Annotated in this window: 59 protein-coding genes; 34 read left to right on the top strand and 25 right to left on the bottom strand. The window is 70.2% G+C overall.

Annotation, left to right across the window (positions count from 1 at the left end; all coding sequences use genetic code 11):
• Positions 1–3: 3 nt before the first annotated feature.
• The gene (nikR, locus tag AUL34_RS08240; RefSeq protein WP_061933129.1) at positions 4–441 is read left to right on the top strand and encodes a nickel-responsive transcriptional regulator NikR; all 438 of its coding nucleotides are present in this window, start codon (positions 4–6) and stop codon (positions 439–441) included.
• Positions 442–461: 20 nt separating this feature from the next.
• On the opposite strand, the gene AUL34_RS22195 is transcribed toward nikR, so the two are convergent.
• Positions 462–695: a hypothetical protein gene (locus AUL34_RS22195; protein ID WP_061933094.1), complete on the bottom strand. Its 234-nt coding sequence runs from the start codon at positions 693–695 to the stop codon at positions 462–464.
• A 193-nt stretch (positions 696–888) separates the two neighbouring features.
• Between AUL34_RS22195 and AUL34_RS08230 the strand changes: the two genes are divergently transcribed.
• Positions 889–3228, top strand: coding sequence for a DUF3772 domain-containing protein (locus tag AUL34_RS08230; protein ID WP_061933092.1), 2340 nt, complete (start codon positions 889–891; stop codon positions 3226–3228).
• Between the two features lie 31 nt (positions 3229–3259).
• On the opposite strand, the gene AUL34_RS08225 is transcribed toward AUL34_RS08230, so the two are convergent.
• Positions 3260–4030 carry a Crp/Fnr family transcriptional regulator gene (locus AUL34_RS08225; RefSeq protein WP_061933127.1) on the bottom strand — a complete coding sequence of 257 codons (771 nt, stop codon included), beginning with the start codon at positions 4028–4030 and terminating at the stop codon, positions 3260–3262.
• 141 nt (positions 4031–4171) lie between these two features.
• Here AUL34_RS08225 and AUL34_RS08220 point away from each other — a divergent pair, with 141 nt between their 5' ends.
• Positions 4172–4426, top strand: a complete 255-nt coding sequence (locus AUL34_RS08220; RefSeq protein ID WP_061933090.1) for a hypothetical protein — start codon at positions 4172–4174, stop codon at positions 4424–4426.
• 68 nt (positions 4427–4494) lie between these two features.
• Here AUL34_RS08220 and AUL34_RS08215 read toward each other — a convergent pair whose 3' ends face one another.
• Together AUL34_RS08215 and AUL34_RS08210 are read right to left on the bottom strand one after the other, a co-directional pair.
• Positions 4495–5220 carry an LrgB family protein gene (locus AUL34_RS08215; protein ID WP_061933088.1) on the bottom strand — a complete coding sequence of 242 codons (726 nt, stop codon included), beginning with the start codon at positions 5218–5220 and terminating at the stop codon, positions 4495–4497.
• Positions 5217–5594 (bottom strand): CidA/LrgA family protein, encoded by a 378-nt coding sequence (locus AUL34_RS08210; protein WP_061933086.1) that lies wholly within the window; start codon positions 5592–5594, stop codon positions 5217–5219. The genes AUL34_RS08215 and AUL34_RS08210 overlap by 4 nt, the downstream gene beginning before the upstream one ends.
• A 303-nt stretch (positions 5595–5897) precedes the next feature.
• Between AUL34_RS08210 and AUL34_RS08205 the strand changes: the two genes are divergently transcribed.
• Positions 5898–6110 (top strand): hypothetical protein, encoded by a 213-nt coding sequence (locus AUL34_RS08205; protein ID WP_061933084.1) that lies wholly within the window; start codon positions 5898–5900, stop codon positions 6108–6110.
• A 16-nt stretch (positions 6111–6126) separates the two neighbouring features.
• Here the strand turns inward: AUL34_RS08205 and htpG are convergent, their stop codons facing one another.
• From htpG to AUL34_RS08180, 5 genes are all read right to left on the bottom strand, one after another.
• Complete coding sequence (gene htpG, locus AUL34_RS08200; protein ID WP_061933082.1) at positions 6127–8019, bottom strand: molecular chaperone HtpG; 1893 nt, start codon at positions 8017–8019, stop codon at positions 6127–6129.
• Positions 8020–8097: 78 nt separating this feature from the next.
• The gene (locus tag AUL34_RS08195; RefSeq protein ID WP_061933080.1) at positions 8098–8826 is read right to left on the bottom strand and encodes an SDR family oxidoreductase; all 729 of its coding nucleotides are present in this window, start codon (positions 8824–8826) and stop codon (positions 8098–8100) included.
• 71 nt (positions 8827–8897) lie between these two features.
• Positions 8898–9659: an SDR family NAD(P)-dependent oxidoreductase gene (locus tag AUL34_RS08190; RefSeq protein ID WP_061933078.1), complete on the bottom strand. Its 762-nt coding sequence runs from the start codon at positions 9657–9659 to the stop codon at positions 8898–8900.
• A 17-nt stretch (positions 9660–9676) separates the two neighbouring features.
• Positions 9677–10876, bottom strand: a complete 1200-nt coding sequence (locus AUL34_RS08185; RefSeq protein WP_061933076.1) for an ROK family transcriptional regulator — start codon at positions 10874–10876, stop codon at positions 9677–9679.
• A gap of 27 nt (positions 10877–10903) precedes the next feature.
• Complete coding sequence (locus AUL34_RS08180) at positions 10904–11788, bottom strand: sugar phosphate isomerase/epimerase (protein WP_061933074.1); 885 nt, start codon at positions 11786–11788, stop codon at positions 10904–10906.
• A gap of 383 nt (positions 11789–12171) precedes the next feature.
• Between AUL34_RS08180 and AUL34_RS08175 the strand changes: the two genes are divergently transcribed.
• From AUL34_RS08175 to AUL34_RS08135, 9 genes are all read left to right on the top strand, one after another.
• Entirely contained in the window at positions 12172–13605 is a 1434-nt protein-coding gene (locus AUL34_RS08175) for an ABC transporter substrate-binding protein (RefSeq protein WP_061933072.1), read from the top strand.
• 189 nt (positions 13606–13794) lie between these two features.
• A complete protein-coding gene (locus tag AUL34_RS08170) occupies positions 13795–14679 on the top strand; it encodes a carbohydrate ABC transporter permease (protein WP_061933070.1) in 885 nt (294 codons plus the stop codon).
• Positions 14679–15515 carry a carbohydrate ABC transporter permease gene (locus tag AUL34_RS08165; protein ID WP_061933068.1) on the top strand — a complete coding sequence of 279 codons (837 nt, stop codon included), beginning with the start codon at positions 14679–14681 and terminating at the stop codon, positions 15513–15515. Before AUL34_RS08170 ends, AUL34_RS08165 begins: the two co-directional genes overlap by 1 nt.
• 4 nt (positions 15516–15519) lie before the next feature.
• Positions 15520–15756 carry a DUF2160 family membrane protein gene (locus AUL34_RS08160; RefSeq protein ID WP_061933066.1) on the top strand — a complete coding sequence of 79 codons (237 nt, stop codon included), beginning with the start codon at positions 15520–15522 and terminating at the stop codon, positions 15754–15756.
• Between the two features lie 48 nt (positions 15757–15804).
• Entirely contained in the window at positions 15805–16866 is a 1062-nt protein-coding gene (locus AUL34_RS08155; protein ID WP_061933064.1) for an ABC transporter ATP-binding protein, read from the top strand.
• A gap of 8 nt (positions 16867–16874) precedes the next feature.
• The gene (locus AUL34_RS08150) at positions 16875–17600 is read left to right on the top strand and encodes an SDR family oxidoreductase (protein WP_061933062.1); all 726 of its coding nucleotides are present in this window, start codon (positions 16875–16877) and stop codon (positions 17598–17600) included.
• A 12-nt stretch (positions 17601–17612) separates the two neighbouring features.
• Positions 17613–19055 carry a rhamnulokinase family protein gene (locus AUL34_RS08145; RefSeq protein WP_061933060.1) on the top strand — a complete coding sequence of 481 codons (1443 nt, stop codon included), beginning with the start codon at positions 17613–17615 and terminating at the stop codon, positions 19053–19055.
• On the top strand, positions 19052–19729 hold the full coding sequence (locus AUL34_RS08140; RefSeq protein ID WP_061933058.1) for a class II aldolase/adducin family protein: 678 nt from the start codon (positions 19052–19054) through the stop codon (positions 19727–19729). The genes AUL34_RS08145 and AUL34_RS08140 overlap by 4 nt, the downstream gene beginning before the upstream one ends.
• A 15-nt stretch (positions 19730–19744) precedes the next feature.
• Positions 19745–20518: an SDR family NAD(P)-dependent oxidoreductase gene (locus AUL34_RS08135; protein ID WP_061933056.1), complete on the top strand. Its 774-nt coding sequence runs from the start codon at positions 19745–19747 to the stop codon at positions 20516–20518.
• Positions 20519–20531: 13 nt separating this feature from the next.
• On the opposite strand, the gene AUL34_RS08130 is transcribed toward AUL34_RS08135, so the two are convergent.
• Positions 20532–21200 carry an HAD family hydrolase gene (locus tag AUL34_RS08130; protein WP_061933054.1) on the bottom strand — a complete coding sequence of 223 codons (669 nt, stop codon included), beginning with the start codon at positions 21198–21200 and terminating at the stop codon, positions 20532–20534.
• A gap of 141 nt (positions 21201–21341) precedes the next feature.
• On the opposite strand from AUL34_RS08130, the gene AUL34_RS08125 reads away from it, so the two are divergent.
• The 4 genes from AUL34_RS08125 (at position 21342) to AUL34_RS08110 (ending at position 23882) form a co-directional block, all read left to right on the top strand.
• A complete protein-coding gene (locus tag AUL34_RS08125; RefSeq protein ID WP_061933053.1) occupies positions 21342–22412 on the top strand; it encodes a catalase family protein in 1071 nt (356 codons plus the stop codon).
• 62 nt (positions 22413–22474) lie between these two features.
• A complete protein-coding gene (locus AUL34_RS08120; protein WP_061933052.1) occupies positions 22475–22663 on the top strand; it encodes a hypothetical protein in 189 nt (62 codons plus the stop codon).
• Positions 22664–22674: 11 nt separating this feature from the next.
• Positions 22675–22962 carry a hypothetical protein gene (locus tag AUL34_RS08115; protein ID WP_192845719.1) on the top strand — a complete coding sequence of 96 codons (288 nt, stop codon included), beginning with the start codon at positions 22675–22677 and terminating at the stop codon, positions 22960–22962.
• Positions 22963–23177: 215 nt separating this feature from the next.
• Entirely contained in the window at positions 23178–23882 is a 705-nt protein-coding gene (locus AUL34_RS08110) for a RibD family protein (RefSeq protein WP_061933050.1), read from the top strand.
• 63 nt (positions 23883–23945) lie between these two features.
• Here AUL34_RS08110 and glsA read toward each other — a convergent pair whose 3' ends face one another.
• Entirely contained in the window at positions 23946–24926 is a 981-nt protein-coding gene (gene glsA, locus AUL34_RS08105) for a glutaminase A (protein WP_082653237.1), read from the bottom strand.
• 341 nt (positions 24927–25267) lie between these two features.
• Here glsA and AUL34_RS08100 point away from each other — a divergent pair, with 341 nt between their 5' ends.
• The 3 genes from AUL34_RS08100 (at position 25268) to AUL34_RS08090 (ending at position 27897) form a co-directional block, all read left to right on the top strand.
• Entirely contained in the window at positions 25268–26089 is an 822-nt protein-coding gene (locus AUL34_RS08100) for a MetQ/NlpA family ABC transporter substrate-binding protein (protein ID WP_061933045.1), read from the top strand.
• Between the two features lie 133 nt (positions 26090–26222).
• Positions 26223–27260, top strand: a complete 1038-nt coding sequence (locus tag AUL34_RS08095) for a methionine ABC transporter ATP-binding protein (RefSeq protein ID WP_061933043.1) — start codon at positions 26223–26225, stop codon at positions 27258–27260.
• The gene (locus AUL34_RS08090) at positions 27241–27897 is read left to right on the top strand and encodes a methionine ABC transporter permease (protein ID WP_061933041.1); all 657 of its coding nucleotides are present in this window, start codon (positions 27241–27243) and stop codon (positions 27895–27897) included. Before AUL34_RS08095 ends, AUL34_RS08090 begins: the two co-directional genes overlap by 20 nt.
• Before the next feature lie 4 nt (positions 27898–27901).
• On the opposite strand, the gene AUL34_RS08085 is transcribed toward AUL34_RS08090, so the two are convergent.
• Positions 27902–28762 (bottom strand): glycosyltransferase family 2 protein, encoded by an 861-nt coding sequence (locus AUL34_RS08085; RefSeq protein ID WP_061933039.1) that lies wholly within the window; start codon positions 28760–28762, stop codon positions 27902–27904.
• Positions 28744–30822: an HAD-IIB family hydrolase gene (locus AUL34_RS08080; protein WP_061933037.1), complete on the bottom strand. Its 2079-nt coding sequence runs from the start codon at positions 30820–30822 to the stop codon at positions 28744–28746. The genes AUL34_RS08085 and AUL34_RS08080 overlap by 19 nt, the downstream gene beginning before the upstream one ends.
• A 54-nt stretch (positions 30823–30876) precedes the next feature.
• Between AUL34_RS08080 and AUL34_RS08075 the strand changes: the two genes are divergently transcribed.
• Entirely contained in the window at positions 30877–31950 is a 1074-nt protein-coding gene (locus tag AUL34_RS08075; RefSeq protein WP_061933035.1) for a glycosyltransferase family 4 protein, read from the top strand.
• Positions 31950–33146 (top strand): glycosyltransferase family 4 protein, encoded by a 1197-nt coding sequence (locus AUL34_RS08070; RefSeq protein WP_061933033.1) that lies wholly within the window; start codon positions 31950–31952, stop codon positions 33144–33146. Before AUL34_RS08075 ends, AUL34_RS08070 begins: the two co-directional genes overlap by 1 nt.
• Here AUL34_RS08070 and AUL34_RS08065 read toward each other — a convergent pair.
• Both AUL34_RS08065 and AUL34_RS08060 read right to left on the bottom strand, forming a co-directional pair.
• A complete protein-coding gene (locus AUL34_RS08065; RefSeq protein WP_244492487.1) occupies positions 33128–34093 on the bottom strand; it encodes a hypothetical protein in 966 nt (321 codons plus the stop codon). The two genes, AUL34_RS08070 and AUL34_RS08065, sit on opposite strands and share 19 nt — an antisense overlap.
• Positions 34090–34731: a hypothetical protein gene (locus tag AUL34_RS08060; RefSeq protein WP_061933029.1), complete on the bottom strand. Its 642-nt coding sequence runs from the start codon at positions 34729–34731 to the stop codon at positions 34090–34092. Before AUL34_RS08060 ends, AUL34_RS08065 begins: the two co-directional genes overlap by 4 nt.
• Positions 34732–34925: 194 nt before the next feature.
• Here AUL34_RS08060 and AUL34_RS08055 point away from each other — a divergent pair, with 194 nt between their 5' ends.
• Positions 34926–36077 (top strand): glycosyltransferase, encoded by a 1152-nt coding sequence (locus AUL34_RS08055; RefSeq protein ID WP_061933027.1) that lies wholly within the window; start codon positions 34926–34928, stop codon positions 36075–36077.
• A 7-nt stretch (positions 36078–36084) separates the two neighbouring features.
• Entirely contained in the window at positions 36085–36735 is a 651-nt protein-coding gene (locus tag AUL34_RS08050) for a hypothetical protein (RefSeq protein ID WP_061933025.1), read from the top strand.
• On the opposite strand, the gene AUL34_RS08045 is transcribed toward AUL34_RS08050, so the two are convergent.
• Positions 36732–37499: a MauE/DoxX family redox-associated membrane protein gene (locus AUL34_RS08045; RefSeq protein WP_061933023.1), complete on the bottom strand. Its 768-nt coding sequence runs from the start codon at positions 37497–37499 to the stop codon at positions 36732–36734. The genes AUL34_RS08050 and AUL34_RS08045 overlap by 4 nt on opposite strands.
• Before the next feature lie 74 nt (positions 37500–37573).
• Here AUL34_RS08045 and AUL34_RS08040 point away from each other — a divergent pair, with 74 nt between their 5' ends.
• On the top strand, positions 37574–37984 hold the full coding sequence (locus AUL34_RS08040) for a MerR family DNA-binding protein (RefSeq protein WP_061933021.1): 411 nt from the start codon (positions 37574–37576) through the stop codon (positions 37982–37984).
• A gap of 143 nt (positions 37985–38127) precedes the next feature.
• Positions 38128–38631: a hypothetical protein gene (locus AUL34_RS08035; protein ID WP_061933019.1), complete on the top strand. Its 504-nt coding sequence runs from the start codon at positions 38128–38130 to the stop codon at positions 38629–38631.
• 6 nt (positions 38632–38637) lie between these two features.
• Here AUL34_RS08035 and AUL34_RS08030 read toward each other — a convergent pair whose 3' ends face one another.
• Positions 38638–39078, bottom strand: coding sequence for a hypothetical protein (locus AUL34_RS08030; RefSeq protein ID WP_061933017.1), 441 nt, complete (start codon positions 39076–39078; stop codon positions 38638–38640).
• 137 nt (positions 39079–39215) lie between these two features.
• Between AUL34_RS08030 and AUL34_RS08025 the strand changes: the two genes are divergently transcribed.
• From AUL34_RS08025 to AUL34_RS08010, 4 genes are all read left to right on the top strand, one after another.
• Positions 39216–40253: an Ldh family oxidoreductase gene (locus tag AUL34_RS08025; protein WP_061933015.1), complete on the top strand. Its 1038-nt coding sequence runs from the start codon at positions 39216–39218 to the stop codon at positions 40251–40253.
• Positions 40254–40370: 117 nt separating this feature from the next.
• On the top strand, positions 40371–42095 hold the full coding sequence (locus AUL34_RS08020; RefSeq protein WP_061933013.1) for a diguanylate cyclase: 1725 nt from the start codon (positions 40371–40373) through the stop codon (positions 42093–42095).
• A 145-nt stretch (positions 42096–42240) separates the two neighbouring features.
• Complete coding sequence (locus tag AUL34_RS08015) at positions 42241–42720, top strand: GreA/GreB family elongation factor (RefSeq protein WP_061933011.1); 480 nt, start codon at positions 42241–42243, stop codon at positions 42718–42720.
• A gap of 135 nt (positions 42721–42855) precedes the next feature.
• Positions 42856–43890, top strand: a complete 1035-nt coding sequence (locus tag AUL34_RS08010) for an LLM class flavin-dependent oxidoreductase (RefSeq protein WP_061933009.1) — start codon at positions 42856–42858, stop codon at positions 43888–43890.
• Positions 43891–43991: 101 nt separating this feature from the next.
• Here the strand turns inward: AUL34_RS08010 and AUL34_RS08005 are convergent, their stop codons facing one another.
• The 3 genes from AUL34_RS08005 to AUL34_RS07995 all read right to left on the bottom strand — a co-directional run bounded on the left by AUL34_RS08005 (position 43992) and on the right by AUL34_RS07995 (position 47450).
• Positions 43992–44222, bottom strand: a complete 231-nt coding sequence (locus AUL34_RS08005; protein ID WP_061933007.1) for a hypothetical protein — start codon at positions 44220–44222, stop codon at positions 43992–43994.
• A 136-nt stretch (positions 44223–44358) separates the two neighbouring features.
• Positions 44359–45714, bottom strand: a complete 1356-nt coding sequence (locus AUL34_RS08000) for an HlyD family type I secretion periplasmic adaptor subunit (protein WP_061933006.1) — start codon at positions 45712–45714, stop codon at positions 44359–44361.
• Positions 45711–47450, bottom strand: coding sequence for a type I secretion system permease/ATPase (locus AUL34_RS07995; RefSeq protein ID WP_061933003.1), 1740 nt, complete (start codon positions 47448–47450; stop codon positions 45711–45713). Before AUL34_RS07995 ends, AUL34_RS08000 begins: the two co-directional genes overlap by 4 nt.
• Positions 47451–47713: 263 nt before the next feature.
• On the opposite strand from AUL34_RS07995, the gene AUL34_RS07990 reads away from it, so the two are divergent.
• The 4 genes from AUL34_RS07990 (at position 47714) to AUL34_RS22190 (ending at position 49715) form a co-directional block, all read left to right on the top strand.
• The gene (locus AUL34_RS07990; RefSeq protein WP_061933000.1) at positions 47714–48919 is read left to right on the top strand and encodes a hypothetical protein; all 1206 of its coding nucleotides are present in this window, start codon (positions 47714–47716) and stop codon (positions 48917–48919) included.
• Positions 48920–49017: 98 nt separating this feature from the next.
• Positions 49018–49236, top strand: coding sequence for a BrnT family toxin (locus AUL34_RS07985; protein WP_244492486.1), 219 nt, complete (start codon positions 49018–49020; stop codon positions 49234–49236).
• Positions 49205–49483, top strand: coding sequence for a DNA-binding transcriptional regulator (locus AUL34_RS07980; RefSeq protein ID WP_061933123.1), 279 nt, complete (start codon positions 49205–49207; stop codon positions 49481–49483). The genes AUL34_RS07985 and AUL34_RS07980 overlap by 32 nt, the downstream gene beginning before the upstream one ends.
• Positions 49484–49502: 19 nt before the next feature.
• Positions 49503–49715, top strand: a complete 213-nt coding sequence (locus tag AUL34_RS22190) for a hypothetical protein (protein WP_156420835.1) — start codon at positions 49503–49505, stop codon at positions 49713–49715.
• Here AUL34_RS22190 and AUL34_RS07975 read toward each other — a convergent pair.
• The 5 genes from AUL34_RS07975 to AUL34_RS22550 all read right to left on the bottom strand — a co-directional run bounded on the left by AUL34_RS07975 (position 49681) and on the right by AUL34_RS22550 (position 54623).
• Positions 49681–50811, bottom strand: coding sequence for a polysaccharide pyruvyl transferase family protein (locus AUL34_RS07975; RefSeq protein ID WP_061932996.1), 1131 nt, complete (start codon positions 50809–50811; stop codon positions 49681–49683). The two genes, AUL34_RS22190 and AUL34_RS07975, sit on opposite strands and share 35 nt — an antisense overlap.
• A gap of 86 nt (positions 50812–50897) precedes the next feature.
• The gene (locus AUL34_RS07970; RefSeq protein ID WP_082653234.1) at positions 50898–52169 is read right to left on the bottom strand and encodes a glycosyltransferase; all 1272 of its coding nucleotides are present in this window, start codon (positions 52167–52169) and stop codon (positions 50898–50900) included.
• Positions 52166–53068, bottom strand: coding sequence for a SapC family protein (locus tag AUL34_RS07965; protein WP_082653233.1), 903 nt, complete (start codon positions 53066–53068; stop codon positions 52166–52168). Before AUL34_RS07965 ends, AUL34_RS07970 begins: the two co-directional genes overlap by 4 nt.
• Positions 53065–53787 carry a SapC family protein gene (locus AUL34_RS22555; protein WP_061932992.1) on the bottom strand — a complete coding sequence of 241 codons (723 nt, stop codon included), beginning with the start codon at positions 53785–53787 and terminating at the stop codon, positions 53065–53067. The genes AUL34_RS07965 and AUL34_RS22555 overlap by 4 nt, the downstream gene beginning before the upstream one ends.
• Positions 53784–54623: a hypothetical protein gene (locus AUL34_RS22550; RefSeq protein ID WP_061932990.1), complete on the bottom strand. Its 840-nt coding sequence runs from the start codon at positions 54621–54623 to the stop codon at positions 53784–53786. Before AUL34_RS22550 ends, AUL34_RS22555 begins: the two co-directional genes overlap by 4 nt.
• Positions 54624–54782: the final 159 nt, after the last annotated feature.

Below are 54782 nucleotides of genomic sequence, written 5' to 3'. Positions count from 1 at the left end.
TCCATGCAGCGCGTGACGGTGACGCTCGACGACGACCTGATGGCCGACATCGACGCGATCATGGCCGAGCGGGGCTATGCGAACCGGTCGGAGGCGATCCGGGACCTCGCCCGCGCCGGCCTGTCGCGCGCCCGGGTCGAGAAGGGCGAGGGAACATGCGTCGCCGCGCTCGTCTATGTCTACGATCACGCCGCGCGCGACCTGTCGCGCCGGCTGACCAACGCCCATCACGACCACCACGACCTGTCGGTCTCCAGCCTCCATGTGCATCTCGATCACGGGACCTGCATGGAGGTGTCGGTGCTCAAGGGCGAGGTCGGCGCGGTGCGCCATTTCGCCGACCACGTGATCGCCGAGCGATCGGTTCGGCACGGCGAACTGGTGCTGATCCCGGACGGCGGAGCGACATCGGCGGGGCGTGCGGGGCACCACCACGACTGACCCAGGCGATCGGGACGTCGTCAGGCCGCGCTGCGCAGGTCCGTCACCCGCCCATCGCGTGCCGCCCCGGTCTGCATCAGGAAGACCTGGCGCGCGGCCGCGAGTTCGGCGGCCTCGCGGTCGCCGACCAGCGTGGCCAGTCGCACGGCTTCGTCGCGGAAACGATCAATCTCGCCGGCGGAAGGCCGGAGCACGAGGTCGAAGCGGCGGGTCAGCTCGTCGCGCAGCCAAAGGATGTCTTCGTCGCGGTCCATGGGGCGGCATGTGGCGCGCCCCTGCCGTTTGTCGAGCGGGCGGCGGGCGGCAAATCATGCGAGACAGCCACATTTCGGCCCATCGGATCGGGTGAGACCGCGTTCCGCGCCAGGGGCCTTGCAGACAGGGGGCAGCCCCCGAGAGGCGCAACTCCCGAGGGGCGGCGTTTCCGGCGCCGATGGCCATACGACCATGATGCGATCGATCCGCGGGCGGCTCGCCTGTCTCGCTCTTCTTCTCCTGTGCGTCACGGGGACGCTCCCGGCCGCGGCCCAGGACGGCAACGCGGCGGCGCCCGCCATCGCCGCCGTCGATGCGCAGGCGAGCGATCTCGCCGTGATCCGCCAGTCGGCCGACGGGGACGTCGGCGTCGACGCGAAGGCGGACCTTCGCGACCGCGCGATGGCGGTGGGCGCGGCCGCCAACGAGGCGGTCGGCCTCCTCGAGCCGCAGCTGGCCGCGATCGATGCGCGCATCGCCGAGCTCGGCGAGGCGAGCGACACAGAGGCGCCCGACGTCAAGGCGCAGCGCGACGCCCTCGGCCAGCAGCGCGCCGATATCGATTCGGCGATCAAGCGCGGGCGGCTGGTGGCGGCCGACGCCAAGGAAACGATCGACCGGATGATCCGCGAGATCAACGAGGCCTTCAGCCGCGACACGTTCAAGCAGGTGGCATCGCCGCTGTCGCCCCTCCTCTGGACCCAGGTCGCAAACCGTCTGGCGGACGACGGCGCAAGGGCCGGCGACTTCGCGCGCGACTGGCGCAACCAGATCCCGAAGACGGGCACCGCCGCGCGCACGGCGACGGTCGCGGGATCGCTGGCGCTCGCGCTTCTCCTCGCCCTGCCGCTGCGCCGCCGCCTTCGCGAGTTCGGCCGCCGCATCGCGTCCGAGCAGGTGCCGAGCACGCGCGCGCGGCGCTCCGCCCTGGCGCTCTGGTTCGTGGTGGTGGGAACGCTCACCGCGGCGCTGGGCGTGACGATCTTCTTCTACGGCCTCAGCTGGTCCGGTGTGCTGACCCCCATCGTCCGCCCGCTGGCCGAGAGCCTTGCCCAGACCGGCGCGCTCGGGGCCTTCGTCCTGTCGCTGGGCGCGGGCCTTCTTCTCGTCGGCCAGCCGTCATGGCGCCTCCTGCCGCTCGACGAGACGGCGGTGAAGCGGCTGTGGCCCTTTCCGACGCTGGCCGCCGTCCTCACCTTCGGCGGCGTTCTCCTCGTGGAGGGCGGCCGGGCGGTCGGCGTCAGCCAGCCGGCCGCCATCGTCATCAACTACGTCGTCGCCTTCGCCTATGGCGCGCTGATCGTCGCGGTTCTCCTCACGCTCGGCCGGATCCGGCGCTCGCATCCCGATACCGCCAACCGCCAGCCGAGCGCGCGCACGACGCTGGTGACGCTCGCGACGCTCCTGGCCTGGGGCTGCGTCGTCGCCGCGCTCGTCGCCGCGCTCCAGGGCTATGTGAACCTCGCCCTGTTCCTGACGCGGCAGGTGATCTGGACGGCCGTGGTCTCGGCCAGCGCCTTCCTGCTTCTCGTCGTGGTGGACGATCTCTGCACCACGTTCCTGTCGGGCGACAGCCGGCTCGGGCGCTCGCTCCACGTGGGCCTCGGCCTTCGCCGCACGCAGGTCGGCCAGCTCGGCGTGCTCCTGTCGGCGCTCCTGCGCATCGCGATCCTCGTCTGGGCGGCGCTGCTCCTGTCGGGACCGCTCGGTCCGGGCGCGAGTTCGCTCTTCTACCAGATCGGCTCCTCGGCCGAGATCCAGATCGGCGGCTTCACCATCGTGCCCGGCGCGATCCTCAAGGCCGCGGTGGTGCTGGCGGTGGGCCTCGGCCTGATGCGCGTCGTGCGTCACTGGCTGGAGGAGCGATACCTGCCGGCGACCGACCTCGATCCGGGCGCGCGCAACTCGGTCTCCACGATCGTCACCTATGCCGGCATCCTCCTCGCCGGCTTCTGGGCGATCACCACGCTCGGCATCGGCGTCGAGCGCATCGCGCTCGTGGTCTCGGCCCTGTCGGTCGGTATCGGCTTCGGCCTCCAGGCGATCACGCAGAACTTCGTGTCGGGACTGATCCTTCTGGCCGAGCGCCCGGTGAAGATCGGCGACACCGTGCGCATCGGCTCCGACGAGGGCGACGTGAAGCGCATCAGCGTGCGCTCCACCGAGATTCAGATCGCCGACCGCTCGACCCTGATCGTGCCCAATTCCGAGCTGGTGACGAAGTCGATCCGCAACATGACGCTGGCCGACCCGCTCGGGCGCATCCAGATCGTCTTCTCCGTGCCGATCGATGCGGACGTCGCCGCCGTGCGCAGCGCGATCCTCGAGACCTTCGCGGGCCACGAGGCGGTGCTGGCCGATCCCGCCCCGTCCATCTTCATCGACGGGATCGACGAGGGCAAGGTGACGTTCAAGTCCTTCGCCTTCGTGGGCGGCCCGCGCCAGGTCTACGGCACGCGCAGCACCCTTCTGTTCACGCTTCTCCAGCGCTTCCGCTCGGAGGGCATTCCCCTGACGGCGCCGCCGGCCTGAGAAAGCGCCCCGATCCGGCGCCGGCCGGGGCTCAGGACGTGGTCTCCCTGTCCAGCTCCGGCTGTCCGCCCGTCTCCTCGCCCACGTTCGAGCGGAGATGGAGGTAGCTCGGGTCGAAATTGGCCAGGCGCATGAGAGCGCCGAGGTCGTCGACCTGCAGCGTGCGGCCCTTCAGCACGATCAGCCCCTCGGCGCGCAGGTCCTGGAGCATCCGGTTGGTGTGGACGATCGAGATGCCGAGCGCGTCCGACAGGTCGGCCTGGGTGATGGGAAAGGGGCAGGCGCCGGTCCCGTCGACGAGGCCGATCGCGCGCATGCGCACGAAGGTCTCGCACAGGAGATGGGCGACGCGCTCGGTGCCGGTGCGCTGGCCGATATTGGTCAGCCACTCGCGCGTCGTCGCCTCGCCCACCAGCTCGTTCCACCAGAAGGCCCGGCGCAGGCGCGGCAGCTGCGTCGTCACCGCATCGATCTCGTCCGGCGCGATCTGCGCGATGCGCAACGGCGAGATGGCGCCGATCGAATGGTCCATCACATGCAGGACGTCGCTGTGGAGGTCGCAAAGGTCGCCGGGGATGAAGAAGGAGAGGATCTGCCGCCGGCCGTCGGGCAGGATCTTGTAGCGGCAGGCGAACCCCTCGAGCACCAGGTTGACGAAGCCGGGGCGCTCGCCTTGCGCGATCACGTCGTCGCGGCCGTTCAGGAGGCGCTGCCTGCGGCTGGCGAGGTCCTGCAGAGCCGATCGCTCCTCGTCGGAGAAGATGGCGAAGTTCTGTAGTTTGCGGATGAGATACAGGGCCAAGAACCATTCCTCCGGAACCGGCTCTTCGGAATGGATTGGGCGAGATTCGTCCATTAACTAGGTTAAGTTCAGGACGCCGTGCCCCGGCATGGCTGTCAGCCGTCCAACAATGTCCCATCCTTCCCGGGAAACGGAGGCGAGATGAGCGAACCCCTATCCCTGTTCATCGGTGCGGCGGAGCCGGAAGCGCGCGACCGCGAACCCCGGCACGGCACCCGGCTCTTCGCGGTGCTGGCGAGCGACTGGGCGGAGGCCGAAGACCTGATCCGCCAGCGGATCGGCCGGCCGGACGCCGCCGTCGCCTTGCGCGAGGACGCGCCCTCGCGCCTCTATGCCCAGCGCCTGCCGCTGCGTCCGCACGCGGCCACCGAGTTCAGCCTGGAGCGGCTGGGCTGACGAGGTCAGCGCATGGATGTTGTCGCATGGTCCCGCGGCAAAGCGTGGCCGCTTTGCCTGGAAATGCTTCAGCGGAGGAAGCCGACCACGACTGGCACAAGGAGCGCGGTCAGGAGCCCGTTCAGCGCCATCGCGAGGCCGGCGAAGGTGCCGGCCACCCCGTCGACCTGGAAGGCACGGGCGGTGCCGATGCCGTGCGAGGCGAGACCCGCCGCAAAGCCGCGCGCGGCGTAGTCGCGGATACCGAGCGCGTTCATCAGGGGCGTGACCAGGATCGCGCCGATGATGCCGGTGGCGATCACGAAGACGGCGGTGAGCGCCGGATCGCCGCCGATCTCCCCGGCGATGCCCATGGCGATGCCGGCCGTGACGGATTTCGGCGCGAGCGCGAGGAGAAGCGGCTCCGGCACCCCGAACACGGATCCGAGCCCGACCGCGGAGACGACCGCCGTCAGCGCGCCCGCCGGCAGCGCCAGGAGCACCGGTGCCAGCATCGACCCCACCAGCGCCCGGTTGCGCCAGAGCGGCACCGCCAGGGCGACGGTCGCGGGCCCCAGCATGAAATGGACGAACTGCGCACCGGCGAAGAACGTGGCGTAGGGCGTGCCGGTCCCCCACAGGAGAAGGACCAGCACCGTGATCGACAGGAGGATCGGGTTGACCAGCGGATGGTTTCCGCTCGCCTGCGCGATGCGCCGGGCGAGGAGAAAGACGCCGATCGTGAGGGTCAGCCAGAGAAGCGGGCTCGCCGACAGGTAGACCCAGAGCTCGAAGAAGGATGCGCCGCCCGTCATCGCGCGTCCCCGCCGCGCGAGCGACGCACGAGGCGGAAGACGCCGACGGTGACGAGAAGCGTCGCAACCGTCGACAGCACGAGCGCCGCGAGGACCCCCGGTCCGTTCGAAAGGAGAAGCTCGGGCGACTGCGCGACGCCGACCCCGGCCGGCACGAACAGGAGGCCGAGATGGGCGAGAAGCCCATCGGCCGCCTGGCCCACCGGGCGGTCCGAACCGGCCACGGAGCGGGTGCGCCGGCGTTCAGTGACGGCGAGAACGCCGAGCAGGAACAGGATGCCGAGCACCGGGCCCGGCAGGGCGAGGCCGAGGAGCCGGACCACCGTCTCGCCGGCCAGTTGGCAGGCGAGAAGCACGAAGAGACCGAAGAGCAAGGGGCACCTCGAAGAAGCGGAAGGAAGGCGTGCATCCTAGAGCATTTCGGGCGGATGCCGTATCGGCTCGTGCCCCGTGACGATGCGCGGGACACGACGTTCCGAGGCCGCGACCCGGCGGAGGACGGATCGCGGCCCGGACGGCGGGAAGCCGCCCCTCCCCGCTGCCGCATTTCGGCGGGCGCCGGGCGAAGGAGCGGGAACGCCGGCCCTTCGCCGCGGGGCGCTCGACCGGACTGGTCAGGCAAGGCCAAGCCCCCGGCGCTAGGGCTCGGTCATCGACCCCTTTCGAAAGTTCGGTTCATGGTCAGCTTCCGCACCGGCGCCCCGCGCGCCCCATCCGCTCCGGCGTCCCGGGCCGACGCGTCCGGTTCGGAGGCACCGATCACCGGCGGCGTGCGCGCGGGCGGTGCCGGCGACGCGGCGATCCGGCTGGAGTTCGAGATGCTGGCCGGGCGCATCCGGATCCTTCAGCAGCGGGCGGCGCGCGAAGCCGCCGCCCTCGCCTGCCGGTAGGCCTCCGGCCGACCGATCACCCCAGAGCGCGCGCGAGGACGCGCCCGAGGCGCCCGGCGAAGGCACGCGGATCGCTCGGCGCTTCCCCGTCCGACACGCGCGCCTCGTCCAGAAGCAGCCGCGCGGCGTCCTCGCGCAGCGCGGCGTCGCCGGCATCGAGCTTCGCCAGGCGAGCCACGAGGTCGTGGCGCGGGTTGACCTCGAGGACGGGCTTGGAGGCTGTGCCGCCCAGGCGCCCGGCACTCGCCAGAAGGCGCTCCAGCTCGCGGTCGACGCCGCGATCGGGTGCGACGAGGCAGACGGCGCTGTCCGTCAGCCGATCGCTGGCGCGCACGTCCGAGACCTCCGCCCCCAGCGTCTCCCGGAGATAGGCGATGAAGGTCTCGACCGCCGGCTCGGTCTCGGCGGACGGCGCCTCCGCCCCGTCGGCCAGGGGAACGGCGCCGAGATCGGCGAGCCCTTGCGTGACCGAGCGCAGCGGCTTGCCGTCGAATTCGGGGATCTGGGACGTCCAGAACCCGTCCACCTGGTCGGTGAGGAGCAGCACTTCGAGACCGCGCGCGGCAAAGCCCTCGAGTTGGGGCGAGGCCCGCAGCCGCTCGGCGTCCGCGCCGACGGCGTAGTAGATCGCCGCCTGCCCCTCCTTCATGTCGGCAACATAGTCCTTCAGGCTGCGCAGCGCCGCGCCCGCGGTCGTGGTGCGGAAGCGGGCGAGGCCGAGAAGGGCGGCGCGGCGGTCCTCGTCCTCGTAGAGGCCCTCCTTCAGGACCGCACCGAAATTCTCCCAGACCGAGGCGTAGGTTTCCGGCTGGTTCTCGGCGAGCTTGGCCATCTCCGACAGGACGCGGTTGGTGACGCCCTTGCGGATCGCCGCGAGCACCCGGCTTTCCTGGATCATCTCGCGCGAGACGTTGAGCGGCAGATCGGCGGAATCGACGAGGCCGCGCACGAAACGCAGCCAGCGCGGCAGGATATCCGTCTCATCTGTGATGAAGACGCGCCGGACATAGAGCTTCATGCGGCCGGCGCGATCGGGGTCGAAGAGGTCGAAGGGCTTGGAGCCCGGCACGAAGGCGAGAACCGTGTATTCGTGCAGGCCTTCCGCGCGGTAGTGCAGCGTCAGCGCGGGGTCGTCGAACTGGCCGGCCAGCGTGCGATAGGCGTCGGCATACTCCTCGGTCGCGATCTCCGACTTCGGCCTGGTCCAGAGCGCGGCGCCGTCCGCGATGCGCTTGGCCTCCGCGTCCGGCGCGGCTTTCAGCTCGATCGGCACCGGCACGTGGCCGGACTGGGCGCGCACGGTGCGCTCCAGCGCGTGCGGATCGAGATAGGTGCCGGCGTCTTCCTTCAGATGCAGGGTGACGCGGGTGCCGCGCACGGGCGCCTCCGCCGGATCGGCCGTGCCCACCGTGTAGGTGCCGAGCCCGTCGGAGCTCCAGCGGGCCGCGGTCTCGCCACCGGCCCGGCGCGACACGACGTCGACGCGGTCCGCCACCATGAAGGCGGAATAGAAGCCGACGCCGAACTGGCCGATGAGCCGGCTTTCGCCGCCCTTGGCGCTGTCGGTCATCCGCTCCATGAAGGCGCGCGTGCCGGAGCGCGCGATGGTACCCAACGCCTCCACCATCTCGGCTTCGCTCATGCCGATGCCGTTGTCGGCGACGGTCAGCGTGCGTGCGCCCTCGTCGAGCGTCAGGGTGATCAACGGCTCACCGCCCTCGCTCAGGAGCTCGGGGCTCGCGATCGCCTCGAAGCGCAGCTTCTCGCAGGCGTCGGCGGCGTTGGAGACGAGCTCGCGCAGGAACACGTCCTTGTCCGAATAGACCGAATGCACCATGAGGTGCAGGAGGCGGGCGACATCCGCCTCGAAGCTCTGCGTCTTTTCGCCGGCAAGCGTTTCCGCCGTCATTGCGTATCCCTCGAATGGAAAAAGCCGAGCCGCGACATGGCGGCTCGGCTTGTCGGTTTCAAGCGGAAACGGTTCGGCTCAGATGTCGAAGTTCTGCGGCAGGAGGACGAGGTCGCGCACCACCGTGTTGCGCGGGCGCGTCAGCATGAAGAGCACGGCCTCGGCGACCTCGACGGGCTGGAACAGCGCGCCGTTCTCGATGGCGCGCTTCAGGTTCTCGGCCGGCCAGTCCTGGACGAGCGGCGTCACCACCGGGCCCGGCGCGATGGCGCCGACGCGCACGCCGTGCTTGGCCACCTGCCGACGCACGGCATGGGTGAAGGCCTGAACCGCATGTTTGGAGGCGGTGTAGACGGGCTCCCAGGGGATCGCCTGATGGCCTGCGACCGAGCTCGTCACGATCACGTCGCCCGTGCCGCGCCCGATCATGTGCGGCAGGACAGCGTGCACGCCCCGGAACACAGCGTTGACGTTGAGGTTCAGCATCCGGTCGAAGGCGTCCGCGTTCCCGTCCACGAGGTCGCCGCCAATGTAGGAGCCGGCATTGGCGTGGAAGATGTCGAGCTGGCCGGCCTCCTCCAGAATGCGCGGCAGCATCGTGTCGCTGCTGGCAGCGTCCGTGATGTCCACCTTCAGGGCGCTCGCGCCGGTCCCGAGATCCGCCACCGCCTTTTCGAGCCGCTCGTCGTTGTTGTCGACGATGAAGACGCGCGCGCCGTTCGCCAGCATGATGCGGGCGCACTCGAGTCCGATCCCCGACGCGCCGCCGGTGACGGCAGCGACCTTTCCGGCCAGTTTCTCTGTCATGTCGGTTTCCCCCCGTTGGATTGTTGAATGGTGTTCAGGCGCGGCGCGCCGTTCAGCGCGTGACGCGCCGTTCAGCGCGTGAGATAGCCGCCGTCGACGGGCAGGACGGCGCCGGTGACGTAGCTTGCCGCCGACGAGCAGAGGAACAGCGCGCAGGCCGCCACCTCCTCCGGCCTGCCGTAGCGCCCCATCGGCGTCATGCGTCGCCAGACCGGGTCCCAGTCCGGGTTCTCGAAGCCGCCGCGCGTCATGTCGGTATCGATGTAGCCGGGGGCCACCGCGTTGACGCGGATGCCTTCCGGCGCGAACTCGCTGGCCAGACTCTTGGTCAGCATGTGCACCGCGGCCTTGGAGGCGTTGTAGGCGGCCTGTTGCTGCGGAATGTTGGAGATGAAGCCCGAGACCGAGCCGACATTGAGGATCACGCCCTCGCCGGCCTTCCGCAGATGCGGCAGCGCGGCGCGCGCGAAGCGGAAGACGGAGGCGACGTTGGTGGACAGGATCAGTTCCAGCCGCTCGTCGTCGAAGCCTTCGGTGTCCCCGTGCGAGGCGACGCCGGCATTGTTGACGAGGACGTCGATCCCGCCGAACCGCTCGATCGCTTGGGCCACCGTTCGCGACGGCATCTCGGGATCGCGCACGTCGCCCCGGGCGACGTCGAACTCGACGCCCGCCGCCCTCAGTTCCGCTTCGCCCTCGGGGTTGTCGCGCCGGGCGGTGATGAGGAGACGGGCGCCCGCCTCGCCGAACGCCCTGGCGATGGCGAGCCCGATGCCGCGGTTGCCGCCGGTGACAAGGGCGACCTTTCCATCCAGTCGAAACCGGTCCTGCATGCTGGCGTATCCTTCCGTCAGGCGTTGGTGGGTTCGGCATCCGTCGCCAGGAAGCGCTGGTGCAGGATGCAGGCGGCACCGAAGGCGGCGCCGAATGTGGGATTGGCGTTGACCACGATGCCGGGCAGCGGGAAGCCGGCGTCCTGGATGCGCGCCCAGTGCGCCGCGACGCGGGCACCGACGAGCGGATAGAGAGCGGCGAGCGACCCGCCGAGGACGATCTGGTCGGGGTCCACCAGCCGGCACCCCTGCGCCAGGCCGAAGGCGAGCGCGCGCGCCCATCCTTCCGCGATGGCGACAGCGCCGGGCGCGCGGTCCTTCACCTCGCCGAGGAAGCCGTCCAGCGTCGCCGCCCCTTCGGGCGCGATGCCGCGATAGGCGGCCAGCACCCCTTCGAGGCCCACGAGTTCTTCCAGGCGGCTGAGGGCGCCGTCCTCGCCCGGCACCAGGAGATGGCCGATCTCGCCCGCCAGCCCGTGACCGCCGCGAAACAGAGCACCGTCCACGAGGATGCCGCCGCCGACGCCCGATTCCAGCACCAGGGCCAGCGTGACGCCCGGCCGCGCCGCGTCGCGTCCGTAAGCGTCGCCGATCGCGAAGGCGTTGGCGTCGTTCTCGGCGACGACGGGAACGGTGGACGGGATATGGGCGCGCATCAGTGCGGCGGGATGCACGTCGCGCCAGCCGAGAAGCGGCGCGACCCGCACGCGGCCCGTCCGTTCCATCTGCGCGGGGATCGCGATCCCGAACCCCTCGCAGCGTGCCCAGCCGTCCCGCGGCAGTGCTTCGGTCGCGAGACGCGCCGCGGTCTCGAAGGCCGCCTCCAGCCCGGCGGCGGGCGCATCGAAGGCCTCGACGCGGGTGGCGATGATCGCCGCGGACAGGTCGATCGCGACAAAGCTGATGTGCTCGACGCCGATCTCGACGCCGGCAAAGAAGACGGCGTCGGGCTGGAGCTCCAGGAGGATGCCCGGCCGCCCCGCCCGGCTTCGCCCCGTGCGTGCGCCCCCCTCGCCGCCGCCTTCCACCTCGCGCACGAGGCCGTCGGCGGTGAGCGCGGCGACGATGTGGCCGGAGGAGGACCGGTTGAGCCCGAGAACGCGCGCCAGATCCGCGCGGCTCAGGCGTCCGAACCGGTGCAGGGCGCGCAGCGCGGCCATCTCGCTGCCCTGCCGGACACGGCGGGGCGCGGGATCGAGGGAGGCGGCGTGCGACACGGGGGAGATGCTCCGGATGCCGCGTCCTCAGGGCCGCGCGACGGTGGCGCGCCGACGCTTGGCCTCGTCCTGCTTCAGCTCGATGAAGCGCTTGGCATGTTGGGCGAGCGGCATGTTGTCCGTCCAGGTATCGCGCCAGATGGCGCAGGCGAGCGACAGCGCCTCGTCCACCACGGCGCTGGAGAACGACTCGAAGGTGATGTTCCTGTTGTAGTCGATGTCGAGCAGCGCATCGAAGATCAGCTCGAAGTCGATCACGCCGTCGCCGAGATAGCCGCGATTGCTCTCGCCGATGTGGAAGTAGCCGAGCTTGTCGCCGGCGAGCCGGAGCGCGGCGGCCGGGTTCGCCTCCTCGATGTTCATGTGGAACGTGTCGAGATGCAGCCGGACGTGGTCCGAGCCCGTCTGCGCGATGAACTCGAGCCCCTGCGCGGTGGTGTTGAGGAGATTGGTCTCGAAGCGATTGACGATCTCGAGCACGAGATCGACGCCGGCCTCGCGCGCGACGTCGGCGGTCCTGGCGATGGCGGCGACGGCGTTCTTGCGGCCGCGATCGGTCGGCATCGCGCCGTATTTCGTGTGGGCGGAATAGAGAATGCCGCCCAGTGTCTTGCCGCCGACGTCGCGCACCGCACGCACGGCATCGGCCAAGAGCGCCTCGCCGGCCTTCACGCTCGCCTCGTCGGTGCTCGACACGTCGGCCGACAGGGGCAGCCCCATGGTGACCGCGATCTCGATGTCGAGCGAGCGGGCCTTCTGCCCCAGGCGGTCGAGGTCGAACTTCTCCGGGCGAAGATAGGCGAACTCGATCAGCCGGTAGCCGCATTCGGCGGAGCGATCGAGCGCGCGCTCCAGTTCGTCCTGCGTGCCGCCGCCTGTCCAGACGAACGAATGGATCCCCAGACGCTTCATCGCTCCCCCCTTTATTGTTGGATTGCGCAACAAAAACCGCTCGTCCGCCGATTTGTCAACCCGACCATCTTGCTGCATCGCAAGAGCTTTCTTTTGCAACGCAACTCCATTTGCTTGCACGATCGGACGTGTCGTCATCGCAGCGAGTGCGGTGATTGTATCGGGTCGCAGCTTTTCTTGCGGTGGTCGCAACATAATTTGACAGACTGCGCAACAAATGTTGTGCACACCGCCGTGATGAGCTACGCATGAAGGCACGGCCCCTTTCGTCCGGCTCGACCGGCAAGGAGGACCCGGCTTTTCCAGAGGAGTAACCGCCCGGCACGACAAGGGTGGGACCAACGATCCGCCGGCAAGGCGGGCCTTCGGGAGGAAGACGAAACATGAAGCGCAAGTTGGGTACGAGCCTGATCGCTCTGACGATCGGCCTCATCGGCGGCCTGTCGGCCGCGCACGCGGACTTCTGGTCCGACGCGGGCGCCAAGTTCAAGGGCGTGACGCTGCACGGCGTGACCGAGAGCACGCCGCCCTCGAACTACGTCAAGGACGTCCTGGCCAAGGAGTTCGAGGAGAAGACCGGCATCAAGGTCGAGCTGGAGACCACATCCTGGGACCAGATGTACGACAAGGCCATCAAGGACATGGAGGCCAAGACCGGCATCTATGACATGGTCTATATCGAGCAGGACATCGTCTACGCCTACCTGCAGCGCAACTTCCTGACCGACATCACCAAGACGCTCGCCGACAAGCCCGAGCTGAAGGCGCCCGAGTTCGACGAAAAGAACTTCACCACCTTCGCCGACTATTTCCGCGGCACGAACAACGACCTGTTCGGCGTGCCGATGGAGGCCTTCATCAAGGTCTACCTCTACCGAAAGGACCTCTTCGACGATCCGGCGGTCAAGGAAGCCTTCAAGGCCAAGACCGGCAAGGACCTCGCTCCCGCCAAGACGCACGAGGACTACACCCAGATTGCCGAGTTCTTCACCGAATGGGGCAAGGAGAAGGGCGAGCAGCTCTGGGGCACGACCTCCCAGGCCCATACCGGCCACCCCGCCTCCTGGTACGAATACGTCGAGTCCGTCGCGCCGACCTTCGGCGTCTACAACTGGGGCATCAACGCCGACGACAACTACGGCGCCACCGTCGAGCACGGCGGCACGATGAACAGCGACAAGGCCAAGGCCGCGCTGAAGTACTTCCTGCACCTGCGCGACATCGCGCCCCCTGAGTCTGCCGCCAGCACCTGGTCCGAGGTCGCCACGACCTTTGCGGCCGGCCGCGCGGCGCAAGGGTTGGTCTACGGCGAGAACGCCGCCTGGATCGCGTCCGACCAGTCGAAGTCCAAGGTGGTCGGCAAGGTCGGCATCGCCCTGCCGCCCCTGTCGGACGGCGTGATGGCCGACGCGGAATCGGGCAAGGGCTATATCGGCTACTACGACGGCGGCGCCTTCGGCGTGCCCGTCACCGCCAAGAACCAGGAGGCCGCCCTCCTCTTCCTGCAGTATATCGGCCAGAACTCGGTGCAGCCCGACTGGGCCGTCGCCGCGCCGCGCATCACCAACACCGCCACCTACGACGACCCGAAGGTGAAGGAGATGGATACGACGCTCGGCGGCTACTACACGATGCTGAAGAACGACGGAAAGCTCTTCGCCGGCGCTCCGAAGTATCCGTTCCACGCCCAGGTCCGCGAGACCGTCGCCCCGATCTTCTACCGCATCCTGACCGGCGAGGTCGGACCGGACGAAGGCCTCGACGAGATGGCCGCTGCGACCGAAGAGGAACTGACCAGCCTCGGCTACCGCAAGTAGGCCGCATGGCAAGGGCCGCCGGCATCGCCGGCGGCTTCGCTCAAGCCTTCCTCCGGGGCCGACCTTCCCAGCGCCCCGGAGCGACCGCGACCGAGCAGGGCGCCCTTCTGCGGGCCGCCGCGCGCCCATCGCGTGCGCCCTTCCCCTTGCCCGGATCCTCGACCGCGAGCCCCTCGAGAGGATGGTTCCATGCGTTCCAACAAGGTCGGCTGGCTGCTTCTCGCCCCGACGATCCTGATCCTGGCGACCTTCGGCATCGTGCCGTTCGTCTACGTGCTCTACGTCGCGTTCCACCAGTGGAACCCGTTCGGCGCCAGCCCGGACATGATCTTCAACGGCGCCAACAACTTCCGCCGCCTCGTCTTCGATAAAGCGTTCCTCACGGCCATCTGGTACACGCTGAAGTTCGCCTTCTTCGCGGTCGCCTCGGAAGTCATCATCGGCTACCTCCTCGCCCAGCTCTTCATGAAGGAGTTTCCTGGGCGCGGCTTCTTCCGCACGATCCACACGCTGCCGCTGATCGTCGCCCCGATCGTCGTCGGTTCGGTCTGGCGCCTTCTCACCACGCCCTCGATCGGCATCATCCCCTATTATCTCAACGCCTGGTTCGGCTACGAGCTGAACATCGGCCGCGACGCCAACGCCGCCTTCATCCTCACCGTCATCATGGACATCTGGCACTGGACGCCGCTCGTCACGCTGACGCTGCTCGCCGCCCTCGCGTCGCTGCCCAAAGAGCCCTTCGAACAGGCGCAGATCGACGGCGCCAGCCGCTGGCAGGTGTTCTGGCACATCACCCTGCCGATGATCCGCCCGGCGATCCTCGCCACCGTCTTCATTCGCCTGATGGACGCGCTGCGCACCGTGGACGAGGTGTGGATGCTGACCGGCGGCGGGCCTGGCGCCGCCACCCGCTACATCGGCCTCCACATCTGGAAGGTCGTCTTCCCGAAGACCGACTACGGCTACGGCTCGGCGATCTCGGTGATCGTCCTCTACCTCACGCTCGTCATGTGCTGGATCCTCTACGTCGCCCTCGTCGCCCCCAGAACCCGGAAGAAGAGGACGTTTTGATGCGCCAGTCCCGGCCTGCCTTCAGCATCCTTCTCTGGATCGCGCTCTCCTTCCTGACGCTGTTTCCGATCTACTGGCTCTTCGTGATCTCGGTGAAGCCGGCGGTGGACCTCTTCACGACGCCGAGCATCATCCTCGACACCCTGTTCTGGGACAACTACGCCAACGTCCTCACCAACGAGACGCTGCGCCGCTACATGATCAACTCGATCATCATCTCGTCCGGCAACGCGGTTCTATGCACCACGCTCGCCTTCATGGCCTGCTACGCGCTGTCGCGCTACGACCTAGGCGGCAAGGAGAACATCTTCTTCTGGACGATCACCAACCGCATGGCGCCGGCGGCCGTGTTCCTCCTGCCGTTCTTCCTCCTGTTCACGCAGGTCTTCGCGATCGGCGACTTCAAGCTCTACGACACGCGGATCGGCATGATCCTCCTCTACTGCACCTTCAACCTGCCGTTCGCGATCTGGACGCTCCGCCCCACGATCGACGGGCTGCCGAAGGAACTCGACGAGGCCGCCACCGTCGACGGCGCCTCGACCTGGCAGGTGATCCGCGAGGTGATCTTCCCGCTCGCGCGCCCGGGGCTCGCCGTCACGCTGATCCTCACCTGGGTCTTCGCCTGGAACGAGTTCCTGCTGGCCGCCACGCTCACGAGCTTCAACGCGCGCACCATCACCACAGGCCTGTCGGAATACGTCACCACCACCGGCACCGAATGGGGCACGATGGCCTCGATCGCCATCATCACCCTCATTCCAGCCCTTGTCGTCTTCGCCGTCGTGCAGCGCCACATCGTGGCGGGCCTCACCTTCGGCGCGGTGAAGGAGTAACGCCATGGACAAGACCGTCGACCTCGACGCCGCCGACGAGGAAGCCTCCGCCAAGCCCGCCCCGGAGCGGCACGGCTTCCTGCCGATCGCCACCAACTGGTTCGACCGGCTCTTCATCGGGATCTACCTCTTCGTCGCGCTGGAGCTTCTCTGGATGCGCTTCCTCGAGCAGTCGATCCCGCTCACCGTCTGCCACGTCATCGCGATCGCTCTAGGCGCGCTGATCATCTGGAAGGGCTGAGGGGCCTCGCCCCCGCCTTTCGCGTCCCCCGTTTTCGCAAGGTTCCCCATGGCACAGGTCACCATCCAGAACGTCGTCAAGCGCTATGGCAACGTCCAGGTCATGCACGGGGTCGACGTCGATGTCGGCGACGGGCAGTTCGTGGTGCTGGTCGGCCCGTCGGGCTGCGGCAAGTCCACGCTGCTGCGCATGATCGCGGGGCTGGAGCCCATTTCCGGCGGCACGATCTCGATCGGCGGGCGCGTCGTCAACGACGTAGCCCCGAAAGACCGCGACATCGCCATGGTGTTCCAGTCCTACGCGCTCTATCCGCACAAGACGGTGGCCGAGAACATGGGCTTCGCGCTCAAGATCAAGGGCGCGCCGAAGTCCGAGATCGAGCAGAAGGTGCGCAAGGCCGCCTCGATCCTCGATCTGGAAAAGTATCTCGACCGCTATCCGAAGGAGCTGTCGGGCGGCCAGCGCCAGCGCGTCGCCATGGGCCGCGCCATCGTGCGCGATCCGCAGGTCTTCCTGTTCGACGAGCCGCTCTCCAACCTCGACGCCAAGCTGCGCGTCGCCATGCGCGTCGAGATCAAGGAGCTGCACCAGCGCCTGAAGACCACGATCGTCTACGTCACGCACGACCAGATCGAGGCGATGACCATGGCCGACAAGATCGTCGTGATGCGCGACGGCCGCGTCGAGCAGATCGGCGCGCCGCTCGACCTCTACGACAACCCGGTCAACACCTTCGTCGCCGGCTTCATCGGCTCGCCCGCCATGAACTTCGTCCACGGCCGCATCGAGGCCGGGCCGGGCGGCGCCGTCTTCGCCGCCGACGGCGGGGCGCGCCTGCCGCTCGGCGACGCCCGAGTGGAGCCCGGCCGCACCGTCACCTACGGCATCCGGCCCGAGCACATCGCGATCGGCCCCGGCGGCGTGCCGGCGCGCGTCTCGGTGCTGGAGCCGACGGGATCGGAAACGCAGGTCTTCGCCAAGGTCGGCACCGATTCGCTCGACGCCGTGGTCAAGGACCGCATCGGCGCGCAGCCCGGCGAGGAGGTCTCCTTCGTGATCGACACGCGCCGCGTCCACCTCTTCGACCGCGAGACCGGGCGGCGACTGTGAGCGCGGCCATGGATTTCTCGGGCAAGCGCGTCGTCGTCACAGGCGCCGGCAAGGGCATTGGGCGCGCCACCGCGCTCATGCTGGCAAGGCGCGGCGCCCATGTCGTCGCCCTGACCCGCTCGGCCGCCGACCTCGAAACCCTGAGCGCCGAGACCGGCGCGCAAGCCATCGTAGTCGATCTCGCCGACGCCGAGGCGACCCGCGCGGCGGCGAGGGCCGCCCTGCCCGCCGACTTCCTCGTCAACTGCGCCGGCGCCACCGAGCTCGAATCCTTCCTCGACGTCTCGGTCGAGAACTTCGACCTCCTCCATGCCGTCAACACCCGCGCGCCGATGATCGTGGCACAGGAATACGCGCGCGACATGGTGGGGTCGGGGCGCACCGGCGCCATCGTCAACGTGTCGAGCTGCGCCTCCTTCGTCGGCATCCCCGACCATGCGGCCTACTGCGCCTCCAAGGCCGGGCTCGACGGCCTCACCCGCGTCATGGCCAAGGAACTCGGGCCCCACGGTATCCGCGTCAACGGGCTTCATCCGACCGTGACGCTGACGCCGATGGCCGTGAAGGCCTGGAGCGACCCCGACAAGGCGGCCGGCATGCTCGCGCGCATCCCGCTCGGCCGCTTCGCCGAACCCGACGACATCGCGGAGGTCATCCTCTTCCTCCTGTCGGATGCCGCCGCCATGGTCCACGGCCTGTCCATGCCCGTGGACGGCGGCTACATGATCGCCTGAGGCTCGACGTCCTTGCGTGAGGCGGAGATCGGCGCCGCCCCCCGGCGTTGCCTCGTGTTCGACCTTGGCGGCGGGTCCGGCCGGGCGATCCTCGCCGAGTTCGATGCGGCGCGGCTGCACCTCACCGAACTCCATCGCTTCGGTGGCTACGAGACGCGCCTGCCCGACGGACCGGCCTGGGATCTCGCGATCCTCTTCGCCGGGATCGAGGCCGGCTTGCGGGCGGCCGCGCAAGCCGGCGGGGTCGAGGCGATCGGGATCGACAGCTGGGGCGTCGACTTCGCGCTGCTGGACGCCGACGGCCTGCCGGTGGACCAGCCGCGCACCCATCGCCACGGGCGCGGGCGCCGGGGCCTCGCCGCGCTGGCGGGCCACCACGACGCGATCGCCAGGGGCACGGGAGCCCAGGTGCTCCCCTTTGTCACCCTCTTCCATCTCCACGACTGGGCCAAGAACCACCCACACCCGGCAGCGAACGCCCTGCATTTCCTGATGATCGCGGACCTCGTCGCCCATCACCTGTCGGGTGCGCTCGCCTGCGAGGCGACGCTGGCGCGCACCTCCGGCCTCGTCGCTCTCGCCAGCGGGACCTGGGATCCCGCGCTCCTCGGCCTCGCCGGCATGGACGCCCGGTGCTTCGGCCCGATCGTTCCCGCCGGCACCGTCCTCGGATCGCTTCGGGGCGAACTCGCTCGCAGCTCGGGACTCGGTTCCGTCCCGGTGGTGGCGGTCGCCGCGCACGACACGGCGAGCGCGGCGCTGGCGCTGGCACCGGAAGAGGACGAGGCGTTCCTCATCGCCGGCTCCTGGAACCTCCTCGGCGTCGAGATCGCGGACGGCGCGTTCGAGCGGACGGCGATGGCTGCCGGCTTCGGGCTGGAGGGCGGTGTCGAGGGCCGTGCGCTTCTCGTGCGAAGCTGCCAGGGTCTTCATCTCCTGCGCCGGCTTCGCGAGGCCTGGGCGCATCGCACCGGCGACGATCTCGACTTCGAGACCTGGGGACGCCTGGCGCTCGCCTCGCCCGCGGCATGCACCCTGCCGGACCTGTCCGATCCGGCATTCATGGACCCGGTCGACCTCCTCGCGACGCTCGGCACGCTCTGCCCAGGCCTGGCGCAGCACGAGCCCGGCCTGCTTGCCCGGGCGCTCTACGAAGCGCTGGCGCGCGAAGTGGCGGACGGCATCGCCGCGATCGAGCGCCTGCGCGCACCACCCGTCCGGCGGCTTCGGATCGGCGGCGGCGGGGCGCGGGACGAGGCGCTCTGCACCCTCGTCCCGCAGGCCATTGGCCGACCGGTGATCGCCGGTCCCGTCGAGGCGAGCGCGGCGGGCAACGCCCTCGTCCAGTTCGCGGCGCTCGGCGCCTTTCCCTCCATCGCCGCCGGCCGGACGCTGGTCCGCGGCGGAACCGCACTCCGCCGGTTCGATCCGGCTTCCAAGGACCCATCCGCATGAGCCAAGACCTCGACGCCCTGAAACGGGAGATCTGCGACATCGGCCGCCGCGCCTGGGACAAGGGCATGGGCGCCGCCAACGACGGCAACATCACCGTGCTCCTCGACGACGGCACGTTCCTGTGCACGCCGACCAACACGTCCAAGGGGTTCATGACGCCCGACATGATCTGCCGGATCGACCGCACGGGCGCGCCCGTCGAGGAAAGCCGGTGGAAGCCTTCCTCGGAGACGCGCATGCACCTTTGCGTCTACGAGGCGCGCGACGACGTGCGGTCCGTGGTCCACGCCCATCCGCTCTACGCCACGGTCCATGCGATCTGCGGCAAGCCGCTGACCCAGCAGATCATGCCGGAATCCACGATGTTCCTCGGCGAGGTGCCGCTGACGCCCTACGGCCTGCCCTCGACGGACGAGCTGTCGGACGCGATCCGTCCCTATCTCGCCCGGCACGACGCGCTCCTCCTGCAGAACCACGGCGCCTTGACCTGCGGCCACGATCTCCAGTCGGCTTGGTTCAAGATGGAAGCCCTCGACTACTACGCCAAGGTCGTCTTCCTCGCCTCGCAATACGGTGGGGCCCACGAGTTCGACCAACACGAGGTCGATCGCCTCGTCGCGCTCAAGAACCAGCGTTTCCCGGCCCCCGGCCGCCATCCCTTCATCGACCGCTGAGGAGTTCGCCCACCCATGTTTCAGGAAAAGTTCAGGCTGGACGGTCGCGTCGCCGTCGTCACCGGCGGCGGGCGCGGCATCGGGCTCTCGATCTGCGAGGCGCTGGCCGAATTCGGCGCGAGGATCGTGATCGCCGACATCGACCGGGGCATTGCCGATGCCGGACTAGCGGCCTTGCGCGGCAAGGGTTTCGACGCCGAGGCGCATGTTCTCGACGTCACCAAGCCGCAGGACGTCGAGGCCTTCGCGCAAAGGATCGTCGAGGCGCACGGGCGCGTCCACATCCTCGTGGCGAATGCCGGCATCGCCATGTCCGGCGTCGCGGCGGAGGACACCGAGGACGACCGCTGGCTGAAGGTCAACGACGTCAACTACAACGGCGTCTTCTGGTGCAACCGCGCCTTCGGGCGGCACATGCTGCAGGCCGGCGGCGGGGCGATCGTCAACATCGGCTCGATGTCGGGCTACATCTCCAACCGGCCGCAAAAGCAGACCTACTACAACGCTTCCAAGGCGGCCGTGCACCAGATGACCTCCTCGCTCGCCGCCGAATGGGGCGACCGCGGGGTGCGCGTCAACGCCGTCGCACCGACCTATATCGAGACGGAGATGACGAGCTACCGCGAGGGCAACGAGGGCATGATCGATGTCTGGCTGCGCGACACGCCCATGCACCGCATGGGCCAGCCGGACGAGATCGCCTCCGTGGTCCACTTCCTGGCGTCCGACGCATCGAGCCTGATGACCGGCGCAACGGTGCTCGCCGACGCCGGCTTCACCTGCTGGTAGCCTCGCGGCCCGATCAGGCCTTGGCGATGATCTCCAGCGTCCCGTCCGGGGCGCTGGAGACGGCGAGCGCGTCGTAGCCCGGCACGCTCGGATGGGGCGTATCGAGCTTGTGACGATGCGTGGCGTCGATCACGAGAACGGCCGCGCCCGAGGCCTCCCCCGCCTGGATGCCGGCCGGAGCGTCCTCGAACACCAGGCAGTCGACGATTGGAACGCCGAGGCGCTCGGCGCCGAGCAGGAAGCAGTCGGGCGCCGGCTTGCCGTTCTCGACGTCCTCGCCCGTCACCATCCGCTCGGGCACCGGCAGGCCGGCGATCGCGAGCCGCTTCTCGGCGAGCGCGCGCGGCGCCGAGGTGACGATCATCCAGCGCTCCGGCGGCAGGGATTTGAGAAAGATCGCGGCGCCCGCGATCTCCACGATCCCTTCCACGTCGTCGATCTCGGCCTGGACGAGGCCGGCGATCTCGGCCTCCAGCACCGCCTCCGCGATGCCGACGCGGCGCATCGTCTCCACCGCACGCATGCCGTGGATGGTCGGCAGGAAACTGTCGACATCGAGGCCCTGTCGGCGCGCCCAGGCGCCCCACACCCGTTCGGCCGCCACGATCGAGTTCAGGATCGTGCCGTCCATGTCGAACAGGAAGCCGCCGAAACGGCGGCCGGGAAAGGGATGCTGCGCCATGAGAACCGGAACCTGAGGGAGGGAACCCTTCCTTGCCGCAAAGGGCCGGGAGCGGCAAGGCCCGGCGCCGGCCGCATCGATCCTTGGAAACCTTCCAACTGCCGGCGAGTTGACCTTTCGTCATTTCGTATGGAGCAGGATATGATCGCGCAGCCGGTTCGCTACAGCCCCGATGTCGAGACGATCCGTCCCGACGAACAGGAGACCGTGCAGGGTCTCAACGACGCCTTCGACACGATCCTCGAGCGCACCGCCGCCGACTACGGCCACGCGGTGCGCTCGGTCCATGCCAAGTCGCACGGCATCCTCGAGGGCGAACTCGTCGTGGACGAAGGCCTGCCGCCCGAACTCGCGCAGGGGCTCTTCGCCACGCCCGGCACCCACAAGGTGTTCCTGCGCCTATCCACCAATGCCGGCGACATCCTGCCCGACGCGATCAGCCTGCCGCGCGGGCTGGCGATCAAGGTGCTGGACGTGCCCGGCGATCGCCTGCCAGGCGCGGAGGGCACGGTGCAGGACTTCGTCCTGGTCAACGGCACGGTGTTCCAGGCCAAGACCGCCGACAAGTTCCTCGGCAACCTCAAGATGCTGGCGGCGACGACGGACCGGATCGAGGGCACCAAGAAGGTGGCCTCGGCCGTGCTGCGCGGCGTGACATCAGCGCTCGGGGCCGTCGGGATCGAGAGCCCGGCGCTGAACTCGCTCGGCGGCGCGCCCAATGTCGAGCCGCTCGGCGAGACCTATTATTCCACGACCCCGTTTCGCTATGGCGACCACGTCGCCAAGTTCAGCGTCGCCCCGGTCGCCCCGGCCCTGACCGCGCTGACGGGCGAGACGATCGCGGTCGACGGGCGCGACAACGCCATCCGCGAGGAGGTGCAAAAGGAGATGGCGGGCCTCGACGCCGAATGGGAGTTCCGCGTGCAGCTCTGCCGCGACCTCGAGCGCCAGCCGGTCGAGGACCCGACCGTCGAGTGGAACGAGGAGGAGGCCCCGTTCCAGCGCGTCGCCACGATCCGCGCGAAGCGGCAGGACAGCTGGGACGAGGCGCGCGTCCAGGCGGTCAACGAGGAGATGCGCTTCTCCGTCTGGACCGGCATCGCCGACCACCAGCCGCTCGGCAACATCAACCGCGCGCGGCGCGAGCCCTATCGTCATTCCGCCGATTTCCGCGCCCGCTTCAACGGCTGCCCCTATCACGAGCCGCGCTGAGGCGATTTCTTGCCGAACCCGGCGGGCGTTCGTGCGTTCTTCGAGCCCAAGGAGACCCATCCATGACGCTTCGCAAGACCACCGCCGCCGCCGTCCTTCTCGCCCTCCTCTCGCTTGCCGCCTGCAAGGACAACGGCACGGTGGAGAAGCAGCCGGGCGCCGGCACCGCTGCCGAGCAGACCCTGACGCAGAGCCAGCAGTCCTCCGCCTCGGACGGCAGCGGGGGCGACGCGGCCCACGCCAACCACTGACGGCGCGCGCCGTGGCGGCTTCGAGCCCGGACACGCAACCACTCGTGGAACGCCTCGCCGAATGGCCCGAGGGGCATTTCGAAGGCGTCCACAACGGGCGGCGCTTCGGCGTCACCCTCCATCGCTCGGCGGACGGTCGTCGCCTCTGGCTCTACGGCGAGGAGCGCGGCGGCGGCGATTTCGTCAGCGCCAACCTCTATCGCCTCAGCGACGGCGAAACGCTGCTTCGACCCTGCGAGATGCCGGCACAGGTCGTGGCCGACTTCATCCTCGGCTTCACGCCGGAAACATCAGGGTAACCATTCGTTAACCTCGTCGGCGTCAGGCTCCAGGTCCCTGAGACAGCCTGGAGACGCCCCTTGCGCCGCTCGTCACCCTCGCCCCGGCTCGGCATCGCCTTCGGCATGCTGGCCCTCGCCCTTCCCCTGATCGTGGTCGTGGCCGCCGCCTGAGGCGCCTCGACCACGGGGGCAGGGGTGGATCGTCGGGGCACCGCCAAAAGGAGCCGCCCCGCATGCCCCAGCGCCCCACCGTCATCTGCCACATGACCTCGTCGATCGACGGTCGGCTGCACCCCAGCCGCTATACGGCCAGCCCCGACGGAGCGGTCAAGGACTGGTCCGGCGCCTACGAGGCGATCCACGACGCGCTGAAGGCGGATGCCTGGCTTGTCGGCCGCACCACCATGGCGGAGATGGCCAAGGGCGAGGCCCATCCGCCCGAAACCTTCGACACGCCGCCGCGCCCCATTTATCGCGCCCCCGGCAGCGACAGGCGTCCGCTGGCGATCGCCCCGGACACGCAGGGTCATCTCCATTTCCGGGGACCGGACGTCGGCGGCGACCCCGTGCTCGTGTTTTTGGGGAGCGGCGTTGCCGACGCGCATCTGGCCGAACTCGTCGCGCGCGGCGTCAGCTATGTCGTGTGCGACGGGGCGAAGGTCGATCCGGCCGAGATGTTGGCGGTGCTCGCGCGCGACTTCGGCATCGAACGCCTCGCTCTCGAAGGCGGCGGCGCGATCAACGGCTCGTTCCTGGCCGCCGGCCTCGTGGACGAACTCGGCGTCATCCTCGCCCCCGCCCTCGACGGAGACCGCCAGGCCGAGGGCATCGTCGCCTTCGATGGCGGCCTCAAGGGCAAGCTGCAGCTCTCGTTCCAATCGGTCGAGACGCTGGATGGCGGCGCCGTGCACCTCCGCTACCGCGTCCTGCCCGGCTAAGACGGTATTTGTCGCATTCTCCGACGGCAAAGCGTGTTCGCTTTGCCTGGAAATGCTCAAAGGTCAGTCCCGTGCGGCACCGAACACCGACCAGTCGGTGCGCCGCGCGAGGCTTTCCAGACCCAGGACCCCGAGCCGGCTGTTGCCCATCGCGTCCAGCGCCGGCGACCAGACCGCGATCGAGGCCCGGTGCGGCGCGACGGCGAGGATGCCGCCGCCGACACCCGACTTCGCCGGCAGGCCGACGCGGTAGGCGAAGTCGCCTGCCCCATCGTAGAGACCGCACAGCATCATGACGGCGAGGATCCGCCGCGCCCGCGCCGATGCGGCCATGCCGCGCTCGCGGCTTTCCTGCGGGTCGTCGTGCATGAGGAAGCGGCCGGCCTTGGCAAGACCCCGGCAATCCAGCGCGACCGCGCATTGCCGGACATAGGCGTCCATCACCGCTTCCACCTCGTGGCGGAGGTTGCCGTGGTGCTTGGCCATCAGCATCAGCGAACGGTTGAGATCGCCCCCCTTGCGGTCGCTCGCCTCGACCTCCTCGTCGATCGCGATCCGCTCCTCGCCGATCTGTCGCTTCACGAAATCCACGACATGATCGTTCGGCCGGGACGCGGGCCCGAGACCGACGAGGACGTCGCAGACCACCAGCGCACCGGCGTTGATGAAGGGGTTGCGCGGCACGCCCTTGCAGCGCTCCAGATCGATGATCGAGTTGAACGGATCTCCGGAGGGCTCGCGCCCGATCCGCGTCCACAGCCGTTCGCCGAGCGCCTCCAGCGCCACTTCCAGCGCGAACACCTTGGAGATGGACTGGATCGGAAAAGCCGTTCCGGCATTGCCGGCCGAGACGAGATCGCCGTCGCGCGTGAAGACCGCGATGCCGAACCGGTCGAAGTCGCCCTTCCTCGGCGCGGGATGACCTTGCGCCTCGGCCTCCGCCACGGCTTCGGCATGGAGGCGGGGCGCGGCCTCGCGCACCTCCTCCACCACCGTGTCGAGAATGGATTTCAGGCGGTCGGGTTCCGGCAGGGGCGGCTTCATCGGTCCTCCTTTGGCATTCGCTCCCGGCACATAGGGCAAGGATGGTCCAGCGCGACGGCCGGGAACGCCCGTCGATCCGACGGGAACGGGGCGGTCAGCCTGGTCGAGGCATCGACGGTCCGGAACCATTCCGCCGGAACGGGCGCAACGCCGCAGCAGATCGAGAACCATGAATCCACAAAGTCGGTTCACTAAACCTTAGCCCAATCCGTGGTCGAATTTGTTGCCGATCGCCGTTATTTTGGACAGCCGATCCTTTTCTTGCTGCGCTGCAAAACGATACGTTTGAGGTGCAACAGTGGCCGCCCGGCGGCCAGACCACCCCTATCGGAGACCCCGCAATGACCCGCCTCGTCCCGCTCCTGTCCGCCCTGACGCGCCGCACGGTCCTTGGCGCCATGTCCGCTGTCCTCGTGACGGCGACGGCCGGCGCCGCGATGGCCGAGACGGTCAAGGTCGGGATCATGTCGGGAGAGGACGAGGCGGTCTGGCAGGTGGTGACGCAGGAAGCGGCGAAGGCGGGCCTGACCGTCGAGACCGTCGCCTTCTCCGACTACGTCCAGCCCAACGAGGCGCTGGCGAACGGCGAGCTGCAGGCCAACGCCTTCCAGCATCAGCCCTATCTCGACGCGCAGGTACAGCAGCACGGCTACGACATCGTGGCCGTCGGCTACACGCTGGTCCAGCCGATCGGCCTCTACTCGCGCAAGCACAAGAGTGTCGCCGAAATCCCCGAAGGCGGCTCCATCGGCATCCCGAACGATCCGTCCAATGCGGGCCGTGCGCTCAATCTCCTGGCCGCCCAGGGGCTCCTCAAGCTGCGCGAGGATGCGGGCATCCTGGCGACCGCGATCGATGTGACGGAGAACCCGAAGAACCTCGCGATCCGCGAACTCGACGCGGGCATCGTCGGCCGCTCGATCGACGACCTCGATGCCGGTGTCGTCAACACGGACTGGGCGCTGAAGAGCGGCATCGATCCGGCCAAGGAGCGGATCGCGCAGGAGCCGCTGGAGAACAACCCCTATCGCAACTTCATCGCGGTGCGCACGGGCGACCGGGACCAGCCCTGGGTAAAGACGCTGGTGGCCGCCTACCAGACGGACGCGGTCAAGGCCGCGTTGGCCGACGCCTACAAGGGCACGACGCTGCCGGCCTGGTAAGCCGGTCTCTCCAGAGTTTCCGCCTATCTCGCGGGCCCGCCTTCCACTCCGGACGGCGGGCCCGCTTGCCTGCCACCGGCCCATCGACGCCGATGGGCCTTCCCTTTCGCGCCCGCACCGACATCTTGCCCTCATGACGCCGTCCCCATCCATCCTGCGCCTGTCGGGCGTCTCCAAGCACTTCGGCGCTCATGCCGCCCTCTCGGACGTCGATCTCGCCGTGGAGCCGGGCGAGATCCTCGGCCTCATCGGGCGAAGCGGCGCCGGCAAGTCGACCCTGATCCGCTGCATCAACGGCCTGGAGCGGCCGGACGCCGGGACGGTGGCGATCGAGGGGCGCGAGATCCAACACTTGAGCGAAAGCGCGCTGAAGCCGGTGCGCCGACGCATCGGCATGGTGTTCCAGCACTTCAATCTCCTCGCCAACCGCACCGCGGCCGAGAACGTCGAGCTGCCGCTGCGCATTGCGGACAGGCCGAAGGCGGAGCGGCAGACACGAGTGCGCGACCTCCTGCAGCTCGTCGGCCTCGCGGGTCGCGAGGACCATTATCCCGCGCAGCTCTCGGGCGGCCAGAAGCAGCGCGTCGGCATCGCGCGGGCGCTGGCCGCGGAGCCGGCGCTCCTCCTGTCCGACGAGGCGACCTCGGCGCTCGACCCCGAGACCACCGAGCAGATCCTGGGGCTCCTCGCCGACATCAACCGGCGTCTCGGCCTCACCATCCTTCTCATCACCCACGAGATGGACGTCGTGCGACGCATCGCCGGGCGCGTCGTCGTTCTGGAGAACGGGCGGATCGCGGAGAGCGGCGAGACCTGGGCGGTCTTCGCCGATCCGCAGGCGTCGGTGACGAAGAGCCTTCTCGGGCACGAGGCGACGGGCCTGCCGCCGGGGCTGGTCCTCGCGCCGGGACCCGGCGGCGAGGCTCTCCTGCGTCTCGACGTCGGAGGCGAGAACGCCGGCGCGCCTCTCCTGTCGGAGCTGGGCCTGCGCTTCGGCGCCTCCGCCCGGCTCGTCGCCGGCGGGATCGAGCCGGTCGGCGGCGTGCCGGTCGGCCGGCTCTTCGTCGGGCTGACGCCGGCTCGGCCGGAGGACCTCGAGCCCATCCTCTCACATCTCTCGGCCTCGACCATTCGCACGGAGTTTCTCGGCCATGTCCGCCGCGCTGACTGACCTCCTCCTGCGCGCGACATGGGAGACGATCCTGATGACAGGCGCCTCGGGCCTCGTGTCGCTCCTCGTCGGCCTGCCGATCGGGCTCCTTCTCACCGTCACCGCCAAGGGCGGCATCCTGGAGGAGCCGTGGACGAACCGCATCCTCGGCGGCCTCGTCAACGCCTTCCGATCGGTGCCCTTCATCATCCTCCTGGTAGCGCTGATCCCGCTGACACGCCTCCTCGTCGGCACCTCGATCGGCACCTATGCCGCCATCGTGCCGCTGTCGATCGCCGCGATCCCCTATTACGCCCGCATCGCCGAGGTCTCGCTTCGCGAGGTGGACCCGAACCTCGTGGAGACGGCGCGCGCCATGGGTGCCGGACGATGGACGATCGTGCGCCATGTCCTCCTGTCGGAGGCGATGCCCGGCCTCGTCTCGGGCTTCGTGGTCACGCTGATCACGCTCATCGGCGCCACGGCGGTGGCGGGCGCGATCGGTGCGGGGGGCCTAGGGGATCTCGCCATCCGCTACGGCTACCAGCGCTTCCAGACCGAGGTCATGGTGGCGGTGGTGGCCGTGCTCGTGGTGCTGGTCTGCGCCCTGCAATGGGCCGGCGACCGGCTTGTCGCGCGGCTCGACCACCGGCGCTGATCCGTCAGGAGAACAGGCGGTCCGCCGCCCCTTCGCCCGACGCCTCCACCTCGGCGGACGAGGGCCGGCGCAGGACGCGGATGGCATCGTCCCGCCAGTCGATCAGCCCGGTGTCGCGGAACTGGCCGAGCCAGTAGTCCATGCACCAGCGCCCGTGCCGCTCGCGAAACAGCTCGGCGTTGCGCAGGATGTGGTCGAAATGGTGGAGCGGCGGCACCCGCACGGGATGGTGCTGGTGATAGCAGCGTGCGTCCGCCGTCCAGAAGAAGGGCAGCCCCGAGGCCGCGAGGCGCACGGCAAAGTCGGTTTCCTCGCCGCCATAGCCGACGAAGCTCTCATCCATGCCGCCGACCGCGCGCCAGCGTTCGGCGGGCAGGGCGAAGGACAGGCCCCAGAGCTCGCCGGCGTTCGGCTCCTCGCGCACGCCCTCCCGCGGCACCGGGGGTTTCGACGGATGGACCGCGCCCAGCCGGTCCAGCCGCGCGAAGTCGAGCCCGCCCGCCGTCGCCCCGGCGGGCAGGTACAGGACCTCGCCGAGGAACAGGCCGTCCCGGGCTTCGGCCGCCTGAAGATAGGCCTCCACCACGGTCGGCGCGGGGATGCAGTCCACGTCGAGGAACACCAGGAGCTCGGAGCGCGCGGCGGCCGCCGCCCGGTTGCGCGCGGCGGCCAGCGGCATCGGCTCGCCCGGCACGACGACGTGGCGCACCGGGCAACCGGGGTCGGGCAGATCGGCGAAGGGCTCGTCCTGCATCCAGGCGATCACGAGTTCGGCCGGCGCACGCGTCTGTCGCGCCAGCCCCTCCATCAGATGGACCAGATGGTCGCGCCGGCCGCGAACCAGCGTCAGCGCGCTGGCTTGCATGCGGCGGCCCTTGCCTTGTCGCGGAAGTGGAGGACGCCCTCGATGACGCCGCGCGCGTGGGTGTTGTGCGCGACATAGGAGTGGCGGAGCGCCGGCATCGCGGCCAGCCCGTCGGAGAAGTTGCCGACGATGATCGCCTGCGGGATGGTGCGCAGCATCTCGATGTCGTTGCCGGAATCGCCGGCCACGAACACGGCATCGGGCGTCAGGCCGAGGCGCGCGCGCACGAAGTCCACCGCCGTACCCTTGGAGGCGCGGATGGGCAGGACGTCGAGATAGCGTCCGTGGCTGTGGATCACCGAGCAGCGCAGGCCCGCCCGCTCCAGCGCGGCGCGCACCTGGCCGACGATGCCCGGCTGGCCTTCGGTGAAGTAGCTGAGCTTGTGCGCGCGCTGCTCCAGCGGCGCCTGCGGCAGAAGGCCCGGCACCTTGGCCAGCACGCGCCGCGCGTCGTCGCGGCTCCAGTCACGCGAGACGATCGCACGCCATTCGGGATCTTGGCTGTAGGTCGTGCCGTTGCGGTCGAGATGGTGGATCTCGGAGCCGACCGAGGAGATGACCACCTGCGGGCGCGGCGCGTCCTGCTGTTCGAGGATCGCCAGCGCCGAATGGAAGGACCGGCCGGTGGCCACCCCGAAGGCGAGGCCGGGCTGGCGCTCGCGCCAGGTCCCGAAGGTGCGGATGCCCTCCGCGCAGCCGACGAGCGTGTTGTCGATGTCGCAGATCAGGAGTTGCTCCGGATGCGCCGCGCCCGCGCCCTCCACTGCCAGGGAGGCGAGGAGCGCGTGGTAGCGCTCCGAATGGCGGGTCCAGTCGTAGGCGCCCGCGACGGATGCGCCCGCCGCGGCGAAGCGGGCGCGCAGATCGGCGTCCGACAGGATCTTGAGGGCGCCTTCAGCGATCGCCGCGTCCGAGCGCGGGTTCACCAGGATGCCGTTGCCGCACATCTCGACGATGTCGTTCGGCCCGCCGGAATCGGTGGCGACCAGCGGCAGGCCGGCAGCGGAGGCTTCCAAGAGCGTCAGGCCGAAGGGCTCGTTCAAAGCCGGATTGACGAAGATGCCGCCGCGCTCGCGCGCATGGGCGTAGATCGCCGGCACGTCCTCCGGGCGATGCTGCTTGGGATAGGCGACGCGCCCGTAGAGGTCGTAGCGGTCGATCAGGGCGAGGATCTCGGCGACCGTCACCGCCATGTCCCCGTCGAGCGCAGCATAGTCCTCGCGCGTGCCGGCGAAGATCACGAGATTGGCCGCGGCCTGCAGGGCCGGGCTCTCGCCGTAGGCGCGCACCAGCGCCGCGAGGTTCTTCTTGGCCACCGGCCGGGCGAGCGCCAGGATCACCGGCTTTTCGGGCTCGCGCAGGAAACGGGCGATGGAGGCGTCGACGCGCACGCAGGTCGGCGCGCCGGCAAAGCGCGTGAGATCGCTGCCGGGCGCCAGGATCCGGATGCGGCCGGGCTCATAGGACCGGTAGCCCGCCCATTGCACCTCGGCCTCGTCGCGCGAGGAGGCGATCACCAGGGCGGCGCGTTCCAGCGCCGCGTTCTCGGCCTCGATGCGCCGGTCGAGCGCCGCGTCCGCGCCGGCCGGAAGGCCCATCGCCTCGCGCTTGACGAGACCCAGCGAATGGGCGGTGAAGACGAAGGGAATGCCGAGCCGCGCCTCGACGATCGCGGCGACCGAGGCGGCATCGGCGTAGTGCGCGTGGATCACGGCGGGGCGCTGGTCCTGCGCTTCGATGAAGGCGACGAGGCCGTCCGCGAAGCTCTCGACCTCGGTGTGGAGCGCCTCCTTCTCGAGATAGCCGGGGTGGTCGGTCCAGAAGCGGACGATCTCGGTCTTCCCGTCGATCCGCTCGGCCCCTTGGGCGTAGTCGCCCCCGAGCCGGGCGTCCTCGAAGCGACGCGTCGCCACCACGATGCGGCTCACCGCGGGGTCGGCGGCCGAAGCCTCGACGAGGTCGAGGAGATAGCGGATATGGCCGCCCGTATCGGCCGTCAGGCCATATTCCACGTCTCTTGCGCGCAGACACCCTTGAAGTGCGACGTGAAGAATGAACATGGCTCTCTCCAACCCTTGACGCAAAAACACACAAACAGATCAGAGCAACGGTTCATGCAGGCAAATCCAGCGGCGACCCATCGAAAAAATATCCGAGTCGCCCAAGTTGCTCCGACAATATTTCCCGTGCCACCCAAAGATCACGGCGGGACCGAGAGAGTCATTCACGATCTCTCCATTGCGCTGCGCAACCTCGGAGTCGAGGTAACGCTTCTCGCCCCATCGGACAGTGCGACAGATGTACGCCGGGTCGGAATCTGGCCGAGTTTGTTTAGCTTGGAAACGACCCACGGCACCGTTCCGCCGTCGATCCCCGCCGTTCTCGAAGCGGCGCGCATGGAGGACCTGCGGCTGCGTCTGGACGAGTTCGACATCGTCCATTGCCACGGCGAATTCTTCCACGCCGCGCTTCTGGGCGAACGGCGCCGGCACAGCCTCACCACCATCCACTGGCGGGTGGACGAACTCGACCGCGCCATCTTCTTCGAGACCTTTCCCGACCTGCCCGTCGCCGCGATCTCGGCGGCGCAAGGCGCCATGCTGCCCGCCTCCAACCGGGCGGGCGTCGTCCACCACGGCATCGCAGAAGACCGCTACGCGCCGGGCGACGGGGCCGGCGGCTACCTCGCCTTCGTCGGCCGCATGACCGACCAGAAGCGGCCCGACCGGGCGATCCGCGTCGCCGACGCCGCCGGTCGCCCGATCCGCCTCGCCGGAACGATCGATGTGGGCAATCCCACCTATTTCGAGCGCGAGGTGCGCCCGCTCCTGTCCGATGCCGCGACCTATGTCGGGCCGCTCGGCGACACCGCGAAGGGCGAACTCCTCGGCGGCGCCGAGGCGCTGCTTTTCCCTGTCGACTGGCCGGAGCCATTCGGCCTCGTGATGATCGAGGCCATGGCCTGCGGCACGCCCGTCGTCGCCTGGGACCGGGGATCGGTGCGCGAGATCGTCGAGGACGGGGTGACCGGCTTCGTGGTGTCGTCCGAGGAGGAGGCCGTCGCGGGCGTCGCGCGGGCGAGGCGGCTCGACCGGGCGGGCGTTCGACGGCGCTTCGAGGAACGCTTCACCGCCGCGCGCATGGCCCGCGACTATCTCGCCCTCTACCACAAGCTCCTGGAGGCCTGATGCGCACCGCTCTCATCGCCTGGGACTACCCGCCGGCCCCGAGCGGCCTGTCCACCGCCGCGCGCGAGATCGCCGAGAGCCTCGTGGCCTGCGGGGCGGAGGTGACCGTCGTGACGCTCGACCGGAAGGGCGTGTCGGACGCGAGGGGCGTGAGCATCGTCGGCGCCGAGCCCGCTGCGGGCGGCGGGATCGCGCGCCTCCGGCTCTGGGGCGGCGTCGGGCATCTCGCCGCCCCGCTCGCCGTGCGACGCGCGATCCTCGCCGAGCATGTCAGCCGGCCCTTCGACGTCGTGGAAGCGACCAACTGGTACGCCCCTGCCGCGCTTCTCGCCCGGCGCCCGCCCATGGCGCTGGTCACGCGCAACTCGACGCCGGCCGCCTTCTCGCGCGATCTGGCGACCCGTGCTCGCGACCGCTTCGACGGATGGGCGGCGGACCGGCTGGAGGCCGCCCAGGCGCGCGGCAGCCATGGGCTGATCTCCAACACCGCCGATCACGGACGGCGTATCGCGGCCGAGTACGGCCTGATCGAAGGCGATCGGCCCCATGCCGTGATCGGCCTCAGCCTCGCGCCCGCGATGCTGGTGCGCGCCCGGGCGGCCTCCTATCCCGAAACACGGGACGGCGAGCCGATCCGCATCCTCTTCGTCGGACGCCCGGAGCATCGCAAGGGTTTCGATGCGATTCTGGGTGCGGCGGAGATCCTCAGGCGGGAAGCGGATGCCGGCTCGCTGCCCGGCTTTGCGATCCGGCTCGCCGGCGTCGATGCGGAGGCGCTCGAACCCGCCGGGCCAGGCGAGCGGTCGCGCTTCGTCCCGCTCGGCCGGGTCCCCGAAGCCGATCTCGCGCGCGAGTACGAGGCGGCCCATGCCGTGCTGGCGCCCTCGCGCTACGAAAGCTTCGGCCTCGTCTACCAGGAGGGCATGGCCTACGGTCGTCCGATGGTGGCTTCCAACGAGGACGCCAGCGCACGCGCGTTCGTCGGCACGACCGGAGCCGGCTCGATGGCGCGCGAGACGACCCCGGCCGCGCTCGCCGACGCCCTGCGTCCGGTGATCCGCGATCCCGCCCTGCGCGACAGCTTGCGCGAGCGTGCGCTCCTTGCCGCCGGTCGGTTCACACGTGAAACATTGGGACGGGAGACGCTGGCTCTCTACGAGGAGGCGATCGCCCGCTTTCAGTCCCGGAAGGGCTGAAGCAGCGCCTGCGCCTCCCCCAGGCGCCCGCCTCCCGGCACCATGGCCTCGTAGGCCTGCGAGCGCGTCTCGACCCGCGCGCGCTCGAGGTGGTGGTCGATCGTGCCGTGAAGCGAGAGGACGCTGCGCTGCCACGGCCGCTCGGGCCGCTCGTGGACGCGCCCGGTGAAGCGCGTCTCTCGCCGGTTCAACCGGTACTGCGTGTCGGGATAAAGATCGGCCGCGACGCCGTCCACGAGGTTGCGCCGGGGAAGACCCACCGACACGGCGTCGCCCGCATCGGCCAGCCCGGCCAGCGCCGGCAGCAGCGCGGCGGCGTCCGGGTCCAGCGTCTCGTCCGTGTCGAGCTGCAGCATCCAGGGGCTCGGCGACAGGTCCTGGAGCGCGTTGCGCTGGGCCGCGAAGTCGCCGTCCATGTCACGCCGCGAGACCAGCACCCGGTCCTCCGGCTGCAGGTCCGGGCCCGCCCCATCGGCCAGGATCACGATGCCGGACGCCCAGCGCAGATGCGCGCGCAGGTGCCCGAGCGCGCCCTCCCATTCCCCGGACCGGCACATCACGCCGATCGCGACCTCCGGCCCCTCGCCCGGCACCATGTCCGACAGCTGGCCTTCGGCGGCTAGGTCGGAATGGGGTCGGCCGAGCGCCCGGCGTTGCGCCTCGCCGACGGGAGACGCCGCGCGGCGCCAGCGCGTGGCCGCCGTGCGCAACGTGTAGGGATCGAGGCCGTAGGGCGCGTCCCGGCCAAGAGCGAACACCTCGCCGGAGAGCGCCTCGCCGAGATGCGCGAGTGCCGCCGGGCCTTCGGCCCCGTCGGTCAGCACGCCGCAGGAGCCGCAGGCGAGCGCGAAGCGTCGCCGGAAGCCGCCGGGCCAGCGGAGCGCGCGGGTCGTCGGCGCGAGCATGCGCGCCGCGCACAGGAAGCAGCGGGCCGGATGCGCGCTCACGCGGCCAGGGGCGCGGCGAGCGGATGAAGCCGAAGCAGGCCGCCGGCCGCCATGGCCTCGAACCAGCGCCGCTCGCGCATCCAGTCGTGGCCGTCCCAGCCGGCGAAGCCGAAGCCGTAGACGTCGATCTCCACCGTGCTGGCGTAGCGGCACAGGAGGTGCAGCGAGACGAGGAACCCGGTGCTCGGCGGCTGTGGCGGGCGCCCGGGCACGTGGACGAGCGAGACCGCCTCGCGGTGGACGGTGGACGGCAGGACGGCGACGGGAACACCGAGGGTGCCGAGACGCGCCTCGGCCTCCGCGGTCCAGTCGCGCCCGTCCTCGCCCTGCGGAACGGTTGACGGCGGCTTGCGGGCGAAGGGGAACAGGAAGCTGCCGGCGGCCCGCACGGCCGGGCGGTCGAGGAAGCCCGGATCCTCCAGCCATTCGCGCATCTGGCCGCCGTGGTTGACGAGGGCGAGATGGGTGACGCGGCTTCCCGTCGTCTCGCCGAAGCCGGCCGCGTTGTTGAAGCGGACCACCCAGTCGGCCGCGTCGATGGCGGCGGCGCGGTCGCCCGTTTCGGGCGCATTGCCGACGATCGCGATGCGGCGGGGCGTGCGTCGAAGATCCGCGCCGCTCGCGCGCCAGCTTTCCATCGTCCGACCCGCCCCTTAGCCAGCCACTCTTTCCTCGTCACACCGTAAGTGCTTCGCGGCAAGGCGAAGGGAAGAGCGCCGGCGCGTCAAGTCGACCGGAGGTGATGACGAATGCGTGGCGAGACATAGGTTTCCCCGTCTTGCCATCGACCGGACGGGGGGTCCGGTTCCTGAAGCCGTGGGGGCCGTCCGCCTTGCCGAAGCCGATCTCCTTCTTCGTTCACCACCAGGGGCGCGGCCACGCGAACCGCACGATGGCCCTCGTATCCGAATTCTCGGCCACGCGGCCGGTCTCGGTGCTGACCGCCGGCCCGCACCTCTTCGACGGCTTCTCCCGCGACATCGAGATCGTGCCCCTGCCCAACATGATCGGCGCCGGCGTGCCGACTCCGCGCCTTTACGCCGAGCCGACGCCGCAGGTGATGCACTGCGTGCCGCTCGGCCTTGCCGAAATGCGCCGCACGATGCGCACCATCCTCGAGCATCTCGACGAACGCGAGGTCGGCCTCTTCGTGGTGGACGTCTCGTCCGAGATCGCGCTCCTGTCGCGCATCGCCAGCGTTCCGGCGGTGCAGATCCGCATGCACGGCGACCGCTCCGACATCGGCCATATCGGCTCCTACGAGGCGTCGGTCGGCATGCTCGCCCCTTTCGACGAGCGGTTGGAGCAGGACGACTACCCCGCCCATCTCCGGGCCAAGACCTTCTATTCCGGTGGTCTCTGCACCACGCTCGACGCGGTGCCGGACAAGGCCGAGGCACGCCGCCGGCTGGGGCTGGATCCCGTGCGCGAGATCATCGTCACCGTGACGGGCGGCGGGGGCAGCGGCACCCCTTACGCGCCGCTGACGGTCGCCGCGCGCGCGGCACCCGACGCGCTCTGGCTGACGCTCGGCCCCACCCATCGCGAGGGCCACGAGACCGACTTCTCGAACTTACGCGAACTCGGCTGGGTGCCCGGCGTCACCGACTATCTCGCCGCCGCCGACATCGTCCTCGCGTCCGCCGGCGACAACACGATCCACGAGATCGCGCGCGTCGGCGCCAAGCTCATCGTCATGCCGGAATGGCGCTACTTCGGCGAGCAGACCCGCAAGGCCGAGGCGCTGGTGAAGCTCGGCGCGGCGGTGACGGCGCCCGCCTGGCCGGGCGATCTCCAGGGCTGGCAGGCGCTTTTGGCAGAGGCCCGCGCGCTCGACGGCGAGACCATCCGCACCCTTCACGAGCCGGAGGCGGCGCACCGCGCCGCCGGCTGGCTGGAAGGGCTGACGGACGAGCTTTGGGACGGCGCAACCGTCTCGGGGGGCGAAACCGAGCCGGCTCCCGTTCTCAAGGTCGTCGGCTGATCCCGTCATGGCGACGCTTCTGACGGTGCTGCGCGGCGGCGGGCGCTACGACGGCCTCTGGGTGCAGCGCCTCGCCAAAGGAGCGCGGCGCCATGCGCCGGCCTTCACCCGCATCCTCTGCCTGACGGACCTGGACCTCGACGTCGACGGCGTGGAGGCGGTGCCGCTCCGGCACGACTGGCCGGCGTGGTGGTCCAAGATGGAGGCGTTCCGGCCGGGGCTCTCCCAGGGCACCACCGTGCTCTGCGACCTCGACACGGTGTTGGCGGGCGACGCCTCGGCGCTCGCCGAGCCGGGTCTAGCGGCGATGGAGGACTATTTCCTGAAGGGCCGCGTCTCAACCGCGCTCCTGCGCTGGGACGGCGACGAACTCGGCGATCTCTACGAGACCTTCGCCGCCGACCCCGGGCGCTGGATGCGGCCGGGATCCTGCGGGTCCGTGCCGAACAGCGTCCATGGCGATCAGGTCGTGGTGGATCATCTCTTGCGCAAGTCGGCGCGCCTGCCGCCCTTCTTCCAGGCGCGCCATCCCGGCCTTCTCGACTTCTACGATCCCGCGACGCAAGAGCCCGGCCCCGTCGTGATCTTCATCGGCGACTCCAAGCCCGACCGGGCCGGTGAGCCGATCCGCTCGCTCTGGCGAGGAGACACGCCTTAGGGGAAAGCGTGGACGCCCATCCACAGCGCCATCGCGATCATCATCAGGTTCTCGGTCAGCGACACGAAGCCGAGCGGCACGTTGAAGGAACCGCCGACGCAGGCGCATTTCAGCTCGCGCCGGTCAAGGTAGACCGCCTTGAACACCGAGACGGCGCCCACGGTCCCGATGAAGAGGGCGATCGGCACGGACAGGAAGGTCAGCGCCCCCGCCAGCATCAGGACGCCCGCCAGTCCTTCGGCGAAGGGATAGATGTAGGAGTAGGGCACCCAGCGCTTGGCCAGGAGGTCGTAGTTCAGGAACATCGTGGCGAAGCTCTCGACGTTCTGAAGCTTCTGGAGCGCCAGCAGGCACATGGCGACGGCGATGAACCATTCGATCGTGCGCGCCGTGAAGGGGGTGCCGAGCGCGGCCTGGCCGATGGCGAGCGCCATGAGGGCGCTGGATCCGAAGATCGCGACGACCGGCTTGTAGGTCGTGGCCTTGGGGTCGGCGACCGCCTTGCCGAAAAAGCGGCGGGTGTCGTCGTAGCCGCCGATCCGCTCGCCGTCGATGAAGATCTGCGGCGTCGTCTTCACGCCGTGCTCGGCCTTGAAGGCGTCCACCTCCTCGCGCGTGCGCAACGGGTGGTCTTCCACCGCGTAGCCCTGCCGCTTCAGAAGGTCCAGCGCCTTCAGACCGTAGGGGCAGGTGTGCTTTTCCATCACCATGCGATGGATCGCGGCGCGGCGGGGGTGGGCGGTGGCGGTGGCGGTGGCGGACATGGGGCGGCTTTCGGGTTGCTGAAGGCTGAGGCCGCACCCCATATAGCGTCCGTACCAGGGTACGGAGTCAAGCCATGACGGAATGGACCATCGCGGGTCTCGCGCGTGAGGCAGGCGTCGGCGTCGAGACTGTCCGCTACTACCAGCGCCGCGGTCTCCTGCCCGAGCCCGAGCGCCCCGCCGGCCCCGGCTCGGCCGGCGGCTTCCGGCGCTACGGCGCGGCGGAGGCCGGTCGCCTGCGCTTTATCCGGGCCGCCAAGGCGGCCGGGTTCACGCTGGAGGAGATCGGCGAACTCCTTCGGCTCGATGCCGTCAGCGACCGCCGAAGGGCGCGTGAACTTGCGGAAGCGCGCGTACGCGCGCTCGACGCACGGATCGCCGAACTTCAGTCCGCACGGGACACGCTGGCACGTCTGGCGACGCGATGCCGGACGGGCGCAGACGGCCCCTGCCCGATCGTCGCCTCGCTGGCGGAAGGCGGCTAGAGCATCTCCAGCGAAAGCCGTTGCGGCTTCTGCGTCCGGACAATGCGGCTGACAGACCGACCAGTCCCCGCCGCCGCAGTCTGCATCGATTTCCCGCAGTGATCGTTGGTTCGCCATTGGCGGCGCGGCAGCGGGACGAGACGATGACCGAAACGGCGGAGAAGACCGATCCCGGGCTCTGGGAAAAGGTGAAGCGCAAGGTGAAGAAGGGCTCCAAGGGCGGCAAGCCGGGCGAATGGTCGGCTCGCAAGGCGCAGCTCGCGGTCCACGATTACAAGGCCGAGGGCGGCGGCTACGAGGGCGCCAAGTCCGAACGCAACAGCCTTCACCAATGGACCGAGGAGGACTGGGGAACCCGGTCCGGGAAACAAAGCGGCAAGACGGGCGAGCGATACCTGCCGAAGGACGCGCGCGAGCACCTGACGGACGAGGAGTACGCTCGAACCACCGCCAAGAAGCGGCGCGACGCCAAGAAGGGCAAACTGTTCTCCGCGCAGCCGACCGACGTCGCGAAGAAGACGGCACCGTTCCGCAAAGACGGTCATGAAGCGAGCAAGGCGGACCTCTACGAGGAGGCGAAGCGGCGCGACATCAAGGGCCGCTCCTCGATGACCAAGGCGCAGCTCGAACGGGCCCTGACCGCCTGAACGGGATCAGAAGTCGCCAAGACTCAGCTGCGGCGAGGACTGGGCGGGCGCACGGCGTTTGGGCGCCGCGGGCGCCTTCGCGCCGGGCGGCGGAGCGGCCTGTGCGGCGGCGGGACGGCGCATGCGTTTCAGCGCCGCATCGCGCGCCTTGGCTTCGGGCGCGTCCGGATTCTCCGTCAGCCATTTGCCGCGCTTGATTACCTCGTTCACGCGGCCCTGGTTGACGCCGAGCTGGAAGGCGATCTCCTGCTGCGTCTGGCCCGTGGTCTCGTGCAAATGCAGGATCTGGCGCGCGAGATCGGGCGTCATCTTGCGGCCCGTCACGCGCCGGGCGGGCGACGCCAGACGCTTGGCCTTGTCGCGCTTCTTCAGCAACTCCAGAACATCCAGCGCCGAGCGCAGGCCATGGGCCTTCAGCGCATCCTCGAACTCCTTGAGCGTCGTCACGAAGACCTCTCCCGAACCCGCGTTTCCAGGAAGAAACTGAGGCGTTTCAACGCGTTCTTCAAGGGCTCGGGTCTCGCGGGACTTCCGATGGGCCGCCGCGTCGCGTATGCGCTGGCGGCGAACCGGAAGGAGACGGCATGGCGGACGCGGCGACCACCCTCGATTTCGAAGCGCTCGGCGAGCGGATCGGCGCGATCCTGCGCCGTGGCGGCCTTTCGGACCTCCATGCCCGGGCGCTGGCGCGCGTCATCGCGGCCGGCGAGCGCGACGGCGCCAAGTCGCACGGGATCTACCGGATCGAGGGCTGCCTGCGCACGCTGAAGGCGGGCAAGGTGTCGCCCGACGCCGTGCCGGACCTCGTGGACGACGGCTCCGGCATCATCCGGGTGCTGGCCGGCGGCGCCTTCTCGCCCGCCGCCTTCGCGCTCGGCGTCCCGCGCCTTGCCGAGCGCGCACGCACGCATGGGCTCGCCGCCCTCGTTCTCAACGACTGCGTCCATTTCTCGGCCCTCTGGCCGGAGGTCGAGGCGCTGGCGGACGAGGGACTGGCGGCGCTCGCGCTCTGCCCGAGCTATGCGACCGTGGCCCCGGTGGGCGGCACGCGCCCGCTTCTGGGCACCAACCCCTTCGCCTTCGCCTGGCCCCGACCGGACGGCCCCCCTTACGTCTTCGATTTCGCCACCTCGGTCGCCGCGCGCGGCGAGATCGAGCTGCATCGCCGGGCGGGCCGCCCCCTGCCCGAAGGCTGGGCGATCGACGAGGACGGCGCGCCGACCACGGATCCGGCGGCGGCGCTGGCCGGCGCCATGCTGCCGTTCGGCGGCCACAAGGGCTCCGCGATCTCCACCATGGTGGAACTCCTGGCCGGCGCGATGATCGGCGACCTCACCAGCCGGGGGGCGCTCGACGCCCTCGGCACCACGACGCTCGCGCCCCGCCACGGCGAGCTGATCCTGGCGTTCAGCCCCGAACGCTTCGCCGCCGGGCGGCCGGGCGACCCGTTCGCGGCGGGCGAGAGCCTCTTCGCCGCGATCCTGGCGCAAGGCGCGCGGCTGCCCTCGCAGCGCCGCTTCGCGGCGCGTCGGAGTTCGGAGCGCGAGGGGATCGCCCTCACGGCCGACGAGGTGGCGATGCTGGACAGGCTGGAGACGCTGGGCCTCGACGCCGTGTCCTGATCCACCTGCGCGCGAACCCATCGCCCGAATGCCGAGGGGAGAAGAAATCGCGGCGTGGCAACGGATCGGCGAGGATTTGACCGTAAGGTTCGGGTCGAACCACGACGGACCCCGCCGATGAAGCCCAGACTGCAGCGCATCATGAGGGTCGGCGTTGCCGCCGTCTTGATCGCCGGCGTGCTCGCGGCGGCGGTCGTGACGTCCCGGCAGCTCATCGCCTATCGCCAGCGCGAGCAGGCGCTGATGCAGTTCGAGCATTTCTCCGCCTCGATCCAGCTCATGGGCGCGACGTCGACCGAGCGGGGCCTTTCCGTCCTGTCGATGAGCGCGACCGCGGACTCCGCCGACATGCGTGCCCAGCTCGAGAGCGCGAGGGCGGAGGTCGACAGATTGCTCGCCGGGGTTCTCGCCCTGACGGGCGACGAGGGCGACCACGGCGACATCCTGCGGGATGACGCCGCCTCCTTCCGGCACATCCTGACCGAAGGCCGTCGCCACGTCGACGACCAGTTGCGCGCCGGGCCCGGCAAACGGGCGTCGCGCGACATCGAGGACGCCGTCCGAACGATCTACGACGCGGCGAGCCAGGCGCAGCTTCTGCGCGACGACCTCGGCGAGATCCTGATCGGGCTGACGCCCGACCTCACCCCCTTCATGACGGCGGCCTCGGCTGCGAGCGACCTTCGCGAGTACGCCGGACGCATCCGCTCACTCGTGGTGATCCGTATCAACGCGGGCGAGCGGCCGAGCCCGGAGGCCGCGGCCGAATTCTCGTCCATGCTGGCGCTGACCGACATCCTGCAGCGGCAGATCGAGCACTACGCCGCCCCGTTCATCGACGACCCGGCCATCGACCGTGCGGTGCATGCGATCACCTTCGCCTACTTCGCCGACGCGCGGGCCCACGCCGAGACCGTGTTCGCCAACACCGGCGGGGGCACGTCGGCGGGCGTGGAGGCCTTCAACGAGCGCTACACCCCGGCGATCCGGACCACGGAGGCACTGCGCGAGAGGATCCTGGACGCCGGCCGCGCCCGGCTGGAGGCGGCCCGGGACCAGGCCTTGCGCCTGGCGGCCTTGTGCTTCATCGGCGCCGTCGTCGGCAGTCTCGTGGCGATCGCCTCGCTCGTGCTCTTCGATCGCGGCGTCTTCCGGCCGCTCGTGCTCGCGCGCGAGCGCATGGCGCGCATACTGGAAGGCGATCTCGACGCCGCCACGGCGGGCACCTCCGCGTCCTTTCTCGAGATGACGGAGCTCGACCGCGACATCGAGACGCTGCGTCGCCAGCAGCTCGACCTCAGACGCCTGGAGCGCGAGCGCGAGGTCATGTCGCGCGAGTTGAGGCGCCTGGCCACCACCGACCCCCTCACCGGCCTGATGAACCGGCGCGCCTTCGAGGACAGGGTCGCCGCGATCTTCGAGGACCCTCTCGCCCTCGGGGCCGGGCTCGGCATCGTGATGATCGACATCGACCACTTCAAGTCGATCAACGACCGGTTCGGACACGGCATCGGCGATGCGGTGCTGCGCGGGTTCGGCCGTTTCCTCCTCGGCGAGCTTCCGCCCGGCGGGCATGTCGCGCGGTTCGGCGGCGAGGAGTTCATGATGGCGGTCGCCGACATCGACCGGCAGACCCTGCGCGTGCGCGTCGAGGCCCTGCGCGCCCGGCTGGAGGCCGCGGCGATCCTGCCCGAACCGCGTCTGCAGATCACGGCGAGCTTCGGCATCCACTGGGCTCCGGCCGGCGGCCGTCTCGACTGGGACGAGTTCCATCGCCTCGCCGACGGCTCTCTCTACGAGGCCAAGCGCGCCGGGCGGAACCGGGTCGCCGCCAGCGCCTGAGGTCGGCAGCGCCGCCGGGTCAAGGCGGGCGTGCCCGGTGCTTTTCCCCGCGCATGGGACGACAGGTCGTCCGTGCGTCCCCATATAGGGGAAAGCGGGAGCGGGCGCGGTGCCCGGTCCCCGTGACGCCAGGAAGGAGCGGCCCATGAGCGTGGCGTTCGTCAAGGAGCCGAACGAGGACCAGGTCGAGGCGCTGCCCGAGCGCGACCTCGGCACCGATCCGAACTTCGTGACCCCGCACGGCCTCGAGCTTCTCGACGCGGAGATCGAAGCCGGCACGGCCGCCGCCGAGCGGGCCCGCGCGGCCGGCGACAAGATCGCGCTCGCCATGGCCCATCGCGACCTGCGCTACTGGCGCGCCCGTCGCTCCACCGCCCAGGTCGTGGAGCCGGACCGGGACAGCGACCTCGTCCAGTTCGGCCATGCCGTCACCATCCGGCGGGCGCGCGGACCGGTCCAGACCTATCGCATCGTCGGCATCGACGAGGCGGATCCGGCCCGCGGCCTCGTGTCCTACCTGTCGCCGCTGGCGCGCCAGCTCGTCGGCAAGGAAGAGGGCGAAAGCGTTGGGATCGGCGGCGACACGGCTGAGATCCTGTCGATCGGCACCGCCGACGGGGATTGAGCCCCGACCCCTTGGACCCCCGGTGAACGGTGCGTCCCCGCTTCCCGCGTCACCCCGGTTCTGTTCGCGGCGGGCCGCGCCGTCTAGATACGGGGGCAACGACGCCGCCGGCGTCCCCGTCGGGGAAGACCCACCATGAGCCCATCCCTTGAACTCGGTCTCGACACGTTCGGCGACGTCACGCGCGGGGCCGACGGCGCGCCGAAGAGCCACGCGGCCGTGATCCGCGACGTGGTGGCGGAAGGGGTGCTGGCCGACGAGGTCGGCCTCGACTTCTTCGGGGTCGGCGAGCACCACCGCGCCGATTTCGCTGTCTCGGCGCCCGAAACGGTGCTGGCGGCGCTCGCCGCGCGCACGCGCCGCATCCGCCTCGGCTCGGCCGTCACGGTTCTGTCCTCGGACGATCCGATCCGCGTCTTCCAGCGCTTCTCCACCCTCGACGCCCTGTCGGAAGGGCGCGCGGAGGTGATCCTCGGGCGCGGCTCCTTCACCGAATCCTTTCCCCTCTTCGGTCATCCCCTCGACGACTACGAGCGCCTGTTCGGCGAGAAGCTCGACCTCTTCGCCGCGCTCCTGAAGGGCGGGCCGATCTCCTGGCAGGGCTCGGTGCGCCCGCCCTTGGACGTTCCGGGCGTGTTCCCGGCGGTCGAGGGCGCCGGCTTCACCACCTGGATCGGCGTCGGGGGCAGCCCGGAATCGGTGGTTCGCGCCGCACGCTACGGCCTGCCGATGATGCTGGCGATCATCGGCGGCGCGCCCAGCCGCTTCCGGCCCTATGTCGATCTCTTTCATCGCGCGCTCGCCGAGATGGGCCGCGAGCCGCTGCCGCTCGGCGTCCATTCGCCGGGCTACGTGGCCGACACGGACGAGGCGGCGCGCGCCGAGTTCTTCGACGACTACCGCGCCATGCATGCGCGCATCGGCGCCGAGCGCGGCTGGCCGCCGCTGGAGCGCTCGGCCTTCGAGCGCGAGGTCGAGCAAGGCTCGCTCTATGTCGGCTCGCCCGAGACCGTGGCACGCAAGATCGCCGCGACGGCCTCCGCCCTCGGACTGTCGCGTTTCGACCTGAAATACAGCGCCGGCCCCTTGCCGCACGAGAGGCTGATGCGCTGCATCGAGCTCTATGGCCGCGTCGTCGCCCCGCGCGTGCGCGAAATCCTCGCGGGCTGACGGGAGGGCCTGTTCCCCGGCACCCCGAGCCCGTCCCGCGAACCGCGGTTCACCGGACGGGCTCGGCAGGCGTGTTCGGCTCGGCTCCCCCGGGAAATGCGTCAGTCCATGCCCTGCCGGCGGGCGCCGTCCAGCATCCGGCGCGCGATCGCGCGCACGGCCTCGTCGTCCTTGGTTCCGTCGCGGGCGGGATCGCCGAGATGGTCGAGGCTGCCTTCCACGAAGTCCAGAAGGCCGGGGTGGCGGTCCTCGACATATTCGATGAGCTTGAACAGGATGTGTTCCACCGCGATTTCGCGGCGGCGGGCGTTTGTGGCGGTCTCGTCGGTCACGGGCGTCTCCTTGGCTGTCGTCCCCCAACGCCGCGACGGGCCGATTGGTTGAGGCAAGGGGCGGATGCCGGGCGGGGACGTGCCGACCCCGGCCCTTCGCCGTGTTCCCGTTCGCGCGCGCGGGCCGCGTCGTCCGCTACCGCTCGCGCAGCGATTCCTCGACGTTCTTCAGCACCGGCTCCACCAGATACTGGAGCACCGAGCGCCCCGCCGTCGGGATCACCACGGACGCGTCCATGCCCGCGACCAGCCGGTCGCGCACATCGGCCGGCAGCGTCACCTGATCGATCTCCACCTCGCCGGCATAGGCCGGGGGAAGGCCGGGATCGGTGCCGGCCACGGTGTCGCGCGACAAGGAGACCAGCCGGCCGGCGACCTTCTCGCGCCGGAACTTCATCAGCGACCCCGGGTGGACCTCGACGGCCATGCCCTGGTGGACGCGGTCGATCTCGGCCGCCGGAATGCGCACGCGCACGCGCATCTCCTCGCCCTCCGGCACCACCTCCAGGATCGTCTCGCCGGGGCGCACCACGCCGCCGACGGTGAAGAGGCGCGAGGCCTGGACGGTGCCCGCGACGGGCGAGCGGATGGCGGACCGGGCGAGCAGGTCGAGCGCCACCTGCCGTTCCTGCCGGAGCGAGGCGATCTGGCGGCCGATCTCGATCAGTTTCGCCGAGGCCTCCTGGCGGTAGTCCTTGCGAAGGGCCTCGCGCTTCAGCTCGATCTCGGCCAGCTTGTCGAGACCCTTCTGCTCGTCGTTGCGGCTCTTGCGGATCGTGCCCTCGAACTGCGCCTTCTGCCGCTCCAGTGTGGTGAGGCGGCTGAGGGCGACGAGGCCCTTGTCGAAGAGCGGCTTCACGCCCTTCAATTCGCGCGCGATGCTCGCGAGCTGGTCGGAGGCGGCCTGCGCGTCGAGCTTGGTCTGGGCGATCTCGTTGCGCGCCTGCCGCCCCTGCGTGTCGAGGAGCTCCAGCGAGCCGGCCAGCACCTGCCGACGCTCCTCGAACTCGCGGTAGTTGTCCTGCAGTTCGCTGCCGCCGAGGCCGCGCATCAGCGATGCCGCCTCTTCGGGCAGGACCATGTAGTCGGCCATGTCGCGCTGGGCGGCAAGGCGTGCCTCGGTGGCGAGCGCGCCGGCGAGCCCCTGCGCCGCGGCCGCCGCCGCCGCCTGGGCCCGCGTCGTGTCGAGACGCAGGAGCACCTGTCCGGCCTCCACCCGGTCGCCGTCGCGCGCCAGGATCTCCTCCACGATGCCGCCCTCCAGGTGCTGGATCGTCTGCCGGTGCGACTGCACCGCGAAGGTGCCGAGGGTGACCACCGCCGAGTTGACATGGGCGAAGGCCGCCCATCCGCCGCAGACGCCGACCGACAGGGCGAGGACGATCCAGCCCGACCGCAGCGACCCCCGCCAGTTGGTGTTGGGCGCCGGCGCCTCGACGAGGGGAGCGGCGGTGCCAACGGGACGGGCGGCCACCGGCCGCAGGGCGCTCACCCGCCGGTTCCCGTGCGCTGGAGATCGAGGACGGCGGCCGGCGCGGCGGGCGCGTCGCGGAAGCGCGGCAGGCGGTTGAAGATGCGCTCGCGCGCGCCGATCGCCTGCACCACCCCCTCGTTGAGGACGAGAAGGTCGTCGCAGAAGCCGAGGAGGCTGATGCGGTGCGAGACCACGATCACCGCGGCGCCGTCGTCGCGCAGGCGCTGCATGGTGCGCCCGAGCACCTGCTCGGCGCCCGCGTCGAGGTTCGAGTTCGGCTCGTCCAGCACCACGAGGCGTGGGCTCCCGTAGACCGCGCGCGCGAGCGCCACGCGCTGGCGCTGGCCGCCTGACAGGACATGCCCGCCGGGTCCACCGAGGCGCGTCGCGTAGCCGTCAAGCAGGCCGCGCATGATGTCGTGGATGCCGGCGAGTTCCACCGCGTGGAGGATCTTGTCGCTCGTGGCGGCGGGATCGAAGCGGGCGATGTTCTCCGCGATCGTGCCGGGCAGGAACTCGACGTCCTGCGGCACGTAGCCGACATGGCGGCCGAGTTCGTCCGGATCCCAGTGCGCGAGGTCCTGCTCGCCGAAGACGATCGTGCCGCGCGCCGGCTTCCAGATGCCGGTGACGAGGCGCGACAGGCAGGACTTGCCCGCCCCGCTCGGGCCGACGACGCCCAGGATCCGGCCGGGCTGCAGCGAGAAGGACACGTCGTTGATCACGGGCTTGGCCATGCCCGGCGGCCCGCCGACGAGGCGCGAGACCTTCAGCTCGCCCGACGGTGCGGGCAGTGCGAGCGGATGGGGCGCGGCCTCGATGCCGCGCAGGAGCGCGTCGAGGCGCCGCGCGGCCGAGGCGAAGGACTGGATCTGGCTCCAGTTGTTGATGATGTGCTGGAGCGGCCCCTGCGCGCGCATCATCACCATCAGCACCACGAAGAGCACCGAAAGCTGGATGCGGTCGGAGAGGAACAGGAAGCCGCCGAGGCCGTAGACCACGATCATCTGGCCGTTCTGCAGCATGCGCGGCACGAGGCCGATCTGGGCGGCGCGCGCGCCGGCAAGGCCGCGCCAGCCGAGGCCGTCGCGGTGCAGCGCATACCAGCGCTCGGCGAGCGCCGGCAGCATGCCCATGACGCGCAGCGCCTCGGCGTTGCGCGACACGGCGAGGCCGAACTCGTTTGCCTCGAGATCGAGCCTTTGCGCGGTCGCCAGATGCCCGGCGACCCAGTAGTGGGTGGCGACCGATACGGCCGCCGAGAAGGCCAGGAGCCCCAGCATCAGGAAGCCGAAGGCGGCGTTGATGAAGAACATCGCCACCACGAAGAGCGGCGACCAGAAGGCGTCGATCATCGCCGAGAGCGAGGGGCCGCACAGGAAGCGGCGCACGGTCTGGAGATCGGCCAGCGCCTGGGCGGCGGGAGCGCCGGATCGCGCCTGCCCCCGGTTCACCGCGTCGAAGCAGACGCGCGTCAGGCGCTCGTCGATCACCAGCCCCATGCGCTCCAGCACCTGGCCGCGGATCTGTTCCATCACCGTGTAGGTGGCCGCCACCACTGCCGCGATGACGAGGAGCGTGATCAGCGTCGAGGCGTTGCGGCTGGTGCCGACGCGCTCCACGATGCTCATGGGCACGACCGACATGGCCATGAACAGGAAGGGGAGGAAGAAGCCGAAGGCGAAGAGGTTGACGTAGCCGAAGGACAGCGTGCGCACGATGCCAAGGAGCGGCGAGGACAGGACGGGCTTCACGCAGCCCCCCCTCCGGCCACGGGACACGGCGCGGCGCTGCATGTCGGCAGCGCGCCTTCGCCCGTTTCCCGGCGCTTCCCGGTGGTCCGGGGATCGCGCATGGCTCGTTCCTTTCCGGCTTGACGCCGCGCGACGAAGGTCCGGGCGGACGGGATCGAAGCCGCCGCGTGACCGTTCTCCCGGGGCGGGCGGTGGAGCCGCCGCGCCGGACATTCGACGAAAAATGGCACGAGGGGAGTAAAGCTCTGTTTAAAAAGGCGACCTTGCCGTCCTCCGCCTCGCGAACGGCGCCCGGCGGCCCGTCCCGCGTCCTGCGCGGCACGCTGGCGGCGGGTCTCACCGTCGGGGCCGGCGCGGCGACGGCCGGCGAGCCGGCGCTGACGCTGACAGTCGACCCCGGACGCGAACGCCTCCTCTTTCGCCACGAGCGCGACGCCTGCGAGACGTGGGACATCCCCGACACCCCGAGCCGGGCCTATCGTGACGCCGCCGGAACGATCCACCTGTTCCAGAGCCACCACCGTGCGCGGAGCCTGGAGGGACCGGACTTCGCCTCGCTCGCCCATTCCTGCACCGTCGTCTTCGAAGGCCGGCAGCGGGACGATCCGGCCTCCTTCGACAACGCGAGCTGGATCGCCAGCACCTTCACCACCGACGGGCGGACCGTCCACGCCGTCGTGCACGACGAGTATCGCGGGCACCGGCTCGGCGCCTGCGCGCCTCGGGATGCCGCCGCCTGCTGGTACAACGCCTTGACCGCCGCGGTCTCGACGGACGGGGGAGCGAGCTTCCGTCCGGCCGAGCCGCGCCTCGTCGCCGCCCTGCCGCGCCGGGCGGAGGAGACGCGCGGGGCCCAGGCGGGCGTCTTCGAGCCGACCAACATCGTGGCGGTTACGGGCGGCTTCGCGATGATGGCCAACGTCGTGGCGCCCGCGCCGCAGCGCTCGGGCAACTGCCTTCTGCGCACCGACGACCTCACGGATGCCTCGCGCTGGCGGGCCTGGGCGAGCGGTGCATTCGCCACGCGGCTTCCCGACCCCTACGCCGGGGACCTCGATCCGGCCGCCCATGTCTGCGATCCGATCGATCCCGCGGCCCTCCCCTGGCCGGTGACGAGCCTGACGCGCCACGAGGCATCCGGCCAATGGATCGCGACGATGAAGGGACGGCGCGCGGACGGCGACGGGGTGGAGCGGACCGGGATCTTCTACGCCACCAGTCCGGACCTCCTTCATTGGCAGGGCCCGGCGCTGCTTCTGGAGGCGCCCCTGATGGGCAGCGGCACCCCTTGCGCGCCCGAGCGCCCCATCGGCTATCCCGCGCTCGTCGACCCGGAGAGTTCCGATCGCAACTTCACCACCCTCGGTGACCGCCCCGCGCTCACCTTCGTGCGCGCGCAACTCGATGGCTGCGAGGTGGGGCCGGACCGGGACATCGTGATGGTGCAGGTGCGGATCGGGAGGCGGTAGGTTCGCAGCTTGCAGACAGTACGGAATACCCGTACTATGGCTCTGTGTCGGACCGGTTCGATCCCAGAAAGGATGCCATCAACCGCGAGCGGCACGGGTTGCCGCTCCTGTTCGGCGAGACCGTCATGGGTGATGACGAACATCTGATCCTTCCCTCGATCCGCCCGGAGGACGGCGAGGAGCGGTTCAAGGTGATCGGACAAGTGGCGGGCAAGCTCTACACCGCCGTCTTCACGTGGCGGCATGACGAGCCCAGGTTCATTTCGGTCCGAAGGAGCAATGCCGGTGAAGAACGAGCCTATCTCTCTGACCGCTGATGCCGGCGACCCCGAGGATTTCGACGTGTCGGCGGAGGCCTTGGATCGCGGCTTGAAAGCGCGCACGATTCGCACCGTGCGGACCCGTCTCGGACTGTCGCAGCAGGAATTCGCCCAGCGCTTCCGCGTGCCGGTCGGAACCTTGCGCGACTGGGAACAGGCCCGAACCACGCCGCCGGACTTCGCGCTTGCCTATGTGCGCGTCATCGCACGCCATCCCGACATGGTGCTGCAGGCGATCGCGTAAGGAGGGGGAGGAGTGAACGATGCCCAGTACGTTCGACCCCGTACATGCTGCAGCCCATGGCTACACGCTGGAGGACTGGCACGACGTCAGCGACAACCCGGAATGGACGGACGAAGACTTCGCGCGCGCCAGGCCTTTGCGCGAAGCGATGCCGAGTCTCTACGAGGCGATCCGCCAAGAACTCGAGCAGCGGCGGCTCACATCCGCGTCGTCACCCCGTTCTTCTCGATGAACGCCTTCATCCGGTCGTAGCGCTCCGGGAAACGCTCGGAGAAGCGGGAAAAGCGCGACGGGGCGAGCGCGTCGGCGAGCGTCTGACGCTCGAACTCGGCGGGCGAATAGATCGGCAGGTCGAAGGTCTCGGCGAGCTCGCGCGAGCGCGTGTCGTAGGAGAAGAGGACGCCGGGCACGCCCATGGCGACCGCCGGCAGCACCGCGTGGACGCGGTAGCCCAGCGCCGCGTCGAACTGCGGCGCGTAGACGTCGTAGTCGCCCGGCGCGCCGACATAGTAGAGGCGCTCCTCGTAGAGCGCCTTCAGGCGGGCACCCGTGGTCTCGTCGAACCAGCCTTCCGCCACGAGCTTCGCCAGCGCCTTGTCCTTGTGCATCGGCGCGCGGAAGAAGAAGGCCTTCTCCTCCGGCTCGCCGTGGCAGGAAAGGTAGAGGTCGGCGACGAGATCGAGCTTGGCGATGATGCGCTTCTGCGTCGCCTGGAAATCGGCGGGGTCGACCGCATAGGTCGAGCCGACCTCGCGGCGGAGCGAGAAGGTCACGCGCTTCGGCCCCCCCTCCCGGTGGCGCAGCGTCATCTCGCGGTCGCGCGCGCGGAACATCGAGGGGCAGCCGACGATCTCGAGATTGTGGATGCCGTTGCGGTGCAGCGTCTCGGCCGAGAAGGCGCCCCGCACGCCGATCGTGGCGCGATCGGCGATCATCTGCCAGAGGCGTCGGCCCTCCGGCGGCAGCACGATCGGGCGCTCGGTCTCGGCCTGCGCGCCGACCCCGATGCACAGGACCGGCAGGTCCAGCGCCTCCAGCCATTGGGGGAAATGGCCCCAGTCCATCGCCTCGTGGATGTAGTTCGAGCCGCGCAGGAGGACGAAGTCGCAGGACTCCTTGATCCGGCGAACGCCCTCGTCCGTCACCGGCTCGTCGATGTTGAGGGGCGTGCCCTCACCGTAGTCGACGAGGCGCAGCGTCGAATCGTAAACGCAGATGTCGCCCGTGTTGTAGTAGTCCTCCAGCGTGTTGCGGAAGGGGACGTCGAACCACACGGCCTCGTGGTTGTTCAGCCGCCGGCCGGAATACTTCACCAGGGCTGCGCGCATGCGGTTCAACCTTCGTTCGGGATCGGGTGGGGGTTCAAGGACCGCCCATCATGGTCGGAAATGATGAACATTGCGTGGGAGCGCCGTCAGGCCGCGCCGAAGAGGCCCGGTTCGAAGGCCGGCGGGGCGCTGCGGCGGGGCAGCGTGGTCGGGGCGTGGAGGAGGCGCATCGCCTCCGGCACGCAGACGCCGGCCATGTCGTAGCGCTCCACCACGGTGCGGCGCGCCAGCGCGCCCATCTCCCGGTAGCGCTCGGGGTCGGCCAGAACCCGCGTCACCGCTCCGGCCAGCGCGGCCGGATCGTGGAAGGGCACGAGGAGCCCGTTCCGCCCATCGATCACCTCGCGCACCGGCGGCGTATCGGAGGCGACCATCGCGCAGCCCGTCGCCATCGCCTCCAGGCACGACCAGGACAGGACGAACGGGTAGGTGAGATAGACGTGGGCGCGCGAGACCTTCAGGACGTCGAGATAGCGAGCGAACGGGAGATGGCCGAGGAAGTGGACCCGGCCGAGGTCGATCTCGCCGGCCACCTCGTCGAGGAAGACGCGGTGCCAGCTCTCGCCTGTGGGCGGACGCTGGCCGTAGGAGACGTCGAAGCCGCCGACCACGAGGACGCGCGCGTTGGGTCGCTCGCGCAGGATCGCCGGCAGGGCGCGGCAAAATACGTGGTAGCCGCGCAAGGGTTCGAGATTGCGCGCGACGAACGTCACCGTCTCCTCGCCCGCCCGCAGCACCGTGCCGTCGTCGAGGCGCAGCGTCGCCGCGGGATCGGGCGCGACGAGGCGCGTGTCGACGCCCTCGTGGACGGTGCGGATCTTCGGGCGGAACTCCGCGGGAAAGGTCGAGCGCTGCCAGAGCGTCGGCGACAGGGCAAGGTCGCAGTCGGCGAGCGCCAGGAGGCTGGCCGCATTGCGCGCGTGAAGGCCGACCAGCCCGTCGAGGCCGAGTTCGGGAAACTCGGGGTCGAAGTTCACGTCGGATTCGCGCGGCCGGTAGAAATATTCGCAGTAGACCGCGAGGCGCGCGTCGGGAAACGCGGCGCGCAGCGGCATCGCCTCGCCCCAGCCGGAATGGGCAACGACGATGTCGGGGGTGAAGCCGGAAGCGCGCAGCATGGTCGCGACGTAGAGCGTCTGTTCGGCTCGCCGTGCCTCGCCGTCGAAGCGCCGCGCGAAGGGGTGCGTGGCGGCGAGCGAGCCGGGCGGCAGCGCGTAGCGGTGCAGCGTCACGCCCGGCAGCGGGCGCGAGCCCTCGGCGCCGATGGCGCGCACCTCGTTCTTCGGATCGGCGCCGAGATGGAGCGCCAGGTGCCGGAACTGGGCGGGGAAGTTGTTGTGGACGAAGAGATACTTCATGCGGCTGCGGCGGCGCGCCCCTCCCCTTTCGCGTCCAGCTCGGACGGCGGGGGCGGCGGCGCGGCGAAGTCCGACCAGTCGCCGATGGCGAGGATGTCGAAGAGGTCGCTGCCGTCGAGCGCGAAGTTCATTGCCTCGAGGCTGGCCAGCACGATGTCGGCCGGCTCGGCGAGCGGCGCCCTCGCGGCGGCTTCAAAGCTGCCGGGCAGGGGCCTTGCGGGGGCCAGGGGCAGGCGCTCGGGCCGGAAGTGGCGGCGCGAGAAGACCAGCGCGCCGGCGAGATCCAGCGGCAGGAAGGAGCGTGCGGCAAGGGCAGCCGCCGCGCCCTCGTCGAGGCCCGCGAGCCGCTGCGGGTCGAGCGTCAGGTCGGCAGCCGGCCGGCCCGCCGGATCGCGCAGCGGCACCAGCACATTGGCGATGCGCAGAAGCTCCAGCGCCGCCGACAGCTTCACCGCGCCCGCGCGCATCGCGACGAGCGCCTTATGGATCGCCGCCATCTCCGGCGACAGCACGCCGCTCGCCTGTTCCGAGGAGACCGGCATGCCCCAGGGCCCGACGAGCCCGGCGTCGGTGACGACGTCGATCTCGTCGATCGGACGGCCGGTGCGCCGGCCCGACAGGACGAACGGGTGCGTGCGCAGGGCCAGCGGCTTGTAGCCGGCGGTCCAGACGCCCTGCCCGTCCACCGCGGGACGGCGCAGGAAGGCGGGATGGACGAGGGCGCCGAGGCGCGGCATGCCGCCGAGCATGCGCACGGCGAGCGGCAGGTGGTGGGCGGTCAGGTGGAACTCGGTGTCGTTGACCGGGATCCAGGCGAGCGAAGCTGCGAAGCCGAAATGCTCGGGCGGGCGGAAGCGCGCCTCGGCCATGGCGGCAAGCGGGGCGAGGGTCATCGTCATCGCGGCGCAATCGAGGCGGCCGAGGCACGCGCGGCCGTCAGAAGCGCCGCGGCCCGGAAGAGGGACAGGCGATGCAGCGACAGGAGGCGCGCCGCCGCGATGCCGTGGCGGGCGATCACCGGTTCGAGGCGCGGCGTATCGAAGGCGCCGGCCGTCACCACCGCGAGGCCCTCGATGTCGCAGACGCGCCCGCCCCCGAGGTCGAAGCGCAACGGCCAGGGTTCGAGAAGGCCGAGTTCGCCGAGCATGCGCCCGATGGCCGCCGTGCGCGGGAAGTCGCGCTCGAACAGGGACAGGGCGCGCAGGCGCAGCTCCGCCCCCTTGGTGAGGCGCCCGTCCGCCGTGGTGATCGGCGCCCCGGCATCCGTCGGCAGGTCGGCCCCCGCGACGTCCAGGAGGCGCGGGTTGTCGCTCTCGCGCGGCGGGCCGGCCGGAAACACGAAGGGATAGGCCTGGAGAAGCAGCGGCAGGAGCGCGAGCGCGTCGGCGGTGCCGGGCGCAAATCCCGAACCGTCCTCGTGGAAGGAGCGCAGCGCGCACAGGCGCGGCCCCTCCTCGCCGCGCTGCCAGACCACGGGAAAGGCCGGAGCCAGCCGCTCGGCCTCGGCGGCCACGATCGGCACCAGCCCCGCCTGGCGCGGCAGCGGGTAGGAGAAGGGCGAATAGATGCGCGAGACCATGCGCTCGCCCGTCATCGGTTCGGCGCGCTCCGAGATCACCGGCGCTCCTCCGGCCGGCAGGGCACGAAGGCGGTGAAGGGCAGGCCCATGTCGCCCGCGCGCAGGCTTGCGGTTGCGTCGAGATCGACGAGCAGGAGCGTGCGGCCGCCGAAGGCGTATTCGAGGCCTCCTCCCGCCTCCGTCTCGGCGCCGCCGAGGTGGGAGCCCTCGACGATCTCGAGCCGGCGGTCGGCCGCGGCCCAGACGCCGATGGCCGGCGGGGCATGGGGAAAGGCCGCGCGCAACGACCGGCGGATGTCCGGCAGGTCGTGCCCGCGCACCCCATCGCGGATCTCGCAGTCGATCGCCGTCTGGAGATAGAGCTCGAGAAGGTCGGCCGCCTGGAGGGCCACCTCGTCGCACACGGCGCCGGGGTCGCGCCCGCGACGCTCGACGCCGAGGTTGAGCGGATGGGCCCCGAAGCGGGCGAGACCGCGCAGGGCGTCGTGCTGCGCCTGCGCCAGCCAGCCGCGCCCCAGCATCCAGGACAGGGCGGCGGGGTCGCGTCCCTGGCGGCGCCGGTCCTCCGTCAGCGCCTCGCGCGGGGCGAGCGCGCAGGAGCCCTGCTTCAGAAGCAGCGTGCCGCCGTCGAGACGCACGTCGAGGACGCGCGGGTTCTGCCCCGGGCCGAGGACCACGGGAAAGCCGAAGCCGACGAAGCCGTCGCCAAGGCCCGCATCGGCGAGGTCTTGGCGGAACACGTCCACGCGGCCCCCGCCCACGCATTGGTCGTCGTGAAAGGCGAGCACCGTCGCGCCGCGCAAGGTGAGGGCGTCCGAATGGATCCAGCCCTCGACGCGTGCGCGCGTCGCCAGATCGATATGGCCGCGGATCACTCGGCCGCCTCCAGGCGGGGCGCGGTGCGCAGGCCGAAGGCCTCGCAGTAGCGCCGCGCCATCTCGGCCGCCGAGATCACGGCGGGAAGGCCGGCACGCAAGGTCGCGGCGTTGCCGGGGTCGGCGGCCACGCGCATGGCGCGCAGGAGGTCGGCCGCG

The sequence above is a fragment of the Aureimonas sp. AU22 genome, assembly GCF_001463745.1.
GTDB lineage: Bacteria > Pseudomonadota > Alphaproteobacteria > Rhizobiales > Rhizobiaceae > Aureimonas.
This window is presented reverse-complemented; position numbering and strand designations above follow the sequence as displayed.

What these genes read in the sequence shown, in the direction of transcription:
- nikR (WP_061933129.1), top strand. Translation starts at nt 4, where the DNA reads ATGCAGCGCGTGACGGTGACGCTCGACGACGACCTGATGGCCGACATC.
- AUL34_RS22195 (WP_061933094.1), bottom strand. Translation starts at nt 695, where the DNA reads ATGGACCGCGACGAAGACATCCTTTGGCTGCGCGACGAGCTGACCCGC.
- AUL34_RS08230 (WP_061933092.1), top strand. Translation starts at nt 889, where the DNA reads ATGATGCGATCGATCCGCGGGCGGCTCGCCTGTCTCGCTCTTCTTCTC.
- AUL34_RS08220 (WP_061933090.1), top strand. Translation starts at nt 4,172, where the DNA reads ATGAGCGAACCCCTATCCCTGTTCATCGGTGCGGCGGAGCCGGAAGCG.
- AUL34_RS08215 (WP_061933088.1), bottom strand. Translation starts at nt 5,220, where the DNA reads ATGACGGGCGGCGCATCCTTCTTCGAGCTCTGGGTCTACCTGTCGGCG.
- AUL34_RS08205 (WP_061933084.1), top strand. Translation starts at nt 5,898, where the DNA reads ATGGTCAGCTTCCGCACCGGCGCCCCGCGCGCCCCATCCGCTCCGGCG.
- htpG (WP_061933082.1), bottom strand. Translation starts at nt 8,019, where the DNA reads ATGACGGCGGAAACGCTTGCCGGCGAAAAGACGCAGAGCTTCGAGGCG.
- AUL34_RS08195 (WP_061933080.1), bottom strand. Translation starts at nt 8,826, where the DNA reads ATGACAGAGAAACTGGCCGGAAAGGTCGCTGCCGTCACCGGCGGCGCG.
- AUL34_RS08190 (WP_061933078.1), bottom strand. Translation starts at nt 9,659, where the DNA reads ATGCAGGACCGGTTTCGACTGGATGGAAAGGTCGCCCTTGTCACCGGC.
- AUL34_RS08180 (WP_061933074.1), bottom strand. Translation starts at nt 11,788, where the DNA reads ATGAAGCGTCTGGGGATCCATTCGTTCGTCTGGACAGGCGGCGGCACG.
- AUL34_RS08175 (WP_061933072.1), top strand. Translation starts at nt 12,172, where the DNA reads ATGAAGCGCAAGTTGGGTACGAGCCTGATCGCTCTGACGATCGGCCTC.
- AUL34_RS08170 (WP_061933070.1), top strand. Translation starts at nt 13,795, where the DNA reads ATGCGTTCCAACAAGGTCGGCTGGCTGCTTCTCGCCCCGACGATCCTG.
- AUL34_RS08165 (WP_061933068.1), top strand. Translation starts at nt 14,679, where the DNA reads ATGCGCCAGTCCCGGCCTGCCTTCAGCATCCTTCTCTGGATCGCGCTC.
- AUL34_RS08160 (WP_061933066.1), top strand. Translation starts at nt 15,520, where the DNA reads ATGGACAAGACCGTCGACCTCGACGCCGCCGACGAGGAAGCCTCCGCC.
- AUL34_RS08155 (WP_061933064.1), top strand. Translation starts at nt 15,805, where the DNA reads ATGGCACAGGTCACCATCCAGAACGTCGTCAAGCGCTATGGCAACGTC.
- AUL34_RS08150 (WP_061933062.1), top strand. Translation starts at nt 16,875, where the DNA reads ATGGATTTCTCGGGCAAGCGCGTCGTCGTCACAGGCGCCGGCAAGGGC.
- AUL34_RS08140 (WP_061933058.1), top strand. Translation starts at nt 19,052, where the DNA reads ATGAGCCAAGACCTCGACGCCCTGAAACGGGAGATCTGCGACATCGGC.
- AUL34_RS08135 (WP_061933056.1), top strand. Translation starts at nt 19,745, where the DNA reads ATGTTTCAGGAAAAGTTCAGGCTGGACGGTCGCGTCGCCGTCGTCACC.
- AUL34_RS08130 (WP_061933054.1), bottom strand. Translation starts at nt 21,200, where the DNA reads ATGGCGCAGCATCCCTTTCCCGGCCGCCGTTTCGGCGGCTTCCTGTTC.
- AUL34_RS08125 (WP_061933053.1), top strand. Translation starts at nt 21,342, where the DNA reads ATGATCGCGCAGCCGGTTCGCTACAGCCCCGATGTCGAGACGATCCGT.
- AUL34_RS08120 (WP_061933052.1), top strand. Translation starts at nt 22,475, where the DNA reads ATGACGCTTCGCAAGACCACCGCCGCCGCCGTCCTTCTCGCCCTCCTC.
- AUL34_RS08110 (WP_061933050.1), top strand. Translation starts at nt 23,178, where the DNA reads ATGCCCCAGCGCCCCACCGTCATCTGCCACATGACCTCGTCGATCGAC.
- glsA (WP_082653237.1), bottom strand. Translation starts at nt 24,926, where the DNA reads ATGAAGCCGCCCCTGCCGGAACCCGACCGCCTGAAATCCATTCTCGAC.
- AUL34_RS08100 (WP_061933045.1), top strand. Translation starts at nt 25,268, where the DNA reads ATGACCCGCCTCGTCCCGCTCCTGTCCGCCCTGACGCGCCGCACGGTC.
- AUL34_RS08095 (WP_061933043.1), top strand. Translation starts at nt 26,223, where the DNA reads ATGACGCCGTCCCCATCCATCCTGCGCCTGTCGGGCGTCTCCAAGCAC.
- AUL34_RS08090 (WP_061933041.1), top strand. Translation starts at nt 27,241, where the DNA reads ATGTCCGCCGCGCTGACTGACCTCCTCCTGCGCGCGACATGGGAGACG.
- AUL34_RS08085 (WP_061933039.1), bottom strand. Translation starts at nt 28,762, where the DNA reads ATGCAAGCCAGCGCGCTGACGCTGGTTCGCGGCCGGCGCGACCATCTG.
- AUL34_RS08080 (WP_061933037.1), bottom strand. Translation starts at nt 30,822, where the DNA reads ATGTTCATTCTTCACGTCGCACTTCAAGGGTGTCTGCGCGCAAGAGAC.
- AUL34_RS08075 (WP_061933035.1), top strand. Translation starts at nt 30,877, where the DNA reads ATGCAGGCAAATCCAGCGGCGACCCATCGAAAAAATATCCGAGTCGCC.
- AUL34_RS08070 (WP_061933033.1), top strand. Translation starts at nt 31,950, where the DNA reads ATGCGCACCGCTCTCATCGCCTGGGACTACCCGCCGGCCCCGAGCGGC.
- AUL34_RS08060 (WP_061933029.1), bottom strand. Translation starts at nt 34,731, where the DNA reads ATGGAAAGCTGGCGCGCGAGCGGCGCGGATCTTCGACGCACGCCCCGC.
- AUL34_RS08050 (WP_061933025.1), top strand. Translation starts at nt 36,085, where the DNA reads ATGGCGACGCTTCTGACGGTGCTGCGCGGCGGCGGGCGCTACGACGGC.
- AUL34_RS08045 (WP_061933023.1), bottom strand. Translation starts at nt 37,499, where the DNA reads ATGTCCGCCACCGCCACCGCCACCGCCCACCCCCGCCGCGCCGCGATC.
- AUL34_RS08040 (WP_061933021.1), top strand. Translation starts at nt 37,574, where the DNA reads ATGACGGAATGGACCATCGCGGGTCTCGCGCGTGAGGCAGGCGTCGGC.
- AUL34_RS08035 (WP_061933019.1), top strand. Translation starts at nt 38,128, where the DNA reads ATGACCGAAACGGCGGAGAAGACCGATCCCGGGCTCTGGGAAAAGGTG.
- AUL34_RS08025 (WP_061933015.1), top strand. Translation starts at nt 39,216, where the DNA reads ATGGCGGACGCGGCGACCACCCTCGATTTCGAAGCGCTCGGCGAGCGG.
- AUL34_RS08020 (WP_061933013.1), top strand. Translation starts at nt 40,371, where the DNA reads ATGAAGCCCAGACTGCAGCGCATCATGAGGGTCGGCGTTGCCGCCGTC.
- AUL34_RS08015 (WP_061933011.1), top strand. Translation starts at nt 42,241, where the DNA reads ATGAGCGTGGCGTTCGTCAAGGAGCCGAACGAGGACCAGGTCGAGGCG.
- AUL34_RS08010 (WP_061933009.1), top strand. Translation starts at nt 42,856, where the DNA reads ATGAGCCCATCCCTTGAACTCGGTCTCGACACGTTCGGCGACGTCACG.
- AUL34_RS22190 (WP_156420835.1), top strand. Translation starts at nt 49,503, where the DNA reads ATGCCCAGTACGTTCGACCCCGTACATGCTGCAGCCCATGGCTACACG.
- AUL34_RS07975 (WP_061932996.1), bottom strand. Translation starts at nt 50,811, where the DNA reads ATGCGCGCAGCCCTGGTGAAGTATTCCGGCCGGCGGCTGAACAACCAC.
- AUL34_RS07970 (WP_082653234.1), bottom strand. Translation starts at nt 52,169, where the DNA reads ATGAAGTATCTCTTCGTCCACAACAACTTCCCCGCCCAGTTCCGGCAC.
- AUL34_RS07965 (WP_082653233.1), bottom strand. Translation starts at nt 53,068, where the DNA reads ATGACGATGACCCTCGCCCCGCTTGCCGCCATGGCCGAGGCGCGCTTC.